Origin of the sequence: Dawidia soli (genome assembly GCF_018598185.1) — a bacterium.
GTDB classification, from domain to species: Bacteria; Bacteroidota; Bacteroidia; order Cytophagales; family Cyclobacteriaceae; genus Ohtaekwangia; species Ohtaekwangia soli.
On the sequence record NZ_JAHESC010000050.1, the window covers coordinates 1 to 56,957 of the forward strand.

The 56,957-nt window shown below is 49.1% G+C and carries 50 protein-coding genes and 1 pseudogene; 31 read left to right on the top strand and 20 right to left on the bottom strand.

Translation table 11 applies throughout. The annotated features are described in order from the left end of the window. Together KK078_RS25075 and KK078_RS25080 are read left to right on the top strand one after the other, a co-directional pair. The coding region (locus KK078_RS25075) for a SusC/RagA family TonB-linked outer membrane protein (protein ID WP_254093081.1) at positions 1-892 on the top strand (892 nt) is incomplete at its 5' end. A gap of 27 nt (positions 893-919) precedes the next feature. Further along, the gene (locus tag KK078_RS25080; RefSeq protein ID WP_254093082.1) at positions 920-2,269 is read left to right on the top strand and encodes a RagB/SusD family nutrient uptake outer membrane protein; all 1,350 of its coding nucleotides are present in this window, start codon (positions 920-922) and stop codon (positions 2,267-2,269) included. On the opposite strand, the gene KK078_RS25085 is transcribed toward KK078_RS25080, so the two are convergent. Both KK078_RS25085 and KK078_RS25090 read right to left on the bottom strand, forming a co-directional pair. Beyond that, on the bottom strand, positions 2,266-2,547 hold the full coding sequence (locus KK078_RS25085; protein WP_254093083.1) for a hypothetical protein: 282 nt from the start codon (positions 2,545-2,547) through the stop codon (positions 2,266-2,268). The two genes, KK078_RS25080 and KK078_RS25085, sit on opposite strands and share 4 nt — an antisense overlap. Before the next feature lie 240 nt (positions 2,548-2,787). Continuing rightward, entirely contained in the window at positions 2,788-3,165 is a 378-nt protein-coding gene (locus tag KK078_RS25090; RefSeq protein WP_254093084.1) for a hypothetical protein, read from the bottom strand. A 101-nt stretch (positions 3,166-3,266) separates the two neighbouring features. Here KK078_RS25090 and KK078_RS25095 point away from each other — a divergent pair, with 101 nt between their 5' ends. Continuing rightward, positions 3,267-3,806 carry a hypothetical protein gene (locus KK078_RS25095; RefSeq protein WP_254093085.1) on the top strand — a complete coding sequence of 180 codons (540 nt, stop codon included), beginning with the start codon at positions 3,267-3,269 and terminating at the stop codon, positions 3,804-3,806. Between the two features lie 51 nt (positions 3,807-3,857). Here the strand turns inward: KK078_RS25095 and KK078_RS25100 are convergent, their stop codons facing one another. Next, positions 3,858-5,036 (bottom strand): tyrosine-type recombinase/integrase, encoded by a 1,179-nt coding sequence (locus tag KK078_RS25100; RefSeq protein ID WP_254093086.1) that lies wholly within the window; start codon positions 5,034-5,036, stop codon positions 3,858-3,860. Between the two features lie 454 nt (positions 5,037-5,490). After that, positions 5,491-5,748 carry a helix-turn-helix transcriptional regulator gene (locus KK078_RS30885; protein ID WP_394370593.1) on the bottom strand — a complete coding sequence of 86 codons (258 nt, stop codon included), beginning with the start codon at positions 5,746-5,748 and terminating at the stop codon, positions 5,491-5,493. Between the two features lie 322 nt (positions 5,749-6,070). Here KK078_RS30885 and KK078_RS25105 point away from each other — a divergent pair, with 322 nt between their 5' ends. The 4 genes from KK078_RS25105 to KK078_RS25120 all read left to right on the top strand — a co-directional run bounded on the left by KK078_RS25105 (position 6,071) and on the right by KK078_RS25120 (position 7,766). After that, positions 6,071-6,286: a DNA-binding protein gene (locus KK078_RS25105; protein WP_254093087.1), complete on the top strand. Its 216-nt coding sequence runs from the start codon at positions 6,071-6,073 to the stop codon at positions 6,284-6,286. Between the two features lie 81 nt (positions 6,287-6,367). Further along, entirely contained in the window at positions 6,368-6,766 is a 399-nt protein-coding gene (locus tag KK078_RS25110; protein ID WP_254093088.1) for a CHC2 zinc finger domain-containing protein, read from the top strand. Positions 6,767-6,811: 45 nt separating this feature from the next. Further along, entirely contained in the window at positions 6,812-7,291 is a 480-nt protein-coding gene (locus KK078_RS25115) for a toprim domain-containing protein (protein WP_254093089.1), read from the top strand. A gap of 1 nt (position 7,292) precedes the next feature. Continuing rightward, positions 7,293-7,766, top strand: a complete 474-nt coding sequence (locus tag KK078_RS25120) for a JAB domain-containing protein (RefSeq protein WP_254093090.1) — start codon at positions 7,293-7,295, stop codon at positions 7,764-7,766. Positions 7,767-8,111: 345 nt separating this feature from the next. Here KK078_RS25120 and KK078_RS25125 read toward each other — a convergent pair whose 3' ends face one another. Beyond that, positions 8,112-9,302 carry a WG repeat-containing protein gene (locus KK078_RS25125; RefSeq protein WP_254093091.1) on the bottom strand — a complete coding sequence of 397 codons (1,191 nt, stop codon included), beginning with the start codon at positions 9,300-9,302 and terminating at the stop codon, positions 8,112-8,114. A 155-nt stretch (positions 9,303-9,457) separates the two neighbouring features. On the opposite strand from KK078_RS25125, the gene KK078_RS25130 reads away from it, so the two are divergent. The 3 genes from KK078_RS25130 (at position 9,458) to KK078_RS25140 (ending at position 12,924) form a co-directional block, all read left to right on the top strand. Then, positions 9,458-9,721, top strand: a complete 264-nt coding sequence (locus KK078_RS25130) for a helix-turn-helix domain-containing protein (protein ID WP_254093092.1) — start codon at positions 9,458-9,460, stop codon at positions 9,719-9,721. Between the two features lie 877 nt (positions 9,722-10,598). After that, positions 10,599-11,834, top strand: coding sequence for a hypothetical protein (locus KK078_RS25135; protein ID WP_254093093.1), 1,236 nt, complete (start codon positions 10,599-10,601; stop codon positions 11,832-11,834). Between the two features lie 19 nt (positions 11,835-11,853). Beyond that, complete coding sequence (locus KK078_RS25140; RefSeq protein WP_254093094.1) at positions 11,854-12,924, top strand: ComEC/Rec2 family competence protein; 1,071 nt, start codon at positions 11,854-11,856, stop codon at positions 12,922-12,924. Between the two features lie 63 nt (positions 12,925-12,987). Here the strand turns inward: KK078_RS25140 and KK078_RS25145 are convergent, their stop codons facing one another. The 9 genes from KK078_RS25145 to KK078_RS25185 all read right to left on the bottom strand — a co-directional run bounded on the left by KK078_RS25145 (position 12,988) and on the right by KK078_RS25185 (position 21,336). Beyond that, positions 12,988-13,404 carry a hypothetical protein gene (locus KK078_RS25145; protein WP_254093095.1) on the bottom strand — a complete coding sequence of 139 codons (417 nt, stop codon included), beginning with the start codon at positions 13,402-13,404 and terminating at the stop codon, positions 12,988-12,990. Next, entirely contained in the window at positions 13,382-16,147 is a 2,766-nt protein-coding gene (mobF, locus tag KK078_RS25150) for a MobF family relaxase (protein WP_254093096.1), read from the bottom strand. The genes KK078_RS25145 and mobF overlap by 23 nt, the downstream gene beginning before the upstream one ends. 182 nt (positions 16,148-16,329) lie before the next feature. Continuing rightward, positions 16,330-17,097 carry a hypothetical protein gene (locus KK078_RS25155; protein WP_254093097.1) on the bottom strand — a complete coding sequence of 256 codons (768 nt, stop codon included), beginning with the start codon at positions 17,095-17,097 and terminating at the stop codon, positions 16,330-16,332. A gap of 13 nt (positions 17,098-17,110) precedes the next feature. Beyond that, a complete protein-coding gene (locus KK078_RS25160; RefSeq protein ID WP_254093098.1) occupies positions 17,111-18,682 on the bottom strand; it encodes a type IV secretory system conjugative DNA transfer family protein in 1,572 nt (523 codons plus the stop codon). A 30-nt stretch (positions 18,683-18,712) separates the two neighbouring features. Then, complete coding sequence (locus tag KK078_RS25165; protein WP_254093099.1) at positions 18,713-19,135, bottom strand: hypothetical protein; 423 nt, start codon at positions 19,133-19,135, stop codon at positions 18,713-18,715. Positions 19,136-19,151: 16 nt separating this feature from the next. Then, on the bottom strand, positions 19,152-19,418 hold the full coding sequence (locus KK078_RS25170) for a helix-turn-helix domain-containing protein (protein WP_254093100.1): 267 nt from the start codon (positions 19,416-19,418) through the stop codon (positions 19,152-19,154). A gap of 112 nt (positions 19,419-19,530) precedes the next feature. Then, positions 19,531-19,725 carry a hypothetical protein gene (locus KK078_RS25175; protein WP_254093101.1) on the bottom strand — a complete coding sequence of 65 codons (195 nt, stop codon included), beginning with the start codon at positions 19,723-19,725 and terminating at the stop codon, positions 19,531-19,533. A gap of 264 nt (positions 19,726-19,989) precedes the next feature. Next, a complete protein-coding gene (locus KK078_RS25180; RefSeq protein ID WP_254093102.1) occupies positions 19,990-21,036 on the bottom strand; it encodes a hypothetical protein in 1,047 nt (348 codons plus the stop codon). A 3-nt stretch (positions 21,037-21,039) separates the two neighbouring features. Further along, entirely contained in the window at positions 21,040-21,336 is a 297-nt protein-coding gene (locus KK078_RS25185; protein WP_254093103.1) for a hypothetical protein, read from the bottom strand. Between the two features lie 243 nt (positions 21,337-21,579). Between KK078_RS25185 and KK078_RS25190 the strand changes: the two genes are divergently transcribed. Continuing rightward, positions 21,580-21,960: a DUF2958 domain-containing protein gene (locus KK078_RS25190; protein ID WP_254093104.1), complete on the top strand. Its 381-nt coding sequence runs from the start codon at positions 21,580-21,582 to the stop codon at positions 21,958-21,960. Positions 21,961-21,993: 33 nt separating this feature from the next. On the opposite strand, the gene KK078_RS25195 is transcribed toward KK078_RS25190, so the two are convergent. Both KK078_RS25195 and KK078_RS25200 read right to left on the bottom strand, forming a co-directional pair. After that, a complete protein-coding gene (locus tag KK078_RS25195; protein ID WP_254093105.1) occupies positions 21,994-23,376 on the bottom strand; it encodes a tyrosine-type recombinase/integrase in 1,383 nt (460 codons plus the stop codon). A gap of 439 nt (positions 23,377-23,815) precedes the next feature. After that, positions 23,816-24,289 (bottom strand): hypothetical protein, encoded by a 474-nt coding sequence (locus KK078_RS25200; RefSeq protein ID WP_254093106.1) that lies wholly within the window; start codon positions 24,287-24,289, stop codon positions 23,816-23,818. A gap of 213 nt (positions 24,290-24,502) precedes the next feature. Between KK078_RS25200 and KK078_RS25205 the strand changes: the two genes are divergently transcribed. From KK078_RS25205 to KK078_RS25280, 16 genes are all read left to right on the top strand, one after another. Then, positions 24,503-25,273 carry a LuxR C-terminal-related transcriptional regulator gene (locus KK078_RS25205; protein ID WP_254093107.1) on the top strand — a complete coding sequence of 257 codons (771 nt, stop codon included), beginning with the start codon at positions 24,503-24,505 and terminating at the stop codon, positions 25,271-25,273. A gap of 94 nt (positions 25,274-25,367) precedes the next feature. Beyond that, positions 25,368-26,210 (top strand): hypothetical protein, encoded by an 843-nt coding sequence (locus tag KK078_RS25210; RefSeq protein ID WP_254093108.1) that lies wholly within the window; start codon positions 25,368-25,370, stop codon positions 26,208-26,210. Between the two features lie 7 nt (positions 26,211-26,217). Next, positions 26,218-26,520, top strand: coding sequence for a DUF1330 domain-containing protein (locus KK078_RS25215; protein ID WP_254093109.1), 303 nt, complete (start codon positions 26,218-26,220; stop codon positions 26,518-26,520). Between the two features lie 172 nt (positions 26,521-26,692). Continuing rightward, on the top strand, positions 26,693-27,400 hold the full coding sequence (locus tag KK078_RS25220) for a PAS domain-containing protein (protein WP_254093110.1): 708 nt from the start codon (positions 26,693-26,695) through the stop codon (positions 27,398-27,400). A 680-nt stretch (positions 27,401-28,080) separates the two neighbouring features. Further along, positions 28,081-29,253, top strand: a complete 1,173-nt coding sequence (locus KK078_RS25225; RefSeq protein ID WP_254093111.1) for a PAS domain-containing sensor histidine kinase — start codon at positions 28,081-28,083, stop codon at positions 29,251-29,253. Between the two features lie 126 nt (positions 29,254-29,379). Beyond that, on the top strand, positions 29,380-30,036 hold the full coding sequence (locus KK078_RS25230; RefSeq protein WP_254093112.1) for a response regulator transcription factor: 657 nt from the start codon (positions 29,380-29,382) through the stop codon (positions 30,034-30,036). A 238-nt stretch (positions 30,037-30,274) separates the two neighbouring features. Beyond that, positions 30,275-30,616: a hypothetical protein gene (locus KK078_RS25235; protein ID WP_254093113.1), complete on the top strand. Its 342-nt coding sequence runs from the start codon at positions 30,275-30,277 to the stop codon at positions 30,614-30,616. A 52-nt stretch (positions 30,617-30,668) separates the two neighbouring features. Next, the gene (locus tag KK078_RS25240; protein WP_254093114.1) at positions 30,669-31,217 is read left to right on the top strand and encodes a hypothetical protein; all 549 of its coding nucleotides are present in this window, start codon (positions 30,669-30,671) and stop codon (positions 31,215-31,217) included. Between the two features lie 34 nt (positions 31,218-31,251). Next, positions 31,252-31,836, top strand: coding sequence for a hypothetical protein (locus KK078_RS25245; RefSeq protein WP_254093115.1), 585 nt, complete (start codon positions 31,252-31,254; stop codon positions 31,834-31,836). Further along, positions 31,836-33,608: a response regulator gene (locus tag KK078_RS25250; protein ID WP_254093116.1), complete on the top strand. Its 1,773-nt coding sequence runs from the start codon at positions 31,836-31,838 to the stop codon at positions 33,606-33,608. Before KK078_RS25245 ends, KK078_RS25250 begins: the two co-directional genes overlap by 1 nt. Continuing rightward, the gene (locus KK078_RS25255; RefSeq protein WP_254093117.1) at positions 33,605-37,873 is read left to right on the top strand and encodes a hybrid sensor histidine kinase/response regulator; all 4,269 of its coding nucleotides are present in this window, start codon (positions 33,605-33,607) and stop codon (positions 37,871-37,873) included. Before KK078_RS25250 ends, KK078_RS25255 begins: the two co-directional genes overlap by 4 nt. 210 nt (positions 37,874-38,083) lie before the next feature. Continuing rightward, on the top strand, positions 38,084-39,958 hold the full coding sequence (locus KK078_RS25260) for a hypothetical protein (RefSeq protein WP_254093118.1): 1,875 nt from the start codon (positions 38,084-38,086) through the stop codon (positions 39,956-39,958). Positions 39,959-39,992: 34 nt separating this feature from the next. Beyond that, positions 39,993-41,201, top strand: coding sequence for a T9SS type A sorting domain-containing protein (locus tag KK078_RS25265; RefSeq protein ID WP_254093119.1), 1,209 nt, complete (start codon positions 39,993-39,995; stop codon positions 41,199-41,201). 147 nt (positions 41,202-41,348) lie between these two features. Further along, positions 41,349-43,121 carry a hypothetical protein gene (locus KK078_RS25270; RefSeq protein WP_254093120.1) on the top strand — a complete coding sequence of 591 codons (1,773 nt, stop codon included), beginning with the start codon at positions 41,349-41,351 and terminating at the stop codon, positions 43,119-43,121. Positions 43,122-43,145: 24 nt separating this feature from the next. Beyond that, positions 43,146-44,558, top strand: coding sequence for a T9SS type A sorting domain-containing protein (locus tag KK078_RS25275; protein ID WP_254093121.1), 1,413 nt, complete (start codon positions 43,146-43,148; stop codon positions 44,556-44,558). Between the two features lie 212 nt (positions 44,559-44,770). Beyond that, positions 44,771-46,645, top strand: a complete 1,875-nt coding sequence (locus KK078_RS25280; RefSeq protein ID WP_254093122.1) for a hypothetical protein — start codon at positions 44,771-44,773, stop codon at positions 46,643-46,645. 19 nt (positions 46,646-46,664) lie between these two features. On the opposite strand, the gene KK078_RS25285 is transcribed toward KK078_RS25280, so the two are convergent. The 3 genes from KK078_RS25285 to KK078_RS25295 are packed head-to-tail and all read right to left on the bottom strand — an operon-like array spanning position 46,665 to position 48,393. Next, positions 46,665-46,910, bottom strand: coding sequence for an Atu4866 domain-containing protein (locus KK078_RS25285; protein WP_254093123.1), 246 nt, complete (start codon positions 46,908-46,910; stop codon positions 46,665-46,667). Positions 46,911-46,937: 27 nt separating this feature from the next. Continuing rightward, positions 46,938-47,435 (bottom strand): hypothetical protein, encoded by a 498-nt coding sequence (locus KK078_RS25290; RefSeq protein ID WP_254093124.1) that lies wholly within the window; start codon positions 47,433-47,435, stop codon positions 46,938-46,940. 58 nt (positions 47,436-47,493) lie between these two features. Further along, complete coding sequence (locus KK078_RS25295) at positions 47,494-48,393, bottom strand: helix-turn-helix domain-containing protein (protein ID WP_254093125.1); 900 nt, start codon at positions 48,391-48,393, stop codon at positions 47,494-47,496. A gap of 340 nt (positions 48,394-48,733) precedes the next feature. Here KK078_RS25295 and KK078_RS25300 point away from each other — a divergent pair, with 340 nt between their 5' ends. Continuing rightward, the gene (locus tag KK078_RS25300) at positions 48,734-49,108 is read left to right on the top strand and encodes a winged helix-turn-helix transcriptional regulator (RefSeq protein WP_254093126.1); all 375 of its coding nucleotides are present in this window, start codon (positions 48,734-48,736) and stop codon (positions 49,106-49,108) included. Here KK078_RS25300 and KK078_RS25305 read toward each other — a convergent pair whose 3' ends face one another. Continuing rightward, positions 49,109-49,870, bottom strand: coding sequence for a S1/P1 nuclease (locus tag KK078_RS25305; RefSeq protein WP_254093127.1), 762 nt, complete (start codon positions 49,868-49,870; stop codon positions 49,109-49,111). Positions 49,871-50,005: 135 nt separating this feature from the next. Between KK078_RS25305 and KK078_RS25310 the strand changes: the two genes are divergently transcribed. From KK078_RS25310 to KK078_RS25320, 3 genes and pseudogenes are all read left to right on the top strand, one after another. Then, entirely contained in the window at positions 50,006-50,794 is a 789-nt protein-coding gene (locus KK078_RS25310) for an RMD1 family protein (protein ID WP_254093128.1), read from the top strand. A gap of 34 nt (positions 50,795-50,828) precedes the next feature. Then, positions 50,829-54,977: a two-component regulator propeller domain-containing protein gene (locus KK078_RS25315; RefSeq protein ID WP_254093129.1), complete on the top strand. Its 4,149-nt coding sequence runs from the start codon at positions 50,829-50,831 to the stop codon at positions 54,975-54,977. A 982-nt stretch (positions 54,978-55,959) separates the two neighbouring features. Further along, positions 55,960-56,957 (top strand): annotated as a pseudogene (locus KK078_RS25320) (alpha-glucosidase domain-containing protein); the annotation flags it as partial.

A 56,957-nucleotide genomic window follows, 5' to 3' on the forward strand; every position in this document is an offset into this window, starting at 1 on the left:
GGGCGCGGAGAGGGGTATAAGAGACCGGTCTTATTATCGTAACCGATCCTCACGACAGTTGACCGGGCGGCGTTTGCCGGAACTGACCGGGTTTGCAACCGTGCAGGACAACGCGCCGGTGACCGTGCAAAATAGTGGACTGGAAGTCCTGTTAAGCGCGACCCTGATCGATGGCGAGCATCTCTCCTGGACGACTTCCGCCAATGTGACGATACCGCGCACCAAACTCGTGCGCTACGATGGTCTGGCCCAATCTCCTAATAATGTCCGCTATATGATCGGCAGTCCGTTGGATATAAGATTGCTCTATCGCTACACCGGCATCGACCCGCAGACAGGTAGGTTTACCTTTGATGATGGTAACAATGACGAGCTGGATTTTACTGACCGGTATCCGGTGGCGTATGGCCCGGAGCTTTATGGCGGCATCGACAACGTGATCCGCTACCGAAATTTCGAATTGTCTCTCCTATTTCAGTTCGTCAAACAAATACGGCAGGATGTGATCGCATTCTTTCCCACTCCCGGTGTGCGGAACCATAACCAGCCTGTTGAAGTCATGCAACGCTGGCAAAAGCCAGGGGATGTTGTCCCGATCCACCGCTTTACACAAAGCCCTGGCGGTGTTGTGGAATATGTTAGCGGCATTAACGTCGGCGATATGACCTATAGGAACGCTTCCTATATCCGCCTGAAAAGCGCGGCACTCTTTTATACGATTGCAAGCCCCGTATTGCAGGAAAAAATGAACATCAAAACTTTACGTGTTTTTGTTCAAGGGCAAAATCTGGTCACGTTTACCCGGTATCGTGGCTTTGACCCGGAAAGTCTCATTCCAGAATTTTTGCCACCCCTACGTGTTTTGACGGCTGGAGTAGAAATTAAACTATAATCCATGAACAAGTTCGCCACTATCGTAATGGTCCTTTTGCTAACAGCGTGTGAATCACTGATCGAGATTGACGGCCCTGACGATGCATTCACGAGCCAGACGGTGTTTGAGGATGATGCCACGGCAACGTCCGCCATCCGGGGTGTTTATTCTGAAATGGCCGCAATGCCGTATTTCTCGAATGGAGGAATCGTGTTACTGACGGGGCTATCAGGTGACGAGCTTATACCCTTGAACGAAGAATATACCGGCTTCTATCGCGCCGATCTCAAGCCCGATGAGCCGCTGCTGATGAACTATTTATGGCGGCCTGCTTATAGCATGATCTATAATGCGAACGCCGCGCTGAAAGGGTTGAATAATTCTCGCGGAACCACCAAGGCCGTGCGCAGGCAACTCATGGGCGAGGCCTTGTTTATCCGGGCGTTTAGTCATTTCTACCTGACCAATTTATTCGGACCGATCCCGCTATTGACCGAGGAGAGCTTTGAACGCAACGCGTCAGTGCCGCGCACCAACCCAAGCATCGTGTACGACACGATAGAGGCTGATCTGATAAGGGCCCGTGATCTGTTATCCGAGGATAAATTTGCCTTTACCGGGGGCGAACCGGGCCGCATCCGCCCGACCTCCTGGGCGGCCAGTGCCTTGCTCGCCCGCGTTTTGCTCTATCGGGGCAAGTGGGAGCGGGCCGAAGCCGAAGCGTCGCGGGTGATTGCGCGCGAAGATCTTTTTTCGTTGCCGAGCATCCACGAGGTGTTTGGCGTTTCCAGCCCGGAAGCCATCTGGCAGCTACAGGCCAACACACCCGGGATGGGAAGCTGGGATGCCATGCTGTTTCTGCCCGTCGATGGCGCGCTTTCCATGGCCCTACAGCCCGCCATGCTGGAAGCGTTTCATCCGGACGACCAAAGACGCATCGCCTGGATTGGTAGCCTGAATGTCGGTGAGGACGTGTTCCACTATCCAGCCAAGTATAAAAGTCAGTATAGCCAGACAGACGAATATCACATGGAATTCCGGCTCGCTGAATTATACCTGATACGGGCCGAAGCACGGGCAAGGCGGGACGATCTGCCGGGGGCATTTGCCGACCTGGACATGATCCGCGTCCGGGCCGGGTTGCCGCCGCTCGCCGACTCCAGCGACGGCTATACCGTTGAGCACATAATTGCCGCCATCCAGGAGGAACGCCGGGCAGAACTCTTTGCCGAGGGCGGGCACCGCTGGATGGACCTCAAGCGTCACGACAAGGCGGGTGAAACACTAGGCCTCCTGCCGGGTAAAGACTGGCAGAACACGGATGTTCTATACCCGATCCCGCAATCGGAGATCGAAGCAAACCCCAATCTGGCACCACAGAATGACGGGTATTAATTATACCAAAACGGCTGAACGCACGTGGTTCCTATCTTGCTATTATAGGCACGTCCCTGTAGGCCCGTCGCATAAATAATGATCGTACATGGAAAACTTGCCGCTGCCGTGGAACAGCCGGGCTGCATGGTTGAGGGATCGCCCTGCAAGCATTGGTTTGTCGAGATGTCTTTGCCGTAGATGATCGTCAAGGCATCGCTGTTTTGCTGGCCCCCAATCGCGCCAGCGGCGGCAATGGCAAATGCCACTGTTACGAGGATAAGATTATAGGATTTCATAGAACCGGAATTTTAAGGTGTACATCACTAAAGATACACCTATAAATTTCCCCTATGCAGACTATTTCATAGTCCTTTTAAGGAAGTATCACCTGGAGGATAATAGCAATCAAGGAGACGATAATGGCAATAACTACTTTAGTCCGCTTAGTCGATTTTTGCGATCGGTAAGGCCTGGTCAAGCCAGGTCTTACCTCATTCATGGCTTAGTCGAGAAATGGAACTAGACAATCCGCCATATTATCCGAATGTATGAACGTCTTTATAATGCTTTCCATCCTGATATACGCACCTTCTTTTACATCCCATAAGAACTTCTCCTTCATGTAGTGACCACATCGTTTCGAGTATTTCGCCGCCGGATTCATCCACAGCAGATTTTTTCATTGGCTTGATGACCTGAACGCGGTTGATTTCGTCCACTTCTTCGACAAGGATTTCATCTTCAACCAGGTCAAAATGTTTGTGCAGCAACGTTATCCCAAAGCGTTCGAGTTTACCAAATTTTCTCAAAACGTCCCGGACTTCGGCCAGACACTCTCGATCTGTGTCATTGATTGGATTAATTTCAGAAACGTCGCGGAGCTGATTAAGCGCCAGATATTGGAGTTCATTCATAGAGTGAGGGTTTATTAGTGAATTTGAATATACTAAAAATTAACGTGATATATGGCATTATTGCCAGAAATGGTTAAGGCATAAAAGCCGGGGAGAGCATCATGGTTACCTATCAAATACAGCATTCCAAGTCGGGAGACGTTTGCATGTCAAAATCACCCCAGTTTCCAGATTTAGTAGGATTTGGCTTTGACCGAGATAGCGCATTTGTAGATTTTATGGAGAAGCTTGCGTTGGAATTGAATGCTATCATTGCCCGTGGCGGCGAGTTTCCAAAATCCAATGCGAAACGCAGCAGGACATCGGGAAGCGGACTATTAGGTATCAATACCGCTATGGCGATCAAGATGCATCTGCATAACGTTATGCGGAAAAATAAGGTTAGCCGGGGCGATCTCGCCCGCATGATGGCATTGACAGAAGAAGATGTTGATTCAGGAAGCTGGCATCTCGAACATATTCGAACGCTTGAACCGAAATCTGGAAAAGTTGACTATAAAAAAGTGCATCGTCTATTAGATGTTCGACACAATTCGACCTTGACTGAGCTTGAAGAAGCGTTTCGATTGCTTGACTGCGATATAGATTTTGTCGTGTTGTCGAAGCATTCGGCAAATAAAAGACCAGTTTCCAATATTTGAGGATTAGCCTGTTTCTGATGTACAGAAACAGGCGTCCCGACTTGAATGTGATTACAGACTATCGATGTAGTCGGCCCATTTTTGCATCATTTCGCGTCGTTCGCTTAGGTACTGCGCACGATCGTAAGCACGGTCCACTTCATTTCCTGGTGCATGAGCTAGTTGACGATCCACAACCTCATGCCGGTAGCCGAGTTGTTCTTTAATCGTCGTCATAGCCAGGGAACGAAATCCGTGCCCCGTCATGCGGCCTTTATATCCCATACGTTCCAGGGCTTTCAAAATAGTGCCGTTGCTCATGGGCTTCCCTGGTTTATAAACACTTGGGAAAACGAACTTGCTGTTTCCTGCATATTGTCTTTGCTCACGCAGAATTCCAATCGCCTGTCGTGCTAAAGGAACGGTATGGGCTACACCCATTTTCATGCGATGCGCTGGAATAAGCCATTCCGCCTTTTCAAAGTTGAATTCGTCCCAGGTCGCCTCAATCAGTTCACGCGTTCTGACGAATGTAAGCAACATGAGAAGGATGGCCAGGACGGTAGGGCGGAACAGTCGCGCGATATTCCCTTTTATTGCGCTCAGGAGCCCCGGTAGTTCGTTCGTCTTGATTGACGCAAAAGGCGTTGAACGATGTCTTCTTAAGACGCCTTTCAATGCAGGAACAAAGTTATATTCTCGGCGATCCGTCTGGACGGAGTAGTCCATGACTTGGCTAAACGTCTGCTTGACTTTTTTGGCTGTTTTAAAAAGCCCACGACTTTCCAAGACCCTTAGTGCCGGGATAAAGTCGGATGCCTTTACTTTGCCAATGGCCATGCGGCCAATCTTTGGGAAGACATAGGTTTCCAGGTGATACAGTTTCGTTTGTGCATACTTTCGACTCCAGCGGCTTTCCCATACGGCCCACCATTCGCGCGCAACAAGTTCTACGGTTTGGCTTGCGTTGAATTGCTCTAAGCGTTTCTGCTCTTTTCTTTCATTTGAGGGATCAATACCGAGAGAGAGAAGTTTTAAGTTGGCATCACGTTTCTCTCGGGCCTCAGCTAACGTCACAATGGGATATTTCCCCAATGCAATACGGTTTTCTTTTCCGTTAAACGTATAACGTTGCCGCCAGTGCTTGTTCCGATTTGGCGATACTTCCAGATAAAGGCCAGCGTTATCATTGAGTTTGTAGGGACGTGGACGAGGTTGGGCGTTTTTGCATTCCGTGCATGTGAGGGTCATTTTTTATATTTCTCTCCAATGACTTATCCACACCAGACGGACACAATTTCCTACGATTACCATAATGTAATTACGTCGGAGGAATTATATCCGTTTTTTGACCCGGATTTAGAGCCGGATGGCGTTGGACTGAGTTGAAATTTGGAGAGCTTATATACTAGATAAGACCATGAAATCGTGTCTTTTTCTAGAAATTCCCTGGACGGCTATAAACGTCCTTGGTTTACATAATGGCGGACAGGAAGTAAATCGTAATTGAACGCTATGCCTTTAATTTGAAAGGAATGTTTTAGTTCGATTTATTTTTCTATCCGTTTTTTGACCCGTGGAAATTCTGAATGTAGACAATCTTAGCTGGACTACAAACTCTCCGCTACGATGAAGAGTATATTTATTTTGTGCCTCGTTGTCCATCAAAGAAAAAGGCTGCCGAGTTTTCTTGGCAGCCTCACGTTCATTGGAAATGGCTACTTTCTGGGTTTTGTAGCAGCTTGATGATGTCGCTTTTTCGCCAGCCTATCGCACGCTTTCCCAGTTTTATCGGGCGTGGGTACATTTGCAATTTTATTCCTGCCCACCAGCTTGATCGGCATACAGGAAATAGTTTGAGTACTTCGGGAAGGCGCAGATATCCCATTTGCTCCAGGTCACTTTTGTCCATGCTTATGCAGCCTCTATTGTTGTTTGGGGGAGGCGGTCTTAGCGCGGTCATCGCATAGAGTGGCAGAAAAACGCCTTTTGTTAAAGATGTAGGATACGCACCAAAGGCATCGGAAAGTGAACAGGTGTTTCATAAAATGTACATGCACCGGGCCAGAATGGGCACGGCAAATCAAAGGGCAGATGCTTCCTCGACTTGCAATCGCCGCTTGACATACATGCGTGGGCAATTGAGAGTCAAAATCATTAATGGAATGCCATATAGTTTGACAGGTCGGAATGCGAGGACTATTCAAACCGCGTCTGCTTGATTCAAGTGTGTCCCAGCCGGATTCCTTGAAGATAACTAGGTGATAAAACGAAAGGAATTTTAAGTGAAACGAGAAGCAACCAAGGGCATCCTCATGAACAGAAAACAGGCTGCAATCTACGTGAAAACATTGTTTCCTAAATGGGATACTACAGCGGCAGTGATGGCGGTGTGGGACAGCATCAAACGTTATGACTTCAAGCCGTTCAAGATCGGCGGCCGCGTGCATTACTACAAGCACAATATCGACAAGGGCTTTGAAGTCCGCCTGGATCGATAAGGGAAATTAGAGAAAGAAGCTCGGCAAAGCCTCTTTCTCTCTCCGTTCAAAATCAACATTCAACCTGTGTGAGATCGCTCGATGAAATTCGAACAGGCGAAAGCTATACCATTGTCTGAAATTCTTGCTAAGCTGGGAATTTCCCCGGAAAAACAATATGGCGACGAGATTCAGTATTTGTCTCCATTCCGGCAGGAGAAAACCCCCAGCTTCTACGTAAACGCTAAAAAGAACTCGTGGTATGACCACGGCCCTGGCATCGGGGGCGGTGTTATCCAATTCATTGAAGAACTGCTAAAGAGCCAGGGGGTGGATAACACCTCGCATGACGTGTCCCGTTGGCTCGACACGATCATAGGCGGTACATACGCACCAGGGTTATTGCCAGTATACAGCAGAGAGCCGTCGCCACCGAAATTTATCATTAAGAAGATTTCTCAAATCGAAGAAGTCGGTCTTGTCAATTATCTGAGAAAGTGAGGCATATCCCTAAAGGTTGGAAAAACATTCTTAGAGCAGCTTCGCGTGCAGAATCGAGAGACAAAAAAATACCGGGTTGCGTTGGGATTTAAAAACGAGGACGACGGCTACGAGCTGCTTGGGCCGCAGGGGAAGTCATGCGTAAAACCAAAGGCTATCACGTTGATCCGTGGAACAATGACCAAGCCGTCTGGCGTCCATGTGTTTGAAGGCGTCATGGATTTTTTGTCCGTCATGGAACAGCGCAAAGGGACTGGCCTGATGAACGACGCCATTGTCCTGAATTCTGTTTCCCTATGCAGGCAGGCAAAATCATTCATGAAGAAATACGGCTATGGTTATGCCTACACGTGGCTAGATAATGACGCGGCCGGTCGAAAGGCACACGACGATCTCGCTTTGTTCTTTCAGAGCGAGCGTATGACCCATCGGCCTCAGAATAATCGCTACGAGAGCTACAAAGACGTGAACGATCATCACATGGCACAAATCAAACGCACCATCCATGAATTGAAAGGGGAGTAATATGGACGAGACTGAATTGCACCCGCTTTATAACGTGCCACAAATCCAGGTTACATACCGGCATCCGGTGCCGATCTTTCAACGGCCGAAAATCCGATGCTCGGAAGACGCGGCCAGGATCGCCCGGGAAACGTGGGATGTAAACCGGATAGAGCTTGTCGAGCAGTTCAAGATTTTGCTGCTTGACCGGAATTATAGCTGCCTTGGAATATCAGAGATTGCCACCGGTGGCATTGCAGGCGTATTGACCGACCGCAGAATAATCTTTGCTACCGCTCTCCTGTCAAAGGCAACCAGCATCATTCTCCTGCATAATCACCCTTCTGGGGTGTTAGCAGCGAGCGAGCCAGACAAAAAGATGACAAGGGAATTGTTCGCGGCGGGCAAGGTTTTGGACATCCACGTAGCCGATCACATGATCCTTACGTCCAACAAATATTACTCGTTCGCCGATGAAGGGATAATGCCAGATTGATGAGGCTTTATGGTGAATGTCATCTTCGGCATGTAGGAAATGTCGATGGCCATTAGAACAGCGAATTAAACTCAGTCCAATCTTTTTTCTGTGCCAGCCGTTCTTTACGAAAGAAATGAAAGGCAGGGCCATTGTGTTGTCACAATGGCCGTGTTCCCTGCCTTCGGGCTCCAACACGGAATACTTTAAATCCCCCAAACCATCCAGACTTGCCGCATATATGACTAAGTATTATATCGGAAAAATCTTATACAGGATCAATGTAAAAGTGACACGGGTATTTTATTCGAATATGTTTGAAGCGGTAATGTAATACTTTTTATTTGAGGTAATGTCGTATTCGAATCACCATTGGGATTTCTCCTTTTGGACGATAACAAAGACACCTTCCGAATTGATATATCCACGCGGCTGGGTTGCAGCGCCGGACTTGTTCATTAGGGCTGCCGGAGCAAGCCCGGACATTGGATCGAAGTGATCGAGGTCAGAGAAGATCGGCGGCACCCGTACCATTCCGGCCAGTGTGACGATCATTGCGCCGGATTTTGTGCGAAACAATACGTCATCCGCCGCAAGGCTTTCAATCTGGATACTATTCGGATCAAATGCTTTAAATTCTGGGTCAATGAGATCGGGAAGAGTAACTAAATGGCCTTCCGTATCGACAAGACATTGCTTTCGGTTCAACATCACACCGGAAATGGCGTAGCCGGAAGCATTGAACGGTGATGGTTTTGGAAAGCTGGATGAATTCTCACTGGTGATCCGCGCAGCGCCTTTCGGCATCCTGATCTTTAGTGCCCCCGTCTTGTCGATATAGCCATAGGGAAAATCGGTTACATTGTCCGCCGGAACGACGTAAGCTAACCCGTTGCTGAAATCGCCCGGTTCTCGGGTGTACTGAAACGGAATAATAGTCTTGCCTTTTTCGTCGATATATCCCCATTTCACGCCGGATTGATCGGCCATTGCAACGGCTGCAAGACCTTCTGAAAACTGATGAAATTTTTGGAATGACTGGGCGAGGAGTAGTTTTCCGAATTTGTCATGAATGCCTTTGCTCGAAATATAAATTGATCCGGCGGCTTCCGGCGGCGGAGCGAGCGCCGCGTCGATCACTGTTTCCTTGCCGCTCCGATCGAGCAATACCGTTTCGGCACGGGGAGCAGATCGGGTTGCCAATGCGTACCCGTTTTTTGTAAAAGAATGAACGCGCAAGTATTTGCAAGCGATGACTTCCTGCCCAAGCTCGTTGATAAAGCCCCACTTTCCGCTTCTTTCAACGGGGCACAAGCCACGCGAAAACCCTTCCATGAAGGTGTATCTGCCGTAAGGGATGACAAAATCGCCGTTCACATTGATGATTGCATATTGCCCGGCCTTCGATACGACCGCGTAGCCGTCGCGAAACGGCATGTTCAGATCAAACTCAATCGTTTTGGCGTCAGGTGCGATAGTGCCGGCCTGGGTTTGAGCGTGTCCATTCATGGTCAGCAATAGAAAAAACAATGTTTTGGGGATGAAAAATAGTTTCATACATGATTTGCTTTGAGGTTTTTGAGAATACTAGGCGATGAAAGCCGCTTCTTTCGGGACGCATCAAAAATAGGAAAGTATTGCAAATAATGTATCAAAAATGGTGTATCAAAATTGGTGTAACAATTTAGAGGTGCGAACGGGAACTTCACTTCGTGAAAGAGGAGGAAATCTTAGGCCATTTGGTGGAGCGTATTGGCTCTAAATTGAAAGAATTGCGGAAAAAGAAGGGCTATAAGAGCTATGAAAATTTTGCATTCGACCATGATTTGCCCCGAATGCAATACTGGCGCATCGAAACCGGCAGGACCAGCGTCACCCTGAAAACCCTCGTCCGGATATTAACGATCCACGACCTTACAGTAGAGGAATTTTTTCACGGCCTTTATCTCGAATCCAGGAGGCGTAAGAATCGGTAGACATTTTCTTGGAACCAAGTGCTCCGAACAAAGGCATGGCGATCAAGTAATATTGTAAGAAATGTATAACGAACTTCTTGTTCTGTAGTCAGGATATAGTACCTTCGCAAGTATAGAGCCCATCTATTTTTCCGAAATAAACTTCCGGAAAGTAGATGGGATTTTATTTTTAACTAAGATGTGAATTTGCATTCAGCTATGTGAAGTCACCTAAATAAACTAATATGCCCTCATAAAGTATTCGAGATTATGCGTTGCAGATTGCACCTGCTGGAGAATTTATTTCTGGCGAAACCGACGATGGAAGATCATTTGATTTCCCCTCGATTAAAATTCACCCTGGGGTGGCCGCCGTTGTGCTATTAAATGTGGAAAGAGAAAATTAGGTCGTCTAAGCAGGAATGAGGCCTATCGATTTACCGGAGATAGTGCAACAAGAGTCAGTCACCAACCGTTTATAAGCGGACGCTTTAAGTATCTCTGTGCATTGGCGAATAATATTTTGGTAAAATGATTATTTGCCGTATATAATTTCGATGCTGGTAATTGTTAGTATTTGTGATTGTGTAGAAATTTATTACCTTTGCTTGCCCCCTCTTATGCTAATTTTAAGCGTAGAGGATGGAGCGATTTTTTTATAAATCCCTAAACCCTAGGAGAGAGTTGATGATGTCGTAGCCGACAGCTACTCAAACGGTTTGGCACTAGTAAGATGGAATTTTGGGATTTGTACGCTTTGCATGTTTGTCTTGGGTTATTTGCAGATAACTCGGTAGCTCAGTCAGCTTTGACCCTTTATGGTTTAAAGGCTTTTTAGTAACGAAAAGCGAGATTTTGATGTCAATATATTAACTGGTCAGATTTCCAAATTAGAACTATGGAAGTATCGACGATATACAGGAATTTCGACATCGATATTCACATTAAAGATAATAATGAATCTTCAACCGCAGGCACCAAACGTAAGAGGGGCAAGCGAAAAGAGTCGTCTACATATCGTATTGTTGCAGTACCTCAAGAAAATTCCAGTGCGGTTATAAAAGAAACGGAGATAGGTGTGTTTGACCGGCAGGAGAATATTATTCGGTTATATCGACGGGATATAGCCCATTTATATGCGGAAGTGTATTCTCGGCATGTCGAAAGTATATGGGATCAACTAAGGCTCATATCTGCAGCGGCATTAATGCCCTTGATGAGGTCCATTCTGAGGCTTTTAACTCCAAAGCCTAAAGCATTTATTGCGATGAATCCTCATGGCACCATTTATGCACAACAAGGGAAAAATCTGAAATATTTATTTTACAATTCGAGCATTGGAAGCGTAGAGCGAGATCGTGTAGTAGAAAAACACTCTGCTTTTACAGCAAGAGAGTGGTACAACGTATTTGAGATAGATGAAAGCGATGTAAGTTTTGCGGCCGAAGAAAAGATCGCAGCTAACGCGTTGCGTAATATCATTGGTAACCGAAAAAGCACTATAGTTGAGATACTTCCTGACGCGGACATTAAAAAAGTGGCGGAAACTGCAAGGCAGCGGGCTTGGAAAAGTTTAATGGCGTCTCAGGAAAAGAAAAGCGATTTACAAGGTCACATTGATGCCCACTCAGCTTATATATATTGGATTTTATCGGACATCAGAACGGACATACGGAAAGATTCGAACGACGAATCCCATAAGCATTTAAAAGATTTAGTGGGTAAGTTAGGCGAATTGACATTTCCGCAAATCGATGGAAGAGTGCAGGGCAAGTCTAAAGAAGCGGCCGGTCAGGCAAACGTAGGGGTAAATAGAAGGGAAGGAATAGTGATGCAAGAGAAAAAATATTTAAGTGTCATTTTTAAAATTATCGATCAGGATGTGATGGTCCGTGCCTTTGATCTAATCGATGAAACCAAAAAGAAAGAAGAATTTAATCTGAGTAAAGACGAACTATTCAAAAGAATAAAGAAGGAACCTGAAGAAGGGGACATGATCGGTTTGACATTGAAATACAAGGATAACGCACCCTTCGATTTTGACGCACATATACTGTCGGATAAAAAAGAAATTAACCTGTTAAACCAGAGAACTAAAATTAATGCTAAATTGAGTCATTATATAAAATATTAAAAAGACTCTACGTTAGCTGATGAACTACATTACGTTCAATGATGTTTCCGCGGGAGATTCAATCGTTGTACAGTTTGGTGAGAAAGAGGAAAGAAAAATTGGATTAATTGATTTTGGTGTTAGATATCCAAAAAGAACTGGCATATTCGACGGCGCCCGCAGAGTAAATCCTTCAAAGCAGTTTCTTGAAGACCATGAGGTAAAAGAGATCGAATTTCTAGTAATCTCTCATCCTCACTCTGATCACTATGAAGGCCTCGCTGAAGTTTTGGAATACTGCGAAGCAGAAAATATAAAGATCAAGTTGTTGGTTAATCCCTTTTACCCGCTGCCGCAGTCATATTTTTTGTATAACAAATCTCTTGGTAAAATCATTTCTGCTTTTAGGAATAGCGTATACATTAATAAAATCATTCCAGGTGCAAATGGGAGGCATAATAATAGTGAGCTGGGCGAACTATTAGCACTGATCGATAGGGTCTGCGAACAGAAGCTGGTTGAGTTAAGAAACTCCATTCCCATAAATTGGGAGATAAAAATTAGCGACGATATTTCGTTTAAAGTACTTTCTCCTAATTACCAGGAGTTTCAGAGATTCCAGAGAAAAACGACGGGATTTTGGTCTCTTTTTGGATTGTTGAAAAGATACGACAGTGGCGATTTAATCAATTCTCTATCCATTGTCCAAATTATCAGGATAAAAGACTCTGTGATTCTGCTTACAGCCGATGCGCCCATCAGCGTATTGAAACGGGTATTGGAGGAGCAGAAAGAAGTAATTAGTAATTCTCAGTTTCTTTTAATACAAATACCCCATCATGGCAGTGGAGCAGCGGCTTATTTTGAAGCTCAGGCTTGGAGCGATATTGTAAACCAATCTACTAAAATGGCGATTGTATCAAACGGCATTCACGGCGGATATACTCATCCACACGTCAACGTAATACGGCATATTGATGGCTGCCAATTCGCCGTGTTCTCTACCAATCATGTTTTCGGAATATTAGATGTTTTCGGTGAAAGCCATACTGCCAATACGAAAGGTGTACAAAAGTTTAAATTTGATGGCGCGTCGATCGCTAAAAGTTAGCTTATGAATTTAATTGAAGTAATAACGCGAAAGAGTCTTGGGCTTTTGCCCAGGGCTCTTTTTTCAGCGCGAAGGCTCGATGGAAATTTCAAAGATAACGGGTTGCGTCTCATTGACGATTTCCGCATAGCGTGGGTCGGCGCATTCGATGATCCGAGACGTACTGTTAAACACATCCCAGAATAGCAGCTTTAGCTTGTATCCTTTGATCGTGATGGTGTCGGATGTAAAATATAGGGCCAGAACATTTGGGTCGCTGATTGGATCGTACTTGATCGAGACGAGATAGGCATAGTTGAACGACTCCAGCTTGCCGTCGGGCCACATCACGGCGAGATTTCGGTTATGTCCGACATGTCGGTAATTTTTTTCGTCCGGCTTGGCTGTTTCTCCAGGTGTGCTATCCGGTAATTCCTTTTCTGCCGGGTTGTTCTCCCGCAGTTGGTCGTATTTCAGCTTAAATCTCTGGTTCTCGCTCATACGTTCTTATTTTTTCCTGGGCTGGTTTTTCACGGGGTTTGTCTTTTGTGGCAGGGTTTGGCTGGCGTGGCTGAGTTTGCCGGATGATGGTGTCGATCATCTTGTCCACTTCCTTTTCGTCTTTAGCGACAAGCTCCAGCGCGGATTGTCGGTCACCTGTCTCTTGGACGCGCAGGAATAATTCGGCCTTGTCGTCCGTATAGATATGTGCCCGATCCCGGCCACGCGAGACAGAGACATAGAACTGCTTAAAATTTGCCGCGCCGAAACTGGAAGCGCATTCTGAAAAAAAAATATATACCTCATCCACCGTCTTACCTTGAGATGCATGGCTAGTAACGACGTGGGCATGCGCAATGTGGCCGTAATTGCCGGGCAGGGAGTAATTCTTTTTGCTGACGCTGTTTCGAACTTTGATTGTGCCGTCTTTCTTCACGGCCAGCACCTCCAGCGTCTGTCCGTTGCTCAGGCGCGTCTTCCGGTTGTCGAAGCCCTCACGCGTGATCCGAATTTTATCGCCTTTCGACACATCCATTTCGGAACGTTCATAGACCTCAAACCGCTGCGCCAGATTGAGCGGCAATCTGAGCGCCTTTTGCTTGTCATCTACAATTTCAACCTGGTTCCCTTTGACCTGCCGGACGGTCCAGGCACTGCCCCGTTTGATGCCGGTCACATTCTGGTTAAATCGGATAATCTGGCCACCCTCATAATTACGACTATCCATCTTCTGCGCTTCCGTATAGTTCAGATTGGAAAGTCGCGGCACGGTGATTTCTTCTCGACCGAGCATTTTTAATTCGCGTAGCCGGCTGCGAATTCCTTTGGTCAGCTTTTCCCCTTCTTTATGAGTCGGTGCGATCACTAAGGCCGACTTTCCTTTCCGGAGGGTCTCGATATACTCGGTGACCAGACGGTTATCCGGACTATCGGGATCAATGGTTTTGATCGCGTCCATCTTGTCCAGCTTGCCAAAGGCTTCCTTTACACGACCATCGGCCAGGAACTGGACCGCCTCCCGATACTCCGCATTCTTTTGACGATGGATACGATTGGCCTCTGACGGGCGTATACCGGCCACGTTGTTCAGGATTCGCAGAGCATCGCCACGTACCACCGATGTGTGTTGAAGCGGGTCCCCAACCAGCAGAAGCCTCGCGTTTTTCTTGGTCGCAAGGTCGAGGAGACCGATCATAGAATCTGTCCCCAGCAATCCTGCTTCGTCGACAATCAGGACTTGCCCTTCAAGGTCCGTTTGCATCTTTTTATCGACCAGGAGACGGGCGACGGTTTCTGCATTCTCAAATCCATCCGCACGCAACGTGTTTCGGCTGGCTTCGGCACTTGGGGCAACAATGGTTACGCGCCGCTTCGTTTTTTCAATCAAGGCAACCGCCTCTTTCAGCATGGTCGTTTTACCGGCCCCGGCCGCACCGCGGATGATTGAAACCCGGTCTGGGGTAGTCAGAATATGGCGGAGTGCATCAGCCTGTGGCCCGATGGCCTGCAAGACAGGCAGGCGGGTATAAAGCGGGCTCAAAACACCTTTGCCGCTAACAGCAAGTTCGACCATGTGCTTTTCTTTGGCCAGGACCTCGCGCGTTGTGCACATCACGTTATGCCCTTCGCGCACGCGAATGATCCGAGGATCGGCGGCAAGCGCATCCTTGATTTGCTGCGTCGTTATACCGGGTTGCCCCAACGCATAGCGGTACGCTTCGCGCAAGATGTTTCGTTCGGACATGACAGATGCCCGCTCGAAGCAATGCAACACGGCATGGTCAATGACCATTTGCGGGTCCATGACCGGAGCGCGTGGTTCTTGCGGACCGGCGAACCGGATTTTCTCTTTGCCTTCATCCTCGCTCATGCCAAGGGCATGAATCTGCCGTCGCCAATCCTGTTTCAGAGCAGCCATCGTATGGCCCTTTTGTTTCTTGGCGCGGGTGCGGGCTCCGAGCTTGTCAAGCTCCGCCGGGTCGGTGATGCCTTTCTCCTTGGCGGCACGTTGAACTTGAAATTTTCTTTTTGAGAAGGCATCAATCACTTTTGTAGGGACCCCTTCTAATTCAAAGGCAGTTGGCGTTTTGCGTATGCGATAGCCCAGTGCAACCAAATTATCCGCAAGGCGCTTATGGAAGGCGGCCTGATGGAAGGGGCGGTTTTTTATGATCTCCCGAAACTTCGCCGCTTTGTATTTTTGTTCCTGGTCATCCCACGTGGCATTAAATACATAGCAATGACAGTGTAATAAAGGGTCCGGCAACGCCCCGTCTACCGGTCTCGCAACATGATGGAAAAATTCTCCCCATGCCAATTCGCCAGTGTCCCGGTCCTGATAGCTACTCCGGTTCGTCCGAATGCGTGTTCTGCAATCCGCCTCGATTTCCTCCATCGTACCGCGCGCCGCCGAGATGAAGGCTTCCAGAATATGATCGTCGTCCGACAGCGCGTGTAAAATGGATGCACTTTTTGGAATTTGAAAACCGACATCCCAGCCGACGGTCCGGTTGGCGACATTTCGGGGTGTGAGCTTTTCACCGGTAATCGGGTGTTTGTTATCGCATAGCGCATAAAACGCATCCCGGGTCACGGCCTCGCCAAGACCCAACCGGGCCGCGAGCTTACCCCGGAAACGTCCCGGTTCTTCCTGATCGCTTATATAGTAGTCGGACTTTTCCAGCCCTTGTTTGAAGTATGACTTTGCGTGAGCCGCGTTGCGACTCTGTACAATCCGTATCATCGCGTGGGGGTATAGCCGCGCTTAGTCGGCGGGTGGGTATAATTCCGTTTTTGTTAATGCTATTCTGCTGGAGCCACAGGGAAGGGCTGGCTAAGTACCGCGTTTTCGCGTGTCCCCAAGCACAGCCCTTTTCATAATCATTTTTGGATCAGACTTGTCCCCCAAGCAGAGCTTAGGGGGTATCAAAGAACGTTAAACGGATCTTCGTCCAGCGCGCTAAATGAGTGGATAAAACGTTCCCGGTCTGCGCGGCTCTCAGGCTTGCGGCTGCGGAAACGGAAACCGTCAATTCCGGTATCATCGACAAAAGCTCTGAATTGATTTTTGCCTGCAATAATTTCGTCGGCTTTATCCAACACAAAATTATCACCGATCCGATAGGCAGCGACATAGCTGAGAGAATAGAGGATGCTACAGACGATAATCAAATAACCGACGGGCTGCCAGAGAAGGACAAGGCCGACTCCGGCAAGAAAGCACATACCCGGCTCGTACAGGGTTTCTATGCTTCTGGGCGTTGCGACACGGCCAAACAACTTGACTTCGGAAAACCACGGATCAATTTCGCCGGAGGACAAGCTAAAGCGGCTGAAATCAAAGGTATTGGCATCGCGCTTTATCTCTCGGTTGCGTTTCAGGCTGAACGATATGAAAGCAGCAATAAAAGCATACCAGCTTATCATATCCCAGTTGAGGGACGGCCAGATAAAGACATGTCGCTTCATAAACAAGAAAGAAAAAAGGGAGTCAGCGACAGGGCCCACAGCGAGCAAAGTTGCAATCGTAATCGCGCTGGCAAGAGAAAAGTAACGCTCACCCATATCACGACGCAAGAACACTTCCAGGAGCAGGCGAGGCCATGAACAGGCTGATACGAAAGAATTCGACAGAAAAGAATTAATCACCAAGCTTCTGCGATAGGCAAAGCGGTAGTACATGTTTTTTTTCATAGGAGTATAAATTTTAGTGTTTGTTTTCGGTTGGTTTTGGGGAGGAACAGGAGGACTTGTTTTGTTCAGGGAAGCCCTGGACAGACGCCTCGTTTGGCGTTTGCCTGAACAGGACTTTGATGGCATTGCGGCCCGATGTGAACGGTTTTCCCAGGCGGTGTAAAATGGCCTCGATGACAAAATTGTTGTCTGCACCACCATTCATAAGCCGCATAAAGCCCTCTGGCCTGAAAACCCGTTTCAACTCCGGAGTTGTGCTTCTGGATTGTGAAGAATCTCTCCCGACGCTGAATGAATGGGTGGGCTTTTCATCGTAGGCTTCGCCAATCAGTTCGGAGGCATAACGGTTGGTTTCAGCATCCGAGTTTGCGTGAAAAAACTTCGTATTGAAATTTGAGAGAAAGCTATTGACCTTGGCCGTCGCCTTAATTCCGCCCATGTTCGCGTAATACGACGCGAGATTTTGGGTTACATAGACGCTTGAAATTTTGGCGCTTCTGGACGTGCTGAGAAACAGCGGATCGTATTCGGTAATGAAGTTGTGCGATTCATCGGCGAAGATGAATAGAGGGGGGGTGTCGTTATATACCGGCCGTCTTTCAAAGGCACGCTGAAAGCAAAACTTGACGAGCGTCTGGGCATCCCGCCCGGCCTTGTCAAATGTTTTGATAGGCAGGTCAACCAGCAGGATTTTGCCCTTCGTACAGTCTTCCGGTGTCACGGTAATTCTGCCGCCACAGAACAGGCTATAAATTGGTTCCTGCATCAGTCTGCCAAGGAACGTAATACAGGTGAATTCCACGGTAGACCTCGTTTTATCCGCCAGAGGGATAAATTGCCGGGTAAAGAACTCATCCACCATCTTGAGCGGGCGCATATCGCGAATGGCCTTTTCCGCTTCTACCTCAAACCTGTTTCCGTCGATATATTCCTGAACCACCGAAGGACCAATCCTTTCCTCCCATTCGTCGATCTGCTGATTGATCTTGTTCTTGGCAATGCTTAATGCCTTTGAGAACGGACTTTCTTCATCCCGCGATCCAATGTCTTTCGGTATGGATTGCACGATGTCGTAAAGATGCTGAATCGTAATACTGCCGTATGCGATTTGGCAAAGCTGTAACAAATTTCCGATCAGCGTATCGCGTGCATCATCCCAAAAGGGATCACGACTGCTTCCGGCGTCTTTCTCATTGCTGGCATTTATTACAGTGCGGATAACATGAAGGATGTTGTCCGTGATGGACAAGCCAGCAGGCTTGTGAAGGGATTCGTAATTAATGAAATCGAAAGCATGGTCGCCGAACGGTTCAATCACCACCAGGTGATGGGATCGCCCTGTCAGGCTACAATATCGTTCCCACATCTTGCGCTCGGATTTCGCCGATAGGATAAGCCCGCCGAATCCGGCGGAAAGATACTTGCACACCAAGGTTTCAAAACTTCCCGAACTCTTGCCGCTTCCGGTTGCGCCCAAGATCAAAACATTCTCGACCGCATTAGCGATTGTCCAGTATTCCGTCTCTCCGGGCTCTGATTGAAAGCCGAGAAGAGGTTGCTCCAATGAAAAAGGATGTATGTTCATAAATCGTGTTTAGAGTGTTGTTTTGAACCTTTATTCCCGCTCGCGTTCCTTGTCTTTTTCCTGTCCCTTATCTTTTGACTTGTCTGGCGATGCTTGTTTGTCGGCTTTTTGATCTTTCAGCCAGTCAGGGCGGTGGCTTCGGAATTTTTCTTCCGCTTGCTGTTTTTGATCGGCACGCAACTGGTCTCCCTGTTCAAAGGATCGGATATACTTTGGGCTTTTTTTGTATGCCTTGGGCGGCTGTTTTTTTTGCTCCTTTTCTTCGCGGCGTAGCAACTGCATTTGTGCTTTTTCGTGCGTATAACGTTTCACACCGGCGCCCAGGCCCATCATAAAATCGCTCCTGCTTTTGAGGTTGCGTATTTGATCCGCGATCTCCGGGAACTCCTTTGCTACGATATATCCGTAGTTGAAGCCACGCAAATAGTGACTGATTTCTTTGTCATCATCCATGTTTGAAATCGTTTAATTAATGCTTCTTGTTTGAATGAGCGCTTAAATATGCTTCGATGCTTTCGCGATCGTAGAGGATCAACTTTGGTCGAGGCTGCGTGTAGCGGATAGCATTTTCGTCACGCAAATTTTGGAGCGTCGTTTTAGAGCTTATATCAAGAAGTTTCATGGCTTGTTCTGGGGTAATCCACTTCCAACTCCGCTCTTCGGCTTCTTTCACGCGCAATAAAACCTTGTCGATAAGAACAAAGAATGCCTCTTCCTCAAGACAAATGACTTGCATAGCGGTAATAGAATTATATATGATGATGAATTACAGTGCTGACGTGATCCAGACGCGATACGTCATGAGAAAGGAGGGGGCTTGCCCTGCGGCAAGCCTTACCTTGTTGGCGCTACTTCTTCTTCCGGTTCTTGAAGTCGTAAGAAGAGTTCCAGCTTTGACCATCATTCGATTTGATACTTTGCTGGGTAGAAGAAAAATGAAGGATAGAGGTCCCCTTTTGCAAGTCGCCGTTGGAGTTTGTCTGATAGCCTTCTGCATTCGCCTGTTTTACGACCTCGGCGCGGTCGCTCTTGTTCAGTCCCATAATTGTTATCGTTTGTGATTATTTGATTTTGTTTTCGATGATCTGTATTCGCATAGCTTCTCGCAATTCAAGGGCGATCCGAAAAACATTCTCCTTTTCGTCGCTTGCCGTAACTCTTCAAGCGATTTTGGAGCAGACTGGACAATGTTGTTCAACGACGCTGAGGCAAATCAAAGCGATTTAAGCCGATAACACGTAATCTCTGAAAAAGAGTCTTTTTCTGAAAAATCTGAGAAAATTAGTAAAAGTCAGATTGTCAGCTGGTTATCCGAGAAAATCATCATCCAAAGTAATCTTTACTGAAACAAGCTTTGATATTTTCCAGCATCCATCTTCAAGCTTAAGGACGCATCGATAAGTTCTTTCGCGTGACTCAACGACATCCTTTGGAAATAACTTGTTCATCAAATTTTTTGAACCTTGAGTTTCAGGGGCAAGCATAATCAACAGATGATAGGCAAGTCTTGGGTCGAATAACTTGTATAGTTCAACGTTATCCAGTTTGTTTCCTTTATCCAGTTTCTTCAGGTCATGAGTTATTTTTTTTAAATTTTCAATGAATGTTTTAATGTCCTTAATTCTCATCTTTGTCAGGTCAGAAATCATCGGATTGACCTTCATTTGTATCAATTCTTCGACATAGAAATCGCATTGAAACATGTCCGGCGGATAAAACTTTGAATTAAAAATCTTAACATCAGTAACACCTTTAAGTCGCTTCCAATCTGTCATCAAGAAGTCGCGGCGAGATCCATATTGGTCAATGCGATAGGTATTCGAAACGCACCTTGTAAGGCGGTCGTAATCCGCGTCTACGACACTTTCGAAAAAACTTGCAATTAATACTTTTGCTTTTCTTGCAGGTCCTATTTCATCAAGGATATCGTCTTCATCACCTGGCGGCAATGAGTGCTCGATTTCAACTTGCATGATTTCATCTTGATGCGTGGCTATGAATGCATCAAGCAAATTCCCAGCAAGATGTTGACTGATGGGAGCGGTTTTCTTTCGGTGTCTTGAGAGCGGTGTGGATATACCTATATATTCCAATGCTCGAACCAACGCTTCATGGTTTACTCGACCTTTTACTGTTGATCCGGGTTTCATTTGCCCGAGTTTCTTGGAAAAATAAAACTTGCTTTGCGCGTTCGTGCCGCCAAACACCTTTTTAAAAAAGTCTTCCGTGATATCATCCCAAAGATTTGTTGTGCGAGGCGGTGGCACGTTTTTTTTAATGTATTCCTTTTCGATTATTGCGTTGCATAGCTTATTATAGAATACAGTGTAAACAGACGAGTTAACTTCTATCATAGACTATAGGGTTAATTGATCCTCATTGCCTGGAGTATCCAAAATTTTTGAATCATTAATTTGTTTTATGAGATAATTAGTTTGTGCCTTGAAATCTTTGAGATGAGACTTCACACGGTGTGGCGAGCTATTTGTATACCGCTCTAATTTGGGATCAAAGTGTTTGAAGAGCGTTTCGATGTTCTCATTTACATGAATGAGAGCATCCAAATATCCCATGGCTTTTTCCACACCGTTCTTCTTCAGATACTTTTTAAAGTTTTTATAATCGATAGGATCTGGACGTTTTTCGTCAGCCATGTTCCCACTCCGGTTGCTCTTATTTGTACTGGACAATAGCCCAAAAAGTGATTTATGTAAAGCGAAAAACTTGTCATGATGATCTATATAATTCATACATATAATTAATTTCGTGTCGTTTATTATTCCCGGCCCAAGCTTAGGAATTTGGCCAAACGCACTCATTCATTAACAATATAAGAAATAGACCTCTCTCGCCCATAAGCGGTGATAGGTTCCGCTCCTTTCAACAAAAGGAGTCGCATGAGTTCAAATCTTTTAACCAGGGAATTGATCGCTAAACTGAAACAGAACGGGTTGACGCCGGACGAGGATGTGCCACCGGTTGTTAAACTATTCGCGCCCGGCACAGATGCAGCGTGGCTGCTTCGGGACGTGGTGGAAGACGACCCCGACATTGCATTCGGCCTATGTGACCTGGGCCTGGGATTTCCGGAACTTGGCTATGTATCGCTTGCCGAACTGGAAACCTTCCGGGGCCCACGGGGCTTGAAGATTGAGCGGGACTTATATTTTGAGGCCCAATACCCGTTAAGCGTTTACACACGGGCAGCCAGGGAATGCTGCGCGATCACCTTCGATCCTGAACTGCTAAAGAGGGCTGCCGAACTAAAGCCGGAATAGCTATGAGATAGGAGGGAAGGCGTGGTGCTTGCATCACGCCTTTTGATTTTTGCGGGTCTTAGGCTGGCCTGTGATTTTTGCGTTTGCCTTATCCAATGCCTTATTATTGAGCTTTCTTGTATAGTGTTTGTCTATAGTTCTTATATCTTCATGCCCAAGGCCGGAGGACATAGCCCTAATATTTACACCCCGCTCCAGCCCAACATCAGTCCAGGTATCCCGGACGGTGTAAGACGAGCCTTCCTTGATGCCAGCTTTTTGACACAAAACTTTAATGCGCTTATTGAATACGCGTAATTTTTCGGCTTTGACCTCATGTACTTGTTCCGTCGGAATGTCCGGTGTGAGGATAGGGAAGATATAATCGTCAGCGGACTTGCCTTGGATGTGCCGTTGAAGAATTTCCAGGGCCTCATCGCTCTGTTTGATGGAGAACGTATCTTTCTTTTTGGCGTTAATGGTCTTTTTCCGCGAATAGCTAAGTCGCTCACCGTCGAATTTCGAAACGCGAAGCAGCGCCAAATCAAAGAAGTTCATCCCCATATTATTGAACATGGTCAAAACGAAATCCCGCGCTTCGAACAATCCGCTGCCGGGTTCAAGGTCCAGCTTGCGTAAACGATTAAGCTCTTCCATGGTCCACGGCTTTGCCTCGTTTTCGTAGCTGCCTTTCTTTATATCCTCCAGCGGACTGTGATTGCCCAGCTCGTCTTTATGCGATTTTGACGCATCGTTAAAAAAGACGTTTAAGCTCCGCAGATAGATGCCAATAGTATTCTTTCCACACGTCTTAGCCAGGTGTGCCTTAAAATCTTGCATCATATCCCGGTCTATGGCGATGATTGGCAAGTCGTATACAGTGTATTCGGGTAAGACTTCGAACCCCTTGGTATCCTCACCCTTCTTCTGTTTGTGACTTTCCTTTAGAATATCCTTGTTGTACAGGGTTTTGATGTCTTCGGGTTCCTTATTCATCTGAACCATTCTGTATCGGATAAAGGCTTTCAACGCGCCCTCATAGGAGTCGGCCGTTGTAAACCGCTCCTCAGCGCATAAGCGGTACAAGAGCTTTCCCGCCACCGTGAGCAGGGAAAGCTGGAATTGTTCTTCGAAAAACTTTCTTTCGATTTCGGCCTTTAATTTCGCAACCGACCAAAATTTGATTTTTGGGCCATTTTCGGTGACCCAAAGGTCTGTTTCGGCAAGAATCCTTTGAACGCGTTTTGTATTCTGGACAGCATTTAGGATTCCCGTGACCTTCCCGGTCACGGGATCAAAATTCTTTTCATGGACCGCAATATTAAAGGGGATGTCCCGGGTCTTCCTTTTATGCCCAATCCGTAAAACAACCGGATAGCGTTTGTCCACGTGGGTGTGATCTTCTCGTTTGTCGAGGGTAATTTTTATGGTGGTCATAGAGTTTTTTTTCGGCGTGCTTTCGGCGTGCTTTTTCTGAATCCGTGCGGATTATCTACCTTTGTGAAGGTAGCGATAATCGCTGAAATAGAACACTTTAGAGTTTTTCGTGAGTGCGGAATTGGTGTGCTCCCCTGACTGTTAATCAGAGGGTCCTTGGTTCAAGTCCAAGAGGAGGAGCTTAAAAACAGCCACTTACAGTCACCTGTCAAGTGGCTTTTTTATTGTTGCAAAATAATTGCAAACAAGCTTCCGTTAACAGCCATTCCGGGAGCAGGAAGGACTGGAAATATGTTCCGTTATGCCGTGTTACGATGGTCAGTCTTGCCGGCATCGCAGGCGTGCTTCAAATCGAGCATCCTCGCTAAAAAGATAGCCCGCACATGAAACATGCTTCGGCGGGCGAAGTTGAAACGACAGGGGAATTTCAATGCATTCATTAGCGGATCCTGTACACTGCGATCATCATGTAAAAGACTACGCCTATTCTAAGTAATGACATCATTTCGCGGAGCCAAAAGCTGGAGACGATCAAGCGGTCCAATAATTTCGGATCATAACCTTCGTCAAGCTTAGCCTGGATTGGAAGTTGGATGAATACTGTCGATATGAACGCAACCGCCAAAAAACCAAGGCAAGCCCACACGGTCCATACAGGAATCTCCACAGGACGTTTAATAAATAGGATTACGTTCAGGATCAGGCTTACCAGTAGCGAAGGAACTGCGAGCACGGGGATAATTTTTGGGCCTAGTGCTTTACGATATTCAGTCCATTGTTCGGAAGGCCCGATAATTTTCCAGAGAGGGTAATTAACGAAGGACTCCAGGAATCCGGCTCCGGTGCTATAGAAAATTATAAATACAAAAAGAACAAAAATCCAAAGGTCGGATTTAGAAGTCGCGGTGCTCATGAATAGTGAGTTTTAGTTGTTTAACAATGCCGTAAATCTCCCGCGTTCCGGATCGGCAGGCAATAGCACCTAAGTGTCATTTGGGGGCAGGATTGAGGCGGATCGAGCCTCATTTCGCTAATTTCATCCGAGTTATTCATCCTCCTGGTGCGATTTTTCGTATGGATAGATTTCAGGATGAAAGTTTAATACCAACCGTGACGACACAAGGCTATGATCAGTAATACAGCCCGGCGAAACCTTGATCGGTTTCTGGAAAATGAATTGAAACTCGAGGAACGCCTTCCTGGTAATTTGGAGACGGACATGGATGAATTACATTGGAATATCCAATTCACGGAAAAAATGTTCCCAAACTGTATTCTCATGCTGTGTAACGCGCGGCATCGGAATTTTGAGTATATCAGTGCTTCATGCAAGGATATTCTCGGTTACTCTCCGGAGCAGTTCCGGCAGATCGTTCAGGATAATTTTTTATCGGTTATTCATCCCAACGACCTGGAGGCTGTTTCCGTATGCTTTCATCATATCGTTAAAGCTACGGCCGGACTGGATGATCTTACCAAGGCTCGTTTTTGCCTGAACTACCGGCTGAAGCATGCGAATGGAAATTACCTTAATATTCTGGATGAGAAAATCATGATCGAAAGCCGGAGTAAAAAATACATTGGTTTCACATTGCTTAAGGATATCTCATCCACTGCCAGTTTTTCGGTGGTCAAACTGGAGGAATTCAAACAGATAGATAATCATTTTTTGAAAATCGACGAGTTTGTACCGAACCAACGCCGGGAGCTTGTTACTTCCCGCGAGATGGACGTTGTCAATTTGATTCGGGAAGGATTTAACTCCAAAGAAATTGCCGCCCGGTTATCACTAAGTATTCATACTGTTAAGAATCACCGGAGAAAGCTTTTCAAAAAAATGAAGGTTCGGAATAGCATAGAGCTTCTAAAGCAAGCACAATCCATTAAGCTTACATGATAACTACCGATAAGATTTCGTAGAGAGACTTTTTCAGGTGACCGGAAGAAGTTGAGGAATGCGGCAAAATGGGTTTGTTTGTTATTTTTGCACTATGTACCTACCTTCTTTTTGGCAGACGGCTGTCTTGTCTGTTTTTTCACTTTTATACTTCAGCGCTTGTTCGGATGAGAAAACGCAGCGCGAACAATATGAAGATGCTACCAGCGGTTTAACCTTCAGCACCTACAAAACCACGTCGTCTACGATAGTAGGGCCGGCGGTAACGCTGTACAATAGCCAGAAGGAAGACTCTTTGCCTTCGATCGACCCCGCCTACGTGCACCTTTTGCTGGGCTACGGTTGGACGGTATCGGGCAAACACGCCATGGCTTTTGCGGAAGCAGACCTCACCCAGGAGGAGGGTGATACCACGGCGCAGTATCTGGCGCGATCGCTGCGCTCGATCGCGATGTACGAGCAGGGGTGGGACAGCCTTGCGCACGAAGAAGCCGCCCACTCGAAAAAATTATTAAGACCTGACTCCCAGGCTGCATACGAAGTCGCTACCTTTTACGTCATCATGGCGTTGGCCCAGGCCTACGACAAGGACTTTGCCCAGGCCAAGTTCTACTTCGCCGGGTTCGCCAACGAGACGGGTATACACTGGCCGTATAAGCTGACTGATGCCATCGACGACTTTCAACACAACCGCTTACAGGAAGGTCTCATTAAGATGAAGGCCCTTTCGCAAGACCCTGATGTCCCGCCGGTCTTACAACAGGCGCTGGCGGAACAGCTTACCGTGATCGAAGAAAAAGCCGGTGATGTAAACTCATCGCTTTTCTGGCCCAGGCTTATTTCCGCAGTTGTATTGGAACAATTGAAGAAGTCGTCCAATTCGGAGATCGGCAAGGTTGTGCAAATGGCAGAACGTTTGCGCGGAAAGATCGTATAGTATCGTTATGGAAACGCCTCCTAAAGCCTATCTCGTCTTAGACCTCGAAGTAACAGACCCCGCCGGCATGGCGCGCTATCGTGAGCAAGCGCTCCCGCTGGTCGTACAGTACGGAGGCCGCACCATCATTCGTGAATTGAATCCGGTGACCCTGGAAGGTGACTGGAAGCCGAAAGCATTTGTCGTGCACGAGTTTAAGGATCGTGAAGCCGCGCTGCGCTTCTACCACTCCGAAGAGTACGCCCCCCTCAAGGCGCTGCGCAACGCCAGCACGCGCAGCAACGGCGTGCTGGTGGATGGACTGTCCTGAACACGGGAAAACCGATTGTAGCAGGGTGGACACATCTCATCCTTATTTTTAACGAATCAGGATTTCCCTCATGTAAGTAATGGCAATAAGATGCACTTTTGTTCGGGCTAGCCTCTAATAATGAATATTTATGCAGATTCGATCAACTGATCTATTTGTATCAGGTAAACTGATGGAAAATATCATCTCCCTTTTGGTGGATGGGTTGCTTGTTCTCAACGCCGACAATTGTATCGAAATCGGTAATGACATATCCTTAAAAATGCTTGGTTTTTCGACACCGTCAGAAATAAAGGGAAAACATATAACGAGCCTTTATGCATATCCGGGAAACGCGGAGAAAATAATCCGGTTAATGGGAATGAATAGTCATTTGTACAATTGTGAGGATACGTTCATAACACCATACGGGCAAAGTTTTCTCTGCTCGTACTCTTGTTTGCAATTCCGGAATCCGGACGGGGTTACGTTCTCTAAAATTATCCTCCTTCGTGATTTGACCGATAAAATGATTGCTGAACAGAAAATCTCCGTGTACACGAAGCGTCTTAACGCCAGTACGGATCAATTAAAGTATCTTGCATCTCACGAGCTTACGGCTCCTCTACAGGCTATCTATAATCTTATCCTTTGGCTACAGGAAGATACCCGGCCGTCTTTATCCGAAGAAAATATCAATATCCATATCGTGAAAGATCGGGTGACCCGATTCGGGTTCCTGATAAATGATCTCCTGAAATATTCAACGGTAGGGCAATCGGGACTCAATACCAGCGCTGTGGATCTTTATACGATCGTTACGGATGTTACGGAAATGCTCAGTGATTATCTCGTCGGAAGCGGCATGCCATCGTCGAATAGCCACGCTGCGAGGTATTGAGATTCCTATACGCCATCCTTTCTTTCGCGAATCGTTTTCAAACACTTACTGAGGATTATCTCATTTGTGCACTTCTTTACACACCTGCACAACGCACCGCCGCGGCGTGTACCATGATGTTGAATAAGTGTTAACGTTACAACGATGTTATGCGATCATATTCAATGTTTTACGGATTTCCATTCTATAAGTGTTTAAACGACGTTGTGGAATGTCATGTGGTGTGTATCATTTATTAGCTGTTATAATAGAGCAGGCGCAGTAGCGATATAGTGGTGGAATTCAGTCAGCCTTTTTGCGGCGCCTTGCAAAAAGGGTACAGTTTACTTATCTTCAATAGGATGATCTTCAATACGTAGAAAGTGTTGAACGCTTGATCCTGCATCAAGCCGCTTTAGGCCAATAAATTTTTGGATGTTATCTAAACGTTATTATGATTGGTAATCGCGAGAAACGGTTTTTTAGAAAACTTCTTTTGGAAGGATTGGCTGCAGACGCTGCGTTAGAGAAAAATAAAATGCGCGGGGTTGATCATCTGTCTGATTTTTCGGACGGGAACCAGTCTTTTTACCTGCGCTCCATGAATTCGATGGCGATATTGTGCCGTCAGGCTATTCATTGCTGTATATGCTTTTGCTATGCTTTTATTCATAATGTGAGCAGATCAAAAAAGACGTTTTATGCAGCTTGATATATCCCAGCAGAAGGATTTTGAAAGTAAGATCACGGCCATTGCCAGGGAGTTGGCAAGCCTGATCGAAAATGCCAATGTGCCGATCTTTGGCATTGACCGGAACGGATCTATCAATGAGTGGAACAGGGTAATATCAGACCTGTCTGGAATTGCGAAATCTGACCTGCTGGGCAAACGTTGGATCGATCAGCTGGTAGGGATCGAGAACCGGCGACCGACCGAATACATGATTGACTGTGTGCTGCGGGGTGATGCCGTCAGTAATTTTGAATTGCCAATATTCACAAAAAATGACAAAAGAATTGTGCTATTGCTAAGCGCCTTTCCGAGAAGAGATGTCGAAAAAATAATCAACGGAGCCATTTTTGTAGCGCAGGATATTACCGAGCTCATAGAATACCGGCGAAACCTCGAGAAGATGGTGCAAGATCGGACACGTGAGCTGAACCAGGCGTTGCAAAAGGAAAAGGAGCTGGTCAATATGAAGAGTAAGTTCGTCTCCATCGCTTCCCACGAGTTCCGTACACCGTTAACAACGATCACGTTAGCCGCCGAGTTTATCAAGAAATTCAGGCAGGATGTGTCGCCTACGGAAATTGATCAGAAACTTATCCAAATTGAGAAACAAGTTGCCCACATGACGCATTTACTCGATGATGTATTGACGATCGGAAAGATTGAAGGTGAAAAAATACCCGTCCGGTTATGCAGGGTCGATATCCGCGATTTTTTCCGGCGGTTAAGTCAGGAGATTGAACAAAATACAGGTGGAACACATAAGATCAGGCTGGTATATAATCTGCAATTCGATACGATCGAGTCTGATGAGAAGCTGCTGAGAAATATCGTGATCAATACGTTGACAAATGCTATTAAATTTTCTTCGGGTGCGGAATCTATTGATGTCAAGCTCGCTTGTGATATCGAAAAATTTACACTGAGGGTCCGTGATTACGGAATCGGAATTCCGGATGTGGATATGAAGCAGCTTTTCGAACCGTTTTACCGGGGGACCAATGTGAGAACCATTCAAGGTACCGGGTTAGGATTGTCTATAGTAAAGAAGGCGGTGGAATTGCTTCGTGGTTGTGTTGATGTAAAAAGTGAAGTTGGAAAAGGCACTGAGCTCATCGTAACCTTGCCGCGCGTACAAGAATAGCGTTACACTGACACTATTGGAATCAAACACGGTTATGGGCCGCACAGCTATAAATTCCACGTGAAATACTTTGCATGCGACGTGGTATTATGGAGGAATGATTTTTTAAGGCAATCCGTTCTGTTAATGCAAAAAAGGATAAAAGTCGTAATTGTCGATGATCATGGTCTCTTACGACATGGTTTATTATCGCTGTTGAACGCAGCCCCGGATATTGAAGTGCTCGCGAGTATCAGCAGCGGAGAAGAGGCGATCAATCTGCCGGATTTATTGCAGCCGGATGTTTACCTCATGGATATCGTCATGAAAGGAATGAGCGGTATAGAAGCGACGCGCTGGATCAAGGAGCAAAACCCGAACGCGAAGGTCATTCTGATATCCAGCGAAGTTAATAAGGATTTCATTACAGCGGGTGTGGAGTCGGGTATAGACGGATATTTGCCGAAGGATGTCGATCAGGAGCATCTGCTTCATTCGATACGGACCGTTTTTAACGGGGGCAGATATTTTAGCCAGGAGGTTATGTCGCTTGTTTTTGAGGACTTCTACCTGAAAAAGACCGAAGGTAAGGGCCTTCCTACCAAAAAATCGAAAGAGCTTACCCGACGGGAGAATGAAGTCCTCGTATTGATCGCGAGCGGAAAGAGTCTGAAACAAATCGCGGATGAACTTTTCATCAGCATAAAAACGGTGGAGACACATAAGCTTCATATACAGGAAAAGATGGGGTTCTCGAATACGGCTCAACTGACGAAGTACGCGATCGATCATAAGCTTATTTAAGCGTCATTCACGCCACGCTCCGATCGTTAGGTTTTTGTGTTCTTTCAACACGTTTTAATGTGCGCCGCGTATAAAACGTCGTGAATACGCGCTTTGTGTTGTAAACTGTCAAAGTTTATAGTTTTTAAGTTTTTCCGCCGATTGGATTAGTCATTCCTGATATTTCGCAAATCAGTTTTCTCCTGATTTGTGCGATTCCTCAATTGAGGACCTTTGTGGAACACCGAAACACTTACCCATGATTCCAGATGAAATTTCCGGATCTTCCGTGTCCAGAAACCTTTTTATTGACTTTGATCTGTACACTGACGGCGATGAAGAGTTTAAAAAAGAGCTGATCGATTCGATGATCGACAATCTTGTAGAAATGCAACAGGTGTTGCAAGAGGCATCGCGTCGTAATGACACGAAATTTTTTCAGGAAGTATGTCATAAGATCAAGCCTACGCTGGAGATGCTGGCGGACGTTGAGCTTCTCGACACTGTGGGGAAGTTGAAAACTGCTGTTACCGACCCCGCAAGCGGTGCTCAATTGAATAGAATATGCAAAGGCATCGTTCAAAGTCTCAAACAAGCATAGCCGTAGCCGCCCTTAAAACATTTGTACAGAGGACGACAGTATTTGTATATATATGGAAGATGAGGTACTCGATAAAATTGATATTTTTCTTACCGTTGACAGACAAACAATCAATAGTTATTTCAATGTCCATGATCCCGCTCCAATTTATAAGCGTCAGTTAAGTCATCAGTTGGAGGAGTATATCAAAACGTGTGTAATTCCGGCAAAACGCTATACGGCCATATTTTACAAGTTTACGTGCACCAGCGAAGTTGACAAGCAGTTTGCGATGCCCCTGATGTATGCCATCCGGCGGCACTATCTGCAAAAGAAAAAACTGCGGGAGAAGGAGTTCAATAAATTCAAAAGCCGCAGCTGGTTGCTGCTTTTCATCAGCCTGGTGGTCGTGCTTATATGCCAGGGGCTCGTACCGCTTGTGTTGGATGCGGAGAACCATTTTCATACGGCTTTTGGTAATAGCCTGGATATTTTTAGCTGGGTGCTTTTATGGCGTCCGATCGATGTGCTTTTGTTCTATTGGAACCCACACCTGAAGGATATTTTGCTTTTGAACAAACTATCCACATCCGAGCTAATAATCATTGAAAATGAAAAATAAAGTGTTGCTTGTGGCCGCTTTAATTTTTTCGCAATTGATACACTCATTTGCCCAGACCGGGCTTGAGCAATATTATTATTGGAAGGACAAGAACACAACGACCTTTATGCCCGTTATCCATTTTCAGAATGCGAAAAACTGGTACGCCGAGGCACGCTTTAATTACGAGGAGATCAATACGTACTCGCTCAATGTCGGGCGCACGTTTGAGCGGGAGAATAAACTCGGTTCGTACACCCTTACGCCGATCGTGGGTGTGGTGTCGGGGGAGCTGAAAGGGGGTACGTTGGGCTTTCTCACGACGGGTGAATTCCGGGAGTGGTTTTTTTCTTCCCAATCTCAATGCACGCTATCGAGCCAAACCCGTGATGCGAGCTTTCTGTTTTGCTGGGCGGAGCTGGGGTATATGCCTGTACGTTGGTTCTATTTCGGATCCAGCTTGCAGCTTACACGGTTCACGCATCATGGCGATACCGTAGCGGACCCCGGTGCGTTTATCGGCTTTGAATCCGGAAATTGGACATTTCCTATTTACGGCTTCAATCTTCAGAATGCAGGACGGTATTTTCTGGTAGGTGTCAATTTTACAATAGAACGAAAAAAAACAGGCGATTTGTGATGGCGGTGTATACTTTCCCAACGGCAATGGAGGCGTTTATGGTGTTACCGCTGTGGGCGAAAGTGACGACCATAATCGTGGTGGTGTTTTCCGTTTTATTGTATTTCTGGAGAAGGATAAAACTGCTGACCCATGAGAAAATGGAACTGCAGCGCTTCGTCGTGGAAAAGAACGAGCTTTGGACCTATGCTGTTGAACGGGAGAAAAAGGCGCTCGAAAAAGCGTCGGAGATCGACGCCGCAAAGAAGAAGTTGCTTTCGACGATAAATCACCAGATCCGGACGCCTATGAACGGCGTTATCGGGATGGTGACATTGCTTTCAGAGACGCCACTTACATCCGAACAGGTCGAGTATAACGAGACGATCCGAAGCTGTAGTGAAAATCTCCTAACGGTCATCAACGATATCCTGTTGAGCGACGTGCTGGCATATTCGAAGGTCGAGTCTAACTCGGATGAGTTTTCCAACAGGGATTTTAATCTTCGGAATGCCATCGAGGAGGTCTTCGATGTATTTGCCAGTCAGGCCGCGCAGAAGGATGTGGAACTGATCTATCACCTGGACAATAAGATTCCCGCGCATGTGGTAGGGGATGACGGGCGGTTAAGGCAGGTACTCATGAATCTGCTGGAGAATTCCATTAAATTCACCGATCGCGGTGAAATATATATCAAAGTGTGGACTCGGAACAAAGAGGCCGAGATACTGGACCTTGGCTTTGAAGTTCGTGATTCCGGAATCGGCATTCCTCCCAACGAGGTTAAATTCTTAATGCATTCCATTTCGCAAGCCGGCGCACAACGAACCGGCGTCGGGCTGTTCCTCTGCAACCGGCTGGTCAACATCATGGGTGGCTCGTTGTCAATCGACAGCCGGGTCAACGAGGGGACTGTGGTCCGGTTCAATATCCTGGTGAGTAGCAGTATGGAGCCTCAGCGAGCGCATGTAGAGATGATGGGTGTGGAGGGCAAAAAGGTATTGATCGTAGAAGATAACCGGCCGCTGAGAAACGTTCTTGAGCAGGAATTATTAAACTGGAAGCTTGTTCCGGTGCTGGCGGAATCCGGTGCGCAGGCGCTGGAGATCTTATCGGAGAAGCGCGGGATCGATCTGGTGCTGGCCGAAATGCAAATGCCCGAAATGGATGGTATGCAGTTGTCGCAAGCCATCAAGACGCTTTACCCGGCCATGCCCATTATCCTGATCAGTGCCGTAAATGATGAAGGCAGCAAGCAGCATCCGGAGATCCTGAGCTCCCTGGTACCGAAGCCGATTCGTCACAATATTCTCGCCCAGCACCTTCTTACCGGGCTCATTCATGAAAGCCAGATCGCCGGTATAGAGAAGGCGATCGTAAAACAGAAATTATCCAGTGACTTTGCTGTAAAATATCCGCTGACCATACTCATCGCCGAAGACAACGTGGTGAACCAGAAACTGGCGCTTCGGGTACTTGGAAAACTCGGTTATAAACCCCATACGGTCATGAACGGCAAGGAGGTATTGGAGGAAGTGACCCGTGTGGAGTACGATGTCATCCTGATGGATATCCAGATGCCCGAGATGGATGGGCTGGAAGCGACACGCATGATCCGGCTGTGCCTCGCCAATCAGCCGATCATTATCGCGATGACGGCGAATGCCATGCAGGGCGATCGCGAAGAGTGTATCAATGCGGGAATGGACGACTATATCAGTAAACCCGTGAACATCGAGGAACTGGTTATTATATTGGAAAAATGGGCGCTCCAGGTAAAGGCAAAAAAATGATGAAGTTCAGTATTCTTTTCTTTGTTATGGTGTTGCTGTTTTCCGGAACGGGCATGGCACAGGTCAGTAGCATGAGGTTCGAAAACCTGTCTGTGGGCGAAGGGTTGTCGCAAGGCAATGTCAATGCCCTGGAGCAGGACAAGTTCGGTTTTATCTGGATCGGTACGGAGGACGGCCTGAACATGTATGACGGCTATACCTTCAGGGTCTTTCGAAAGAATATTCGGGATACTTCCAGCATCAGTGACAACTGCATCAACTCTATCGTGAGCGACGGCAATAACTTGTGGATTGGTACCAACAGGGGATTGAATTTTTACGACCGGGAGAAAGATCGGTTTCACCGGTATTTGTCTAACAAGAATGACCCCGGGTCGCTCAGTGACGATATGGTGAAGTTTGTTTTTCTGGATTCCGAAAATAATCTATGGGTTGGCACCGAAAATGGCCTTAACTTATACGATCCAAAAGCGAAAAAATTCAGGCGTTTTTTTCATAGGTCGGGCGACGACCGGTCGTTGGTTCACAACTCTGTAAAGGCAATCGTAGAAGACGACCAGAATCAACTATGGGTTGGAACGGCCGGCGGGCTCAGCTTGTTGAACCGCGACCGGAAGACATTTACGAATTTTTTAAGTCGCCAGGGCGACCCTACCACCCTCAGCAGCAATGCCATATCATGTTTGTTTATAGACAAGAAGCAAAGTTTATGGGTCGGTACGATGGATCAGGGGCTCAATAAAAAAAAGTCGTTCGAGCACACTTTCTCCCGGTATATGCACGATGATGCCGATCCTGCCAGCATATCCAACAACTATATATACCATATCGCTCAGGATGCCGCCGGAACTTTATGGGTTGGTACTGACGGTGGACTGATAGGAATGAATCATCTGGACGAGTCTTTTGCGCTATATGATCATAATCCACGGGCCCGGGGAGGTGTCAGCAACAATACAATCTCTACGGTGATGGTAGACGTGAACGATCGCCTGTGGTTGGGAACGCGCTATGCCGGGGTGAACGTCTATGATAAAAACCGGTATTCCTTCCATAATTACAGGTTCAACCCTGCTGGTGTCAATAGTATCGGGAGTAACGTCGTGTCTCATTTCGAGGAGGATAAGAACGGTAATTTTTGGGTTGCCACGGATGGCGGCGGGCTTAGTTATCTCGACAGGAAAACGAACAAGTTTACTTCGTACGGGGATATATTTTCCAATAAAAAGATACTTGCCATCGAGAAGGATGGCGACCGCGGAATATGGCTGGGTATGTGGCGTGGCGGATTGAATTATTATGACCGGGTTACAAAAAAGATAAAGAAATACCGTCATCATCCATCGAAAGGCAACTCGTTAAGTGACGATAATGTATTTTATATTTACCGGATGCGCAACGGCGACATCTGGGTGGGTACATGGGGCAACGGGATCAGCAAGTATAACCGCGCGACAGACGATTTTACACGGATTGTAAACGATCCTGACAATGTCAATTCAGTAGCCAACTCGGGAGTAGACTTTCTTTTAGAAGATTCGGACGGGCGTGTATGGATCGGGACGGAACTGAACGGGGTGGACCGCTATGATCCGGCAACGAATACCTTCAAGCATTTCAGAGCTGGCCCCGAAGAGGGAGCTTTAAGCAATAATTTCGTGTCGGCTATTTTCGAGGACTCACATAAGAGGATCTGGATAGGGACGTACGGTGGATTAAATCTTTTTAACCCGGAGACCGAAACGTTCACGTCATATCATACACAGGACGGCATGCCGAACGACGCCGTCGTGGGGATCCAGGAGGATGGGTCTGGAAAATTGTGGATCAGCACGAACTTCGGCATTACGTGTTTCGATCCGGTTGATAGTAATTTTAAAAATTACACGGTTCATGACGGTCTTCCGGGAAGTCAGTTTAACCGGTGGGCGTCGGCGAAGCTGTCGACGGGCGAGTTGCTTTTTGGTGGAACCGAGGGCTTTACGCTGTTTCATCCGGACAGCATGACGGTGAATACGGTAGAGCCGCCGGTGTACATTACCGAGTTCAGGGTCTTGAACAGACCGGTGATGATCGGTGAGAACGAGATTCTGAAAAGAAATATACTATTGACGTCGGAGATCGAGTTGAGTTATCTCGATAATATTATATCGTTCGAGTTTGCTGCGTTGAATTATCTTCAAGTCGACAAGAACCGTTACCGGTATAAAATGGAGGGATTCCAGGACGAATGGGTCGAAGCGGGAAACGAGCGAAAAGCGACCTATACGAATCTGGCACCGGGGAAGTACCGCTTTCGGGTGATCGCCGCAAGCAACAGCGGTGTCTGGAACGAGAAAGGGGCATCGATTGATGTGATCATCACGCCGCCCTACTGGCGTACGTGGTGGTTCCGGACCATCCTGGCACTGGTTGTCTTAGGCGGGATCGCCTGGTTCGTGATGGCCCGAAACCACCATGCGGCAAAATTGAAAGCGACGCTGGAACGGAAGATCCAAAAAAGCACGGAAGAGATCATGGGGCAGAAGGAGGCGTTGGTCGCCCAGACGGAGGATATGCAAACGCTGAACGAGCAACTACAGGGGCAGACGATATTCCTGCAACAGATCAACAACGAGCTTGAAAAGCAGCGGGAGGAGGCGGAAAATGCACGGCGCGAGGCGGAGAAGGCGAACCAGGCAAAGAGTATCTTCCTGGCCACCATGAGCCATGAAATCAGAACGCCCATGAACGGTGTGCTGGGCATGGCATCGTTGCTGGCGGAGACGCCCCTTACCGTGGAGCAAAAGGAATACACCGATACGATACGGGGTAGTGGCGAGGCGTTGCTCAGGGTTATCAACGACATCCTTGATTTTTCCAAAATAGAATCCGGCAATCTCGAGCTTGATACGCACACGTTCGATTTACGACAATGTGTGGAAGAGGTGATGGACGTGTTTGCGACAAAGGCGGCGCAAAAGGGACTTGATCTCGTGTATCAGATCGATTACCAGATCCCGGCACAAATTATAAGCGATAGTCACAGGCTTCGGCAGATATTGCTCAACCTGATCGGCAATGCCATGAAATTCACCGAACGGGGTGAGATCTTTGTCAGCATTGAATTGTTGAAGATAGACCGTGATCAGATCGAGCTTGCCTTCCACGTAAAAGACACGGGGATCGGCGTGCCGCAGGATAAGCTTTCGCGATTGTTCAAGGCTTTTTCGCAGGTGGATTCTTCCACCACGCGCAAGTACGGCGGCACCGGGCTGGGGCTTGTGATCAGCCAGCGATTAGTGGAATTGATGGGAGGTTCCATTACTGTAGAGAGCGAAATGGGCGTCGGAACGTCTTTTGTATTTACCATAAAGGGCATGGTGAGCCAGGAGTCTATCCGTCAATATGTACATACGAACATCACGGGTAACGAAGGAAAGAAAGTGCTGGTGGTCGACGACAACAAAACCAATCTTAACATCCTGAAAAACCAGCTCGAGCAATGGAAGCTGGTGCCCATGCTGGCTTCTTCCGGCGCCGAGGCGTTGCAGATCCTGGAAAGTGGCGACAAGTTCGATCTTGTCATTACCGATATGCAGATGCCCGATATGGACGGCGTGCAATTCACCAACGCAGTCAAAGCCAACCATGCTCAGTTGCCGGTGGTGTTGCTCAGCTCTATCGGTGACGAAAGCAAAAAGAATCATCCCGACTTATTCGCAGCAGTTCTCAACAAGCCGGTGAAGCAGCAGCAATTCAGCCGCGTGCTCCATTCGGTCCTTCGCACTGGCAACGAGGGTGTGCTGGTGGAAGATAAAAAATCCAAACAAGTGCTTTCCACGGACTTCGCGGAAAAATACCCGCTGCGGATCCTGGTGGCGGAAGACAATCCGGTAAATCAGAAATTGACAACGCGGGTGCTGAACAAGCTTGGCTATATGGATATTGTCATTGCTCCCAATGGCCTGGAGGCGGTCGAGCGATTTGACGAGCAGTTTTATGACGTTATTTTAATGGACGTGCAAATGCCGGAAATGGACGGATTGGAAGCGACACGACTGATCCGGGCGAAGCACTACCATCAACCGTATATCATCTCGATGACCGCCAATGCCATGCAGGGCGATCGGGAGATCTGCATGCAGGCCGGCATGGATGACTATGTCAGCAAGCCCATTAAGCTGGAGTCTGTCATTGTTGCCCTCGAAAAGGGCTATGATTTTATACACCGGAAAATTGAAGAGCAGGATGACAGCTCGTGGCGTTTGCGTTCGCCAGACTAAGAGCGTTTGTTGTGACAACGATTATCATACAGGTGGCTCAAACACCTTTCTATAACGGCGCCGTAAAATGTTTCATGTCAAAGATAACCTGGTGTATATTTTACAGTATACCAGGCGCGCCTGATTTTTTCCGAGTCAGTTTTTTGCTGATTTTTTTTGTGACGTGTTTCCTCATCTTTGTACAAAGCCTTCTGGCAAAAGTTACGACATATGAAGAGGATTTTAATCGTGTTGATCACGCTCTTGATGATCAACTTTTCTCGCGCACAAAATATAGGTATCAATGCAACGGGAGCGGCGCCGGACGCGTCGGCCATTCTTGACGTTGCCTCTACCAGTAAAGGTCTTCTGGCTCCTCGCGTGGCGCTGACAGCTACCAATGCCGCCGGCCCCATCACGTCACCCGCCACCAGCTTATTAGTGTACAACACGGCAACCGCGGGCAGCTCGCCGAACAACGTGGTGCCCGGATACTATTACTGGAACGGTGCAGCGTGGGCCGTTTTTTCAACGACGAGTAATACGGCGTGGACGCTGACCGGGAATTCGGGGTTAAACCCAGCTACCCACTTTATCGGAACAACCGACGATAAGGCGCTTATCTTTAAATCATTTAACAACCCCTTCCTGGAATTTGGGCGGCGGGGGACGCTGGGATTAACGCAGGCATATCCGGACTATACGGATGCAACCGAGAAAGTAACTTACGTGCGGTCAGCCCTGCAGTTCGAAGCTCCCGCGGCTAACTTCTATAAACCTAAAATGTTCACGGACACCGATGGAAATTTCAGGGTCAAGGGAAGCTCTGCCGGCACGGATTTCTTTGAGTTCGGATCTACCGGAAGCAGCAACGACGGAGGTTTTGAATTCATCATTGGCGACGACGGCGACGAGCCGATGGTATTTAAAAGCTATCACGCAGTCAACGGAATGTCGGAGATCATGCGTCTGCAGAGTGGACGAATGGCGGTGGGATCCAACTCTTTTAATGCCACGAATCCCGAGAAACTGTTGATCGATGCCGGCGCCACGACGTCTTATAACCTGATGACAGGGAAGGGCAGCATTGACAATTACCTTCAGATCAATGTTCAGAATAGTTCTGCCACCGGCAGTGCCAGCTCGGATGTCGTTGCCACCTCCAATAATGGAAATGAGTCGATCAACTACATCGACATGGGCATTAACTCGGGCTCCTATACCAACACCAGTCTTCCGGTCCTGGGCGGCGCCAACACGGCCTATCTTTATACTACCGGAAATGACTTTGTGATCGGTAACGGCACCGCGACAAAGCCTATTCGGTTTTTTACCGGTGGGTTTGCCAATACGAACGAACGCATGCGGATCAGCGGTACGGGCGATGTCGCCATTGGTTCGACCACCTTTAACGCGACCAATCCGGAGGCATTCTTAGTGGATGCCGGTACTACGACCTCGGTCAATGCTATTGTTGGGAGAGGAAGTATCAATAGCTACCTGCAACTTAATATTCAGAACCTTTCCAGTGGGACCAGCTCTTCGTCCGATGTCGTGGCGACTGCAGACAATGGCAGTGAAACGACCAACTACATCGATATGGGGATCAATGGCAGTACGAATGCGAGTGGCGTCATGGGAGGTCCCAACGACGCATACCTTTATAATATCGGGCAGGATCTGCTGATCGGCACGGGTACGGCGGCTAAATCGTTGCTGTTTTTGACGGGTGGCACGTCTGATGTTACCAACGAAAGAATGCGGATCAGTGGCACGGGCAATGTGGGCATTGGTACGAATAGCCCCAACTCGACGCTGGAGGTCAATGGGTCCATGGCGCAGGCAATAACAGCCACCAGCTCGAATATTACGCTAAATGCAACACACGCTACGGTTATTTTAAACAACGGCGGTACGCCGGCTGTGACATTGCCCGCCGCTGCTGCCAGCAATGCACGGAGGACCTATATAATCGTGAACCAAACCAGTGGTGCCAGAACGATCAGCAGTTATCGGGATTTCGCGAACGCGGCTGCGACAACCATCGCTGCCAACAGCAGTATCACGATCCAGTCGGACGGAAGTAACTGGTACCGTGTACATTGATCGGCAGAAGGGTATAGTGCATCAATACTGAAATATGATCAAATTTTATCTTGCGGGTGGCAGATCTTTACTTCTGGGTGTGTGTATAACCCTGGCAAATATCAGCGCATTCTCCCAGGCGCGCTTACTGTTAGACAACGGAGCTATTATTAACATCACGCAGGGGGCTTATGTAGTGGTTGATAATTCTGCGGCAAACGCCATCACCCGGACCAGCGGTTATATTAAGATGGAGGCTAATACATCGAGCCGGCTCAAGTGGAATATCGGCACGAACACCAGTGCGCACGTGTTTCCGTTTGTTACTGCCGCTTCCGTATATATTCCGTTTACATTACAAGTCACGGCAGGTGACATCGGAAACGTATCGGTTTCTACGTTTCCCACCGCGGCCAATAATACACCTTATCCCACCGGCGTAACGCATGTCGAAATGCTGGGGGTGGATAACAGCGCGAACGTAGTGGACCGGTTCTGGCAAATAGACAAAGACGGCCCGAGCGGAACGGCCACGTTAACATTCCAGGCAACCCCGGCGGAAGTAGGCTCTATTACGACGCTGCGCGCGCAACGGTGGAATAGCGGAACCAGTAATTGGGATCAGCCGATCGCCGGTCAGACCAGCGGCGCTTACAGCGTAACCGTTCCGGGCGTAACAACTTTTTCCCCCTGGACCCTCTCGGGCAACAATATGCCGCTTCCGGTTGAATTGGTAAGTTTTACGGCAAAGGCCATCGAGAAACGTGTCGAGCTTCAATGGATCACCGCTTCGGAGAAGAACAATGATTATTTTACCATTCAGCGAAGTAAAAATGGTACAAATTTTTTCGATATCGCAACCGTGGCAGCGGGCCCGGCAGGCAGCAGTGTGCAGGAGTACACTTATACAGATTTCGATGCGCTTCCAGGCAAATCGTATTATAGATTAAAGCAAACCGACCTGGACGGCACCGAGGAGTATTTAGATATCAAGATGGTGCGGATCGAGGAGTTCTATCGGGGGTTAACAGCTTATCCAAATCCGGTAAAAGGAGGTACGTTATCCATAGACTTCGGAACCGAACTTGAAGACGATACCTCTGTTGCAATTTCCGACTTGTTAGGGAAAGTTGTGTTTAGTTCCACAGTAGCAGCCGGGACACGTTTTTACTCCATCGATCTGAGCCGTTCACCGGCTGGAGCATATCTCCTAAAGACGTTTAATGCCCAGTCCAGCGTTCAACAGATAATTGTGTTGGAGTAACCAATTGTAAGTGTTATTTGTTCACTTATACACCGGTACTATACGTACCTGATTTTTTAATGTCAGCTTTTCCCTGATTTATCAGACGTGAACGATTCGGACCTTAGGTGTAATAACTATCAATCCTAATACGTGAAAATCGCCATCATGAAAAGTCAAATTTTTCTTCTGGGTTTATTGATATGTGCGCTTGCGGCGCAGGTAGAGGCACAGGTTAAAATAGGTGATAATCCCGCAACCATTGATCCCAACTCGCTTCTTGAGCTGGAAAGTACGAATAAAGGATTTTTGCCACCACGGGTGGCGTTGACGAGTTTAAGCTCGGTGGCGCCATTGACCGGAGCAGTTCCAACCGGGATGCTGGTGTACAGCAGCGGTGGCGTGGTAGCAGATGGATATTACTATTGGAATGCGACACAATGGGTCCCTTTTATTTATCAGGGGGAAGCCAGCGTGACGACAAAAACGGCCACGGGCGCGCTCGCAAAGAGCGAAACGTTCGTCATCGCCAGCAACGATATTACACTCACGTTGCCAGCTATTACGGGGGCGGACGATGGGCTGTCGATGACGATTAAGAATGTGGGAACACATACCGACCAGGTTGACGTGGTGCCAAGCGGTTCTTCCACCATTGACGGGACGACGGTCTCTAAACATTTCCGGTGGGTTGCAAAAACCTATGTGGCATCGGGTGGGGATTGGCTGATCAAAGTAAACGAGGGAAAAGCCGACAACATCTTCGAGGTATCCGAAACGGGCAGCTGGACGACGATCGCGGAAGTGATCGAGTTCCTCGATCTGCACATGGTAGAACCTTCCGTGGTGCGATTGGTCGGCGGTGAATATCCCGTGGCAGCGACGCAGACGATCGATTTGCCGTTTCCCCTCACGATCCAGGGAAGTACGTATGGCGCCGCAACGATTACGGCCGGAGGCGCCTCGGGTACGCTGTTTGACTGTATGACCGAAACCTATTTTAAAATGCTGGCGTTCGATGCCGCTGGTGCTTCGGGTGTCGATGCTATACATCTAAACAGTAATAACGAATATTATGAAATAAAAGACTGTACCATCGATGGGTTTGATAAAGGCATAGTAGCGCTGAGTAACGTGGAAATGTGGGTCTTTGAGCTTGATATTTTGAATGCCACCTCGGCGGGTATAGAAATAGTCTCCGGGGGATTGAGTGGGGTTTCGCTTAAGATTTCGGAAACGGATTTTCTCAACTGTGAAAAAGGGATCAACCTCCTGTCGGGCACAAATCCGGTGGTGTCCATCCTGAACTGCGGCTTCTATAACGATACTGCCGGGCAGATCGGGATAAACTACGTCCCGGCCACGTTTACATCGCTCTCGCGTGTGTTTGTTACCAATAACAGCTGGAACAATACCGGTACGTTTATGGAGGGGTTCGATTTTACGCTCGCCTCGGGAAGGGATGCCAATACCTTTATCAAAAACAATTCGGGCGGGCAAGACAGAAATCCGAATAGTCGTATCAACGTAGCCAACAATTCTGCAACCACCAGCATTACGACGGCGGGAACATGGTATAAAGCCAACTGGACCGCCGGTACGCAGACTTCTATCACTACGAAATGGACTATCAGCACCAACAGGATCACCTATCAGCCGGTGAACAGAGCCGACGGCTGGGCCGTTATTACGGGTAATTTACAAGTGCCCAGTAACAACCGGACGATCTCCATTGCCATCGTTAAAAACGGTGTTACGACCACACGATTTGGTGAAACCGATCTTCGTCTGACGACGGCAGGCGACCCGTACCAGTTCGCCACGACAATCTACCTGACGGGTATCGGGCCGGGCGATTATTTTGAGATCTATTGTACGTCGTCAGTGTCGGGCGAAACAGTGACCTTCCGGGACGTTCAGTGGTTTACGGAAACCAAATAAGCGGGCCTACTTAATCTGCGTGCGATGAAAAACTTACTGCTGTCGATAGCGTTGTTGACGGTCTGCACCTTTACCGGGGCGCAGGATCAATTTACCAATACTGGGAACTTTCAAACGTTTTCCGGGGCGACACTCGCCTTTTTTGGCGATTTCGTCAATACGGGAACCTTTACTGATGACGCACAATCGATCACGTTCAAAGGTGGTGCCAGTCAATTAATCACCGGTTCTTCCGCGCTTACGTTTAACAACTTCATTGCAGACAATGCCGTCGGCGTAAGCCTGCAGTCGGATGTCAACGTCACTACTACGCTAACACTTACCGCGGGGAAGCTCGATCTAAATTCCCGGCGGCTGACGATCCTGAGTGCGTTGCCGACGGCGGTGGCCCGCACCGGTGGTTATATTTTGAGTGAGAAAACGGATCATACCAGCCAAATGCGATGGGCCATCGGTACCAATACTGCTGCCCACGTCTTTCCATTTGGTACTTCCTCGGGAGTATATATACCTTGCACCGTGTTGCTGACGGCCGGAGATCTGGGAAACGTAACGGTTTCCTCTTATCCCACGGCGGCGAACAATATGCCATACCCGACGGCTCCGATTGCGGTTACCGACATGAACCGACAGGGAGTCGACAACAGCGCGAATGTCGTGGACCGGTTCTGGCAGATCGATAAGGACGGTCCGGCGGCCACCGTTACGGTGACATTTCAGGCAGGTCCGGCAGAGGTTGGGTCGATCACATCGCTGCAGGCGCAACGATGGAACAGCACGACAAGCATTTGGGAAACTCCCCTGCCGGGTCAGACCAGCAACGCCACGAGCGTCACGGTTCCCGATGTAACAGATTTTTCTCCCTGGACCTTGTCCGGAAACAACTCGCCGCTTCCTGTGGAATTGATCACGTTCACCGCAACGGGCGTCGAGACGCGTGTCGAGGTAAGCTGGATCACAGCAACCGAAAGGAATAACGACTATTTCACTGTCCAGCGAAGCAAGGATGGTCACGGTTTTGTGGATATCGGAACAGTGGCCGCGGGTCCGAACGGATATAGCATTCAGGAATATGGCTATACCGACTATGACCCCTTTCCGGGCAAGTCGTATTATAGATTAAAGCAGACGGATCTGGATGGCACGGAAGAGTTCTTGGATATTAAAATGGTGCGAATGGAAGAGCATCTGCCCGGGTTGATGGTCTATCCAAATCCTGTCGAAAATGGTAAATTATCGGTTGACTTCCGGGACGCGCTGACAGACGATGCCCTCGTTACGATCTCCGACGTGGTTGGGAAAGTAATATTCCGTTCTGTGGCGACCGCCGGCACACGTTTTTACCCCGTCGATCTGGCGAGCTCCCCGGCGGGTGTATACATGCTGCGAATCGCGAACACACAGTCCAGCTTCGAGGTGAAAATTGTTCTAAAGTAGCAGCCGTTGCCCTTGATCGAACATCGGCAACGTATGGATTGTGTGATGGTGTTTTATATACGGTTTATGGGCGCGTAATGACATCGGCCTGTTATCTGTAGCGGTTTATCGTGCATCGCCTGATTTTTTTCAACTCAGTTTTTTGCTGATCTTTTTTACCGCACCTTCTTCGACCTTTGTTCGTGACTTCCAGGACCTGAAAGCTGTTTTACATGAAAAGGATTCTAATCGTATTGATCGCCCTGATGATAGTCAGGTTTTCCACTGCGCAAAGTGTAGGCATCAATGCGACGGGGGCGGCGCCGAATGCATCGGCTATGCTCGACCTTACTTCTACCAGTAAAGGCCTCCTTGTGCCCCGCGTGGCATTGACAGCAACCAATGCCGCCGGTCCTGTTGCTTCTCCCGCGACAGGTTTGTTGGTATATAATACTGCGACGGCGGGCAGCGCGCCGAATAATGTAGTGCCGGGGTACTATTATTGGAATGGTACCTGGTGGGTTGCTTTTTCAGCACCCAGTAGCACAGGCTGGTCGCTTACCGGAAATTCGGGGTTAAACCAGGCAACCAACTTTGTCGGAACAATCGATGACAAGGCGGTTGTTTTTAAGTCGTTTAACAATTCCTTTCTGGAATTCGGAAATCGTGGTACCCTGGGATTAACACAGGTACTTCCAGACTACACAAATGCGACCGAGAAGGTGACCTATGTACGTTCGGCCCTGCAGTTCGAAGCGCCGGCGGCCAATTCCTATAAACCAAAAATGTTCACGGATGCCGATGGAAATTTCAGGCTGAAGGGAAGCGCTGCCGGTACGGACCTTTTTGAGTTCGGTTCTACCGGTAGCAGTGACAACGGCGGGTTTGAATTCATCATTGGTGATGAGGGTGACGAGTACTTGTCGTTTAAAAGCTATCACTACATTACCGGCATGTCGGAGATCATGCGTTTGCAGAGTGGAAGAATGTCGGTAGGGTCCACATCCTTTAACGCTACCAACCCTGAGAAACTGCTGATCGATGCCGGCGTTACCACGTCTTATAACCTGATGACGGGTAAGGGCAGCATCGATAATTATCTTCAGATCAACGTACAGAATAGCGCGGCAACAGGAAGTGCAAGCTCGGATATTGTTGCCACGGCTAACAACGGAAGCGAGTCGGCCAATTTTATCGATATGGGCATTAACTCGGGCTCGTATACCAACACCGGTCTTCCGGTCCTGGGCGGCGCCAATACGGCCTATCTCTATGCTACCGGAAATGATTTTGTGATCGGCAACGGGACGGCGACAAAACCCATTCGTTTTTTTGCAGGTGGATTCGCGAGTACGGATGAACGTATGCGGATCAGTGGCACGGGCGATGTGGCCATCGGTTCAACAACCTTTAACGCGACCTACCCGGAGGCGTTTTTAGTGGATGCCGGTACGACTACCTCTGTCAATGCTATTGTTGGAAAGGGGAGTATCAATAGCTATCTGCAGCTTAATATTCAGAACCTCTCCAGTGGAACCAGTTCGTCGTCTGATGTCGTGGCGACCGCCGATAATGGGAGCGAAACGACCCATTATGTCGATATGGGCATCAACGGCAGTACGAATTCAAGCGGCGTCATGGGAGGGGCCAACGATGCGTATCTCTATAATATCGGACAGAATTTGCTTATTGCCACGGGCACAGCGTCTAAATCGTTGATCTTTATGACAGGTGGTACTGCTGAGGCTACCAATGAAAGAATGCGTATCGACGGCACCGGCAACGTGGGGGTTGGCACCAATAGTCCTAACTCGACGCTGGAGGTAAATGGGTCCATCGGGCGGGCGATCACCAGGACCAGCACCAACATAACCTTGAACGCGACGCACTATACCGTGATATTGAACAACGGCACTACACCCACTGTCACCCTGCCCGCCGCTGCTGCCAGCAATGCGCGGAGAATGTATATCATCATGAACCAAACCAATGCCGCGCGAACGATCAGCAGTTATCGTGATTTTACGAATACGGGTGTAACGACCATCGCCGCCAACAGCCGCATAACGATCCAGTCGGACGGTACTAACTGGTACCGCATACAATGATCGGCCGGCGTTCCGACCGTTATGATTCCTTATAGAGGATCATGCCGGCGTGATATAAAATGCCGTCGCGAAAATCACCGTCGGCCGTAAACCCTGTGTCATCGACATAATCAATGTGGTTGTTGGTTATGACATACCGCCCGCGATAGGCGCTTTGGCGTTTGCCCCGTGCTTCGTCATAGCGCCCGTCGGGCAACAATTCATGCCGGATGTACCCGTCGGCGGTCGCCCACATGCCTACGTAAGATGTGTTATTCTCTTTCATGTGTTCTTATGATAATGTGTAAGTAATTCAATGCGTCATCTTCAGAGCGTAGTGTATCAGCTCCATAATATAGGTCTGCAATAGCGAAGTTTTGAAGATGTAGTCAGATTGTGCCTCTGTGTGGATGTTCCGGAAAACATTGACGAGGTATTGCTCCTGATTTTCGCGCAGTGCATATACCGGACTGCCGCTCCCATCGAACATCGGCAGCGCATCGATGGTATTGCGCATGGTGGCCGTCAGGAAAGAATCTTTAAACATGCAGAAGAAGCCGGAAGCCTCCGTACACGGCGGCCGCGTCGGCGCCTGTCTGCGCGAATGGAAGAACGTGAGCACGGGATCAACAGACGAAAGCTCTTTGTCGATCGGGTGACATAACCCCGGCGCATGTACCAGACTGATGGCGTAAAAGCTCTCCCCGATGTGAAGAAGCTTTAGCGCTTCCAGCGCGGTCATATAGTCGGTATAGCACGCGTAGAAGTTCGCAGGCATGTGTGCCGGCGGTGGGGCAGATGGGGTGCTCATAAGCTATTGGTGGTTACAGGAAATGATAAACTGAACCGGTGCCCGGTCGAGCCGATCGTTACGCCGCGCGGTATGCCGTTGGCGTGGTGGCGAAATGTTTCTTAAAGAAATTATTGAAGTGGGCGGGCTCTTCGAAACCGAGCGAATAGCTGATCTCCGATATATTCCAGTCCGTATGCTTCAACAATGCACATGCTTCCACCGCCAGCCGCTCGAGGATGTGCTCGGTCGTTGTCCTGCCGGTGGTTTCCTTGATCGCGCGGTTCAGGTGATTGACGTGTACCGACAAGGCCTGCGCGAAGTCGCTGGCGGAGCGCAGCGAAAAACGTTGCGACGGCGACTCAATCGGGAATTGGCGTTCCAGTAATTCCGTGAAGACCGACGTGATACGCGACCTGGCATTGGCGTGCTGGTACAGGTTTTCCGAGGGTTGCAGCTTCAGGGCGTAATGGATCAGCTCCGTCACGTAGTTGCGCAGCAGATCGTATTTGTAGGCATAATCCGACGCAATTTCATCTTCCATTTTTTTAAAGATCTGTGATACCTGCTTGTCCTGTGCTTTGTCCAGGAAATACGCCGGTTTGCTTCCCGGCGAGAACATCGGGAATTCGCTGATGCTGCCACGGATCTTTTCACTAAAGAAACCTTCCTTGAAAATGCAGAAGTAGCCGCTATTGGTACCGCTCAGGGTCTCCCAGGTATAGGGCACCTGCGGATTAAAGAACATCAGCGTGGTGCCTGAAACTTCCAGGCTCCTGTCCGCATAGTGAAAAACAACATGGCCCCGGATCAGGCTGATCTTGTAGAACGCCCGGCGGCTGTAGGCTCCCTGGTAGCCGTTCCCGGCGTGATCTCCGATCCGGAACACATTGAAATGTCCGATGTCCTGTTTCAAATTCTCGGGCATCCATTTCATTTTCCGGAGGTAAAAATCCTCGAGCGTTTCGGTCTTTTCCATACGTTCTGTTTATGGCTGTATGCCCTGCAAAGATGCGTGGGCGGCCGCCGGTTTCCTTTGCGCGGATCAAAGGGATGATTGCAAAATTCAAACATTTCGGCCGATCAATCAATACCAGCCACTTGGCAGCGCGTTTAAAAGGGAACGCGGAGATGAAAACGAGGTGTGTCCGGCATCGCCAAAGACCCAGGGGGAGGCGGCGAAGGCCGTCCCGTAAGGATGCGTAAAATTTTCATGGTCTTATGGATTAATCCTGGAATGATTTCGTTTCAAAAGTAGGGGCAGTACTTTTGTCCGCCCGGTGCGGGTTAGCGGATCAGGCACTGATAAAAAAGTAAGTATGCGAAAGATGAATTCAACCAATGCCGTCAACGAGCAGCAGATCCTACAGAGTTGCGGCATGGCCTATACATTGTCGCTGGTGGGGGGGCGGTGGAAGCCCGCGATATTGTGGGCGCTGGTCAACAACGGTACGTTGCGTTACGGGCAGCTGCGCAAGATCGTGGCCGGGGTGTCGGAGCGGGTGCTGGCCACACAGTTGAAAGAGCTTGAAGGTGATGGTCTGGTGGAGCGGATGGCGTATGCCGAAGTGCCGCCCCGGGTGGAGTATAAGCTCACACCGCTGGGGCAGACTATGGAACCGTTGCTGCACAGTATTTCTACCTGGGGCGAGCAACACAAAGAGCAAAAGGCCCTGCTGCAGCAGGACGTCTGATCAACCGTAGATCTCGTTCAGCACGCTGGCCAGCCGTACACCGGCCTGTAGCAGACGGTACCGCACGATGTGAAAATATTTGTATGAATACTGATAGCCCAGTTTACCCGCGCCGATATCATATACCTGCTTGCGGTAGGCCATGCTTTCGTACGCCCAATCTTTTACCGACGAGTTTTGCCACCCGGTCAGCTGCGCCGGCGTAGGCTTGTCGAGTGACTGTCCCAATTCGCTGTAGCTAAGCTTGGTATCATCGATCATTTCGCTGTCCCACACACGGTGCAGGTTGCTCTCGTTGCGGAACCAGGCAATGCGCACATCGTTGCCGCCCCGGTCGCTGCCGCCGCCCACGTGCAGCGGCTGGTGGATGTCACCGATCAGGTGGATCAACATCTTCACCCGCAGGGTTTCCTCCTGCGGCGTGAGCGTCTTCGACTTCAGCTCCGTAATGATCTTTTCCAGCGCCTGGATGATATCGCCCTTGGGATTCTTTTCACTTTGCTCGTAGGTCTGGCCATCCTGGAGTGTAACCCAATGCCAGTCGGCCGTATAATCGTAGGCGGAGTCCGACCGGATCTCATCCATCCATGTACTGGCCATGGCCAGTGATTGTCCGCCCAGGATCCGCTCGATTTCCTTGCGGGCCTTCTTGTTCAGATACTTGTCGGCAATCCAGCCGGTCGCCCGGTGCCCCGTAGGCCCCCAGGCGTTAACATGGGCGTAACATACGGTAAACACTAGCAGGATGATGATCTTTTTCATGGTATATCAGCAATAAGCACGCAAATCTCAACGAAAAATCAGCTTTTCAAACATACTTTCCCGGAAAAGATGACACCTTTTACACTTCCCTTATTGTTTTAACTTTATAGACCAAAAATTCGTATGCCGCAAACGGTGAAACTTTCTGCATTTCTTGTCGCCAACCAGCTGGACATAAAAGGTATCAAGGCATTCCTCGACATCAAACCCCTGGCCGACTCGTCGTCCGAGCTGTATTACAGCTTCAGCGGTGGCAAATACCAATACTATTTTAACTATGGCGTGGTGGTCTTTGCCGGCTATGGCGAAGACGAAATGAAGTGGGCCATCAAGGCCGTTACGAACTTCCAGAAAAGTCCGCCCGTCACCTGGCTGCGCGACGACCACGAGCTGCGACAGGAAGAGCGCAATGACATTGCGTTTCAGTTTGATGAAGTCTTGCTGGGCCGCCTCGACGACAAGGTCATCCGTATCGCCATGTTCAACCTGGCACAGTCGGTAGCCCTCGACTATTACCACGGCGTAAGCGAAACGTTGCTCACGGAAGTCAAGGGCTTTGCCAACCAGCTGCAGCTTACGGGCAAGCTTAAGATCAGCCGCAAGAACATGATGCGGTTTATCGGCAAGGCGCTGAGCACGCAGAACGAGATCGCTGAAAATATATACGTCTTCGACGCGCCCGAGCTGGTGTGGGACGACGAATACCTGGACAAACTACAGCAGGGGCTTGCCAAACATTTCGACCTGCGTGTGCGTTTCAGCGAAGTGGAGTACACCCTGCGCATCATTGAAGACAACCTCTCTGTCTTCCGCGAGATCACCCACCAGCGCGAAAATACCGTGCTGGAGTATATCATCATTATCCTCATCCTGGTGGAAGTGTTCGACCTGCTGATCACCAAGATCCTCCGGATCGCGGGGTGATTTCCGAATACTTGATTACCTTGCGTAAAGGTATATGGCATCGGCAATCAAAAAGTGCAGGGTAGTTTGGGTGTGGTTGGCGTTGCTGTCCGCGTTGCCGCGGTTACATGCGCAGCCCGACCGCTACCAGTTCATGCACGTGGACGTGAATCAAGGCCTTTCGCACAACGAGGTACTATGCTTTTACAAAGATCGCCAGGGCTTCCTCTGGGTGGGCACGGCCTTTGGTATCAGCCGCTACGACGGATACGGCTTTAAAGTATTCCAGCACGACGCCCGCGACTCCACTACCATCGCCACGAACCTTATCCAGCGCATCGTGGAGGTGCCCGGGGGGCGCCTGGGGGTCGTGACGGCCGATACGTTCAATGTATACGATCCTGCCAAGGAGCACTTCGTAACCAATGCCGACGCCTTTTTTCAGGCGTACCGCCTTCCGCGAAACCGTCTGCGCGACGTGGTGAAAGACGCCACCGGAAACTTTTGGTTCATCCATACCTCGGCGGGGCTGGTGCGGTACGATACGACCACCCGTCAAAGCCTGTCCCTGCGGCATGTGCCCGGCGACACGACCACGATCGCCTCCGACAGTGTTACCAGCTTCCTGCAAGATGCAGCCGGCCGTTACTGGGTTATGCACGCCAACGGCACACTCGAACGGATCGTTCTCCGCCGGGACGGCTGCCGGGTAGACTACCGTAACAAGACGCTGCGCGGCGCGCGGTTGGATTACCACATGGTTGCCGACCCGGAGGGCGATCTTTGGATCTTTGCGCAGGACGAGGCGCGGGGTGTATACCACTTCCAACCCACTTCCGGCACGTTGCAACACTATACGGCTACGGGTCCGGAGCCGCGCCTGAGCACCAACCTGGTGCGCGCGCTTACGCTCGACGATCGTGGGCGCATCTGGATCGGCACCGACCACGGCGGTATCAACATCCTCGATAAAAAGAACCGTACCGTGCAGACGATCGTCAACCACGAGGATGATCCCAAAAGCCTTCGCCAGAACAGTATCAATGCATTGTACAGAGATGACCAGGGCATCATCTGGATCGGCACCTATAAACGCGGCATCAGCTACTACCACAAAAACCTCCTGCGGTTTCCACGTTACGGCTATATGGGCAACAGCCCCGGCGCATTGCCCTTCAGCGATGTGAACCGCTTTGTAGAAGACGACCGGGGCAATCTTTGGATCGGTACCAACGGCGGCGGCCTGATCTACTTCAATCGCACGACGGGAGGCTACACTACCTATAAGAACATTCCCGGCGATCCGCGCAGCCTCAGCAACAACGTGATCGTAAGCTTGTGCATCGACCACCGGAAAACGTTGTGGATCGGCACGTATCTGGGGGGCCTCAACAGCTTCGACGGCACGCGCTTTACGCGCTATACGCACAATCCCGCGGACCCATCGAGCCTTGCGGCGGCCAGCGTCTGGGAGATCTTCGAAGACTCGCGCCAGCGTCTGTGGATCGGCACGCTCAACGGCGGCCTCGACCTGCTGGACACCCGTACCAACACATTTGCGCACTATAAAACAAGCGACCCCCAGGCCATCCATTCCGATTATATCGCGGCCATTACCGAAGATCGCGAGGGCAACGTCTGGATCGGCACGTCCCTGGGCATCGATGTGCTGAGCCGCGAGCGCGGGCGGTTCATACACTACGAAAACGAGAAGAACAACCCCGGCAGTCTCAGCAATAACAACGTGTACGATATCCGCGAAGACGCCGCCGGCCGCATCTGGGTCGGCACCGCGGGCGGCCTGAACCTGTACGACAAGAAATCCAGGACTTTCCGTGCCTTTACGGTCTCCGACGGCCTGCCGCACAATGCCGTGCTCACCCTTCTCGAAGACGACCAGGGCCACCTGTGGATGAGCACACCCAACGGATTGTCGCAGTTGGAGCTGGGGCAATCGCCCGGAGGCAAAGCCCGCTATACGTTCCGCAACTACGGTGAGGCGGAAGGCCTGCAGGCAAAACAATTTAATGAAAATGCCGCGCTCAAAACGCGTCGCGGCGAGCTCGTCTTTGGCGGCGCCAGCGGCTTTAATATTTTTAAACCCGGCCAGCTGGGGCGCAATACCACGCCGCCCCGGGTGGTACTGACCGATTTCCAGCTCTTTAACAAAAGCATTCGCCCGGACGAGTCCGTCGATGGTACGATCTTGTTGCCGGCGTCCATCACCGAAAGCGAAGCCATTGTCCTGCCGCCGGACAAGAACGTATTCTCGATCGAGTTCGCCGCGCTCAATTTCTTCCATCCCGAAAACAACACGTACCTCTATACCCTCGAGGGGTTTGACAACGGGTGGCTACCGGCCGACAGCCGCTCGCGGCGCGTAACGTTCACCAACCTCGACCCGGGCGAGTACACCTTTCGAGTAAAGGCGGCCAACAACGACGGTGTGTGGAATGAGCAGGGCGCCCGGCTCAGGATCACGGTGCTGCCGCCCTTTTGGAAAACACGCACGGCCTTGCTGCTATACTTTTTGTTTATCATTGCGGCACTGCTTGTCACACGCAAGCTGATCCAGCAGCGCGAGCAGATGAAGTTTATGATCGAGCAGGAACGCCAGGAGGCCAACCGCATGCACGAGCTGGACATGATGAAGCTAAAATTCTTCACCAACGTAAGCCACGAGTTCCGCACCCCGCTCACGCTCATCCTTACGCCGCTGGAGAAAATGCTGCGCCAGGCAACCGAGCCCGCGCAGCGGCAACAGTTCCAGGTCATTCAGCGCAACGCCCGCCGCCTGCTCAGCCTGGTGAACCAGCTGCTCGACTTTCGCAAGCTGGAGGTACAGGAGGTAAAGTTCAATCCTTCCGAAGGTGACATTGTTGCGTTTATCCGCGACACGGTCTATTCTTTTTCCGACCTGTCTGAAAAGAAGGACATCCGGCTGGATTTCCACACCGGCGTAGCCGCCCTCGAGACGATCTTCGACCAGGACAAGCTGGAAAAGATCCTGTTCAACCTGCTGTCCAACGCCTTTAAGTTTACACCCGAGCACGGCGCCGTGACGGTAACGGTGGCACTACAGCCGGGAGAGGGGGCAGGCCGGTTGATCATCCGCGTGCAAGACACCGGCATCGGAATCCCCGCCGATAAACAGGAAAAGATCTTCGAGCGTTTCTTCCAGCACGACCTGCCCAAAAGCATCGTCAACCAGGGCAGTGGCATCGGGCTGTCGATCACCCGCGAGTTTGTGAAGATACACGGGGGCACCATCGCGGTGCAAAGTGAGCCCGGCGTGGGGAGTACGTTTACGGTCACGCTGCCGCTGCACGAGGTAACGTCTGGAGCGGCGGAGAGCGTACAACCGGGAGTGAACGAACAGATCGAAGAGGTGGTCGGACAACCGGCGTTGGCCGAGATCGGCGAAAGTGCGGGCAAGAAGCCGGTACTGCTGCTGGTGGAAGACAACGAAGACTTCCGTTTCTATCTCAAAGACAATCTCCGCCTCGACTACCAGGTACTTGAGGCGCGCAACGGCCGCGAAGGATGGAAGAAAGTACAGGAGCAACTGCCCGACCTGGTGGTGAGCGATATCATGATGCCTGAAATGAACGGCATCGAGCTTTGCCGCAACATTAAGACCGATCAGCGCGTGTCGCATACGCCGGTTATCCTGTTGACGGCGCGCGCGGCCGAAGAGCAAAAGCTGGAAGGTTTCCAGACCGGCGCGGATGACTACATCACGAAGCCTTTCAACTTCGAGATCCTGGCCTCGCGCATCCGCAACCTCATCGCCCGGCGCGAGAAGTTCCACCAGGCGTTTCCCCGCCAGCTGGATGTGCGCGCCAGCGAGCTGCAGATCACCCCCCTGGACGAGAAGTTTATCCAGAATGCCATCAAGTGTGTGGAGGATAATATCGCGTCGCCCGAGTTCTCGGTCGAAGACCTCAGCCGCCAGCTTGGCATCAGCCGTGCGCACTTCTATAAAAAGATCCTGGCCCTTACCGGCAAGTCGCCGTTGGAGTTTATCCGTACGATCCGCCTGCAGCAGGCCGCGCAGTTGCTGGAGAAAAGTCAGCTGACCGTAGCGGAGGTTGCCTACCGCGTGGGTTTCAACAATCCCAAGTATTTCGCCCGTTACTTTAAAGAGCAGTATGACGTTCTTCCTTCGGCGTATGCTGCTGGAAAACGAAAGGGTTCGGCTTAAAAGCCACCCGATAACCCGAAAAGAAACATTCCGATACTATCTATAAGCGATTTTGTAACCATCGGCCGGCGCTTCGATCCTTAGCTTTGAACCATTCGATAAGCCGATGTCACAGGATAAAAAAATAAAGCGCTCCATTCGTATTATGCTCGCCGTGGAAATCACGATCTACATTCTGATCGCGGGCTCGCTGTCTTTTATCATTTTCTATTGATCTGTGGAGGGCAGGTTCCTTTGATCAGATAATCAGTGTCTTACAGCCGTACGGATGGGCTTTGCAGAGGCGATTCCAGGCACCCACCTACGCCGGGGCTTCGCCTCACTGTCAGTTACTCGCGACAAGCAGACGTGAACCCCGTTTGGTCATGATCTCCGGATGTATTGAAATAGCATGATAATAGTCCCTTTAGACTATTAGAATTCTATTTCAATGCTATTTCAATACTATGTCAATGCTATTATATATGCGAAGAATCCCCCTGTTAGCCGGATGATCCGCAACCTCCCCCGATCTCTCCGTCTGGTTCGAGTCGTAGCACCGCCTCGGGGCGGAGACTTGGACCTGGCAACCAGCATGTCCAAACGTCGTCACGGCATGCTCACCGCGTCCACCAACCGGGTTTTACCCGTATCAAAGCCCTATCATACCCGTATCAAAGCCGTACAAAAGCCGTACATTACCCGTATCAAAGGCATACTTACAGGGCACTGACAGTCTTCTTTAAGTATGCTTCTTATCTCCCTGGCTCCCCCCTCCGAAATCTCCGCAACCGTTACCAAAATCCCGGCTTTGCTTGTACAAAAGCGATTTCGTCCCCTGTTCTGAAACATTTTGATACCCTTCGGAAACGTTTGAGCCTCCACGATCAGACAATTTCATACCCGTCCGAAGCGCCTTCTCCCCCTACCTTTATCGCAACCGATTGCGCGAAATATTGTTTTCCGGCAACCGGTTGCAGAAAGGAGAAATGGATTGGATCCTATGAAAAAAGTTATACTCGCAAACCTTATTGTATTGGCAGGCCTTGTGTGCTGCACCCCTGAAAAGGACTTTGAAAAGCTCGCCGACGGCATTGTCCTGAAACCTACCCAGGGTCAGGCAACCCGGGCGGTCCGCCTTCGGGTCGTTTCAGACGGGATCATCCATGTCACCGCCAGCGCGGCCGACACTTTCTCTACCGCCCGGAGCCTGATCGTATTGCCGGAGCTGGAAGGCAAAAACGACTGGAAGCTCGAAGAAACCGATGACGCCCTGGTGCTGGTGACCCGGTCGCTGCGGGCCACGGTTAAACGCGCTACGGGCGAGGTATCCTTCGCCGACTCCACCGGCCAACGGGTGCTGCAGGAAAAAACAGGGGGCGGCAAGACCTTCACGCCCACTACCGTGGATAAGCTGGCCACCTACCAGGTACAGCAGGTGTTCGACTCGCCGGGCGATGAAGCCTTCTACGGCCTCGGTGCCCACCAGAACGGGCAAATGAACTATAAAGGGCAGGATGTCGAGCTGATCCAGCAGAACATCGTAGACGTCGTACCCTTTTTATACTCCAGCCGCAACTACGGCATCTTGTGGGATAACTATTCCATTTCCCGCTTTGGCGACCCGCGCCCGTACCAGGGGCTGCATGGTTTGAAGCTGTACGACAAAGACGGCAAAGCCGGCGGGCTGACGGCCAGCTACTATGTAAAAGACAAAGTGGTAAAGACCGCCGTGGAGGATCGCATTGAATACGAGTTCCTCGAAACACCCCAGGTAGACAACTTTCCGAAAGATGTCGCACAGCAAGGCAAAGTGGTGTGGGAGGGTGCCTTCTCATCGGCTACCCCTGGCGATCATAAATTCCTGGTATATGCTTCCGGCTATTTTACTGTGTGGGTCGACGGCGAGCAACTGTTCGACAAGTGGCGCCAGGGCTGGAATGCCGGTACCACGAAATTCAACGTGCGGATCGCCGGCGACGAAAAGCATACGATAAAGAT

What these genes read in the sequence shown, in the direction of transcription:
- KK078_RS25080 (WP_254093082.1), top strand. Translation starts at nt 920, where the DNA reads ATGGTCCTTTTGCTAACAGCGTGTGAATCACTGATCGAGATTGACGGC.
- KK078_RS25170 (WP_254093100.1), bottom strand. Translation starts at nt 19,418, where the DNA reads ATGCAAGTCATTTGTCTTGAGGAAGAGGCATTCTTTGTTCTTATCGAC.
- KK078_RS25145 (WP_254093095.1), bottom strand. Translation starts at nt 13,404, where the DNA reads ATGAGCGAGAACCAGAGATTTAAGCTGAAATACGACCAACTGCGGGAG.
- KK078_RS25285 (WP_254093123.1), bottom strand. Translation starts at nt 46,910, where the DNA reads ATGAAAGAGAATAACACATCTTACGTAGGCATGTGGGCGACCGCCGAC.
- KK078_RS25155 (WP_254093097.1), bottom strand. Translation starts at nt 17,097, where the DNA reads ATGAAAAAAAACATGTACTACCGCTTTGCCTATCGCAGAAGCTTGGTG.
- KK078_RS25175 (WP_254093101.1), bottom strand. Translation starts at nt 19,725, where the DNA reads ATGGGACTGAACAAGAGCGACCGCGCCGAGGTCGTAAAACAGGCGAAT.
- KK078_RS25250 (WP_254093116.1), top strand. Translation starts at nt 31,836, where the DNA reads ATGGCGGTGTATACTTTCCCAACGGCAATGGAGGCGTTTATGGTGTTA.
- KK078_RS25305 (WP_254093127.1), bottom strand. Translation starts at nt 49,870, where the DNA reads ATGAAAAAGATCATCATCCTGCTAGTGTTTACCGTATGTTACGCCCAT.
- KK078_RS25160 (WP_254093098.1), bottom strand. Translation starts at nt 18,682, where the DNA reads ATGAACATACATCCTTTTTCATTGGAGCAACCTCTTCTCGGCTTTCAA.
- KK078_RS25210 (WP_254093108.1), top strand. Translation starts at nt 25,368, where the DNA reads ATGTACCTACCTTCTTTTTGGCAGACGGCTGTCTTGTCTGTTTTTTCA.
- KK078_RS25190 (WP_254093104.1), top strand. Translation starts at nt 21,580, where the DNA reads ATGAGTTCAAATCTTTTAACCAGGGAATTGATCGCTAAACTGAAACAG.
- KK078_RS25110 (WP_254093088.1), top strand. Translation starts at nt 6,368, where the DNA reads ATGAAATTCGAACAGGCGAAAGCTATACCATTGTCTGAAATTCTTGCT.
- KK078_RS25270 (WP_254093120.1), top strand. Translation starts at nt 41,349, where the DNA reads ATGAAAAGTCAAATTTTTCTTCTGGGTTTATTGATATGTGCGCTTGCG.
- KK078_RS25195 (WP_254093105.1), bottom strand. Translation starts at nt 23,376, where the DNA reads ATGACCACCATAAAAATTACCCTCGACAAACGAGAAGATCACACCCAC.
- KK078_RS25220 (WP_254093110.1), top strand. Translation starts at nt 26,693, where the DNA reads ATGGAAAATATCATCTCCCTTTTGGTGGATGGGTTGCTTGTTCTCAAC.
- KK078_RS25225 (WP_254093111.1), top strand. Translation starts at nt 28,081, where the DNA reads ATGCAGCTTGATATATCCCAGCAGAAGGATTTTGAAAGTAAGATCACG.
- KK078_RS25215 (WP_254093109.1), top strand. Translation starts at nt 26,218, where the DNA reads ATGGAAACGCCTCCTAAAGCCTATCTCGTCTTAGACCTCGAAGTAACA.
- KK078_RS25090 (WP_254093084.1), bottom strand. Translation starts at nt 3,165, where the DNA reads ATGAATGAACTCCAATATCTGGCGCTTAATCAGCTCCGCGACGTTTCT.
- KK078_RS25200 (WP_254093106.1), bottom strand. Translation starts at nt 24,289, where the DNA reads ATGAGCACCGCGACTTCTAAATCCGACCTTTGGATTTTTGTTCTTTTT.
- KK078_RS25290 (WP_254093124.1), bottom strand. Translation starts at nt 47,435, where the DNA reads ATGAGCACCCCATCTGCCCCACCGCCGGCACACATGCCTGCGAACTTC.
- KK078_RS25240 (WP_254093114.1), top strand. Translation starts at nt 30,669, where the DNA reads ATGGAAGATGAGGTACTCGATAAAATTGATATTTTTCTTACCGTTGAC.
- KK078_RS25275 (WP_254093121.1), top strand. Translation starts at nt 43,146, where the DNA reads ATGAAAAACTTACTGCTGTCGATAGCGTTGTTGACGGTCTGCACCTTT.
- KK078_RS25280 (WP_254093122.1), top strand. Translation starts at nt 44,771, where the DNA reads ATGAAAAGGATTCTAATCGTATTGATCGCCCTGATGATAGTCAGGTTT.
- KK078_RS25120 (WP_254093090.1), top strand. Translation starts at nt 7,293, where the DNA reads ATGGACGAGACTGAATTGCACCCGCTTTATAACGTGCCACAAATCCAG.
- KK078_RS25125 (WP_254093091.1), bottom strand. Translation starts at nt 9,302, where the DNA reads ATGAAACTATTTTTCATCCCCAAAACATTGTTTTTTCTATTGCTGACC.
- KK078_RS25140 (WP_254093094.1), top strand. Translation starts at nt 11,854, where the DNA reads ATGAACTACATTACGTTCAATGATGTTTCCGCGGGAGATTCAATCGTT.
- mobF (WP_254093096.1), bottom strand. Translation starts at nt 16,147, where the DNA reads ATGATACGGATTGTACAGAGTCGCAACGCGGCTCACGCAAAGTCATAC.
- KK078_RS25135 (WP_254093093.1), top strand. Translation starts at nt 10,599, where the DNA reads ATGGAAGTATCGACGATATACAGGAATTTCGACATCGATATTCACATT.
- KK078_RS25095 (WP_254093085.1), top strand. Translation starts at nt 3,267, where the DNA reads ATGGTTACCTATCAAATACAGCATTCCAAGTCGGGAGACGTTTGCATG.
- KK078_RS25205 (WP_254093107.1), top strand. Translation starts at nt 24,503, where the DNA reads ATGATCAGTAATACAGCCCGGCGAAACCTTGATCGGTTTCTGGAAAAT.
- KK078_RS25315 (WP_254093129.1), top strand. Translation starts at nt 50,829, where the DNA reads ATGGCATCGGCAATCAAAAAGTGCAGGGTAGTTTGGGTGTGGTTGGCG.
- KK078_RS25295 (WP_254093125.1), bottom strand. Translation starts at nt 48,393, where the DNA reads ATGGAAAAGACCGAAACGCTCGAGGATTTTTACCTCCGGAAAATGAAA.
- KK078_RS25235 (WP_254093113.1), top strand. Translation starts at nt 30,275, where the DNA reads ATGATTCCAGATGAAATTTCCGGATCTTCCGTGTCCAGAAACCTTTTT.
- KK078_RS25100 (WP_254093086.1), bottom strand. Translation starts at nt 5,036, where the DNA reads ATGACCCTCACATGCACGGAATGCAAAAACGCCCAACCTCGTCCACGT.
- KK078_RS25265 (WP_254093119.1), top strand. Translation starts at nt 39,993, where the DNA reads ATGATCAAATTTTATCTTGCGGGTGGCAGATCTTTACTTCTGGGTGTG.
- KK078_RS25300 (WP_254093126.1), top strand. Translation starts at nt 48,734, where the DNA reads ATGCGAAAGATGAATTCAACCAATGCCGTCAACGAGCAGCAGATCCTA.
- KK078_RS25180 (WP_254093102.1), bottom strand. Translation starts at nt 21,036, where the DNA reads ATGATAGAAGTTAACTCGTCTGTTTACACTGTATTCTATAATAAGCTA.
- KK078_RS25085 (WP_254093083.1), bottom strand. Translation starts at nt 2,547, where the DNA reads ATGAAATCCTATAATCTTATCCTCGTAACAGTGGCATTTGCCATTGCC.
- KK078_RS30885 (WP_394370593.1), bottom strand. Translation starts at nt 5,748, where the DNA reads ATGACCGCGCTAAGACCGCCTCCCCCAAACAACAATAGAGGCTGCATA.
- KK078_RS25230 (WP_254093112.1), top strand. Translation starts at nt 29,380, where the DNA reads ATGCAAAAAAGGATAAAAGTCGTAATTGTCGATGATCATGGTCTCTTA.
- KK078_RS25165 (WP_254093099.1), bottom strand. Translation starts at nt 19,135, where the DNA reads ATGGATGATGACAAAGAAATCAGTCACTATTTGCGTGGCTTCAACTAC.
- KK078_RS25255 (WP_254093117.1), top strand. Translation starts at nt 33,605, where the DNA reads ATGATGAAGTTCAGTATTCTTTTCTTTGTTATGGTGTTGCTGTTTTCC.
- KK078_RS25260 (WP_254093118.1), top strand. Translation starts at nt 38,084, where the DNA reads ATGAAGAGGATTTTAATCGTGTTGATCACGCTCTTGATGATCAACTTT.
- KK078_RS25185 (WP_254093103.1), bottom strand. Translation starts at nt 21,336, where the DNA reads ATGGCTGACGAAAAACGTCCAGATCCTATCGATTATAAAAACTTTAAA.